44 protein-coding genes and 5 pseudogenes (1 of these 49 only partly in view) are annotated in these 57,671 nt (G+C 71.4%); 27 read left to right on the forward strand and 22 right to left on the reverse strand.

The window, feature by feature from the left end:
* From ACGFYH_RS12200 to ACGFYH_RS12225, 6 genes are all read left to right on the forward strand, one after another.
* Positions 1-213: the end of an SDR family NAD(P)-dependent oxidoreductase gene (locus ACGFYH_RS12200; RefSeq protein ID WP_393803038.1), read on the forward strand. Its footprint begins 381 nt before the window's first position; only the last 213 of its 594 coding nucleotides appear in the window; its start codon lies off the left edge, out of view; its stop codon occupies positions 211-213.
* 477 nt (positions 214-690) lie between these two features.
* A complete protein-coding gene (locus ACGFYH_RS12205; RefSeq protein WP_393803039.1) occupies positions 691-1,635 on the forward strand; it encodes an NADP-dependent oxidoreductase in 945 nt (314 codons plus the stop codon).
* Positions 1,632-2,237, forward strand: a complete 606-nt coding sequence (locus tag ACGFYH_RS12210; RefSeq protein ID WP_393803040.1) for an HD domain-containing protein — start codon at positions 1,632-1,634, stop codon at positions 2,235-2,237. The genes ACGFYH_RS12205 and ACGFYH_RS12210 overlap by 4 nt, the downstream gene beginning before the upstream one ends.
* Before the next feature lie 259 nt (positions 2,238-2,496).
* On the forward strand, positions 2,497-3,738 hold the full coding sequence (gene manD / locus ACGFYH_RS12215) for a D-mannonate dehydratase ManD (RefSeq protein ID WP_393803041.1): 1,242 nt from the start codon (positions 2,497-2,499) through the stop codon (positions 3,736-3,738).
* A 151-nt stretch (positions 3,739-3,889) separates the two neighbouring features.
* A complete protein-coding gene (locus ACGFYH_RS12220; RefSeq protein WP_393803042.1) occupies positions 3,890-4,552 on the forward strand; it encodes a histidine phosphatase family protein in 663 nt (220 codons plus the stop codon).
* A gap of 105 nt (positions 4,553-4,657) precedes the next feature.
* Entirely contained in the window at positions 4,658-5,284 is a 627-nt protein-coding gene (locus ACGFYH_RS12225; protein WP_393803043.1) for a dihydrofolate reductase family protein, read from the forward strand.
* Positions 5,285-5,460: 176 nt separating this feature from the next.
* Here the strand turns inward: ACGFYH_RS12225 and ACGFYH_RS12230 are convergent, their stop codons facing one another.
* Entirely contained in the window at positions 5,461-6,354 is an 894-nt protein-coding gene (locus tag ACGFYH_RS12230) for an SDR family NAD(P)-dependent oxidoreductase (protein ID WP_393803044.1), read from the reverse strand.
* A 58-nt stretch (positions 6,355-6,412) separates the two neighbouring features.
* On the opposite strand from ACGFYH_RS12230, the gene ACGFYH_RS12235 reads away from it, so the two are divergent.
* Positions 6,413-7,066 carry a TetR family transcriptional regulator gene (locus tag ACGFYH_RS12235; RefSeq protein ID WP_393803045.1) on the forward strand — a complete coding sequence of 218 codons (654 nt, stop codon included), beginning with the start codon at positions 6,413-6,415 and terminating at the stop codon, positions 7,064-7,066.
* A 51-nt stretch (positions 7,067-7,117) separates the two neighbouring features.
* On the opposite strand, the pseudogene ACGFYH_RS12240 reads toward ACGFYH_RS12235, so the two are convergent.
* Positions 7,118-7,204: pseudogene (locus ACGFYH_RS12240) on the reverse strand (transcriptional regulator); the annotation flags it as partial.
* Between the two features lie 101 nt (positions 7,205-7,305).
* Here ACGFYH_RS12240 and ACGFYH_RS12245 point away from each other — a divergent pair.
* A complete protein-coding gene (locus ACGFYH_RS12245) occupies positions 7,306-8,070 on the forward strand; it encodes an SDR family oxidoreductase (RefSeq protein ID WP_393803046.1) in 765 nt (254 codons plus the stop codon).
* 128 nt (positions 8,071-8,198) lie between these two features.
* On the opposite strand, the gene ACGFYH_RS12250 is transcribed toward ACGFYH_RS12245, so the two are convergent.
* Positions 8,199-8,960 carry a ZIP family metal transporter gene (locus tag ACGFYH_RS12250; protein WP_393803047.1) on the reverse strand — a complete coding sequence of 254 codons (762 nt, stop codon included), beginning with the start codon at positions 8,958-8,960 and terminating at the stop codon, positions 8,199-8,201.
* Positions 8,961-9,071: 111 nt separating this feature from the next.
* On the opposite strand from ACGFYH_RS12250, the gene ACGFYH_RS12255 reads away from it, so the two are divergent.
* The 3 genes from ACGFYH_RS12255 to ACGFYH_RS12265 all read left to right on the forward strand — a co-directional run bounded on the left by ACGFYH_RS12255 (position 9,072) and on the right by ACGFYH_RS12265 (position 13,360).
* A complete protein-coding gene (locus ACGFYH_RS12255) occupies positions 9,072-10,376 on the forward strand; it encodes an acetyl-CoA carboxylase biotin carboxylase subunit family protein (RefSeq protein ID WP_393803048.1) in 1,305 nt (434 codons plus the stop codon).
* Positions 10,377-10,393: 17 nt separating this feature from the next.
* On the forward strand, positions 10,394-12,442 hold the full coding sequence (locus ACGFYH_RS12260) for a CocE/NonD family hydrolase (RefSeq protein WP_393803049.1): 2,049 nt from the start codon (positions 10,394-10,396) through the stop codon (positions 12,440-12,442).
* A 504-nt stretch (positions 12,443-12,946) separates the two neighbouring features.
* The gene (locus ACGFYH_RS12265) at positions 12,947-13,360 is read left to right on the forward strand and encodes a DUF4190 domain-containing protein (protein ID WP_393803050.1); all 414 of its coding nucleotides are present in this window, start codon (positions 12,947-12,949) and stop codon (positions 13,358-13,360) included.
* 610 nt (positions 13,361-13,970) lie between these two features.
* Here ACGFYH_RS12265 and ACGFYH_RS12270 read toward each other — a convergent pair.
* The 3 genes from ACGFYH_RS12270 to ACGFYH_RS12280 form a co-directional block, all read right to left on the reverse strand.
* A complete protein-coding gene (locus ACGFYH_RS12270) occupies positions 13,971-14,576 on the reverse strand; it encodes a dihydrofolate reductase family protein (protein ID WP_393803051.1) in 606 nt (201 codons plus the stop codon).
* 1,136 nt (positions 14,577-15,712) lie between these two features.
* Positions 15,713-15,973, reverse strand: coding sequence for a hypothetical protein (locus ACGFYH_RS12275; protein WP_393803052.1), 261 nt, complete (start codon positions 15,971-15,973; stop codon positions 15,713-15,715).
* Positions 15,974-16,183: 210 nt separating this feature from the next.
* A complete protein-coding gene (locus ACGFYH_RS12280) occupies positions 16,184-17,344 on the reverse strand; it encodes a PP2C family protein-serine/threonine phosphatase (RefSeq protein WP_393803053.1) in 1,161 nt (386 codons plus the stop codon).
* 154 nt (positions 17,345-17,498) lie between these two features.
* Here ACGFYH_RS12280 and ACGFYH_RS12285 point away from each other — a divergent pair, with 154 nt between their 5' ends.
* Entirely contained in the window at positions 17,499-17,633 is a 135-nt protein-coding gene (locus ACGFYH_RS12285; RefSeq protein WP_393803054.1) for a hypothetical protein, read from the forward strand.
* A gap of 453 nt (positions 17,634-18,086) precedes the next feature.
* On the opposite strand, the gene ACGFYH_RS12290 is transcribed toward ACGFYH_RS12285, so the two are convergent.
* Positions 18,087-19,739, reverse strand: coding sequence for a SpoIIE family protein phosphatase (locus ACGFYH_RS12290; RefSeq protein WP_393803055.1), 1,653 nt, complete (start codon positions 19,737-19,739; stop codon positions 18,087-18,089).
* Positions 19,740-20,153: 414 nt separating this feature from the next.
* A complete protein-coding gene (gene ctaD, locus ACGFYH_RS12295; RefSeq protein ID WP_393803056.1) occupies positions 20,154-21,866 on the reverse strand; it encodes a cytochrome c oxidase subunit I in 1,713 nt (570 codons plus the stop codon).
* A gap of 429 nt (positions 21,867-22,295) precedes the next feature.
* Between ctaD and ACGFYH_RS12300 the strand changes: the two genes are divergently transcribed.
* Positions 22,296-23,609, forward strand: a complete 1,314-nt coding sequence (locus ACGFYH_RS12300) for a cation:proton antiporter (protein ID WP_393803057.1) — start codon at positions 22,296-22,298, stop codon at positions 23,607-23,609.
* 431 nt (positions 23,610-24,040) lie between these two features.
* The gene (locus ACGFYH_RS12305) at positions 24,041-24,520 is read left to right on the forward strand and encodes an ATP-binding protein (protein ID WP_393803058.1); all 480 of its coding nucleotides are present in this window, start codon (positions 24,041-24,043) and stop codon (positions 24,518-24,520) included.
* Positions 24,521-24,858: 338 nt separating this feature from the next.
* Here ACGFYH_RS12305 and ACGFYH_RS12310 read toward each other — a convergent pair whose 3' ends face one another.
* Entirely contained in the window at positions 24,859-25,230 is a 372-nt protein-coding gene (locus ACGFYH_RS12310; protein WP_393803059.1) for a helix-turn-helix transcriptional regulator, read from the reverse strand.
* Positions 25,231-25,409: 179 nt separating this feature from the next.
* Here ACGFYH_RS12310 and ACGFYH_RS12315 point away from each other — a divergent pair, with 179 nt between their 5' ends.
* Together ACGFYH_RS12315 and ACGFYH_RS12320 are read left to right on the forward strand one after the other, a co-directional pair.
* Positions 25,410-25,712: an STAS domain-containing protein gene (locus ACGFYH_RS12315; RefSeq protein WP_393803110.1), complete on the forward strand. Its 303-nt coding sequence runs from the start codon at positions 25,410-25,412 to the stop codon at positions 25,710-25,712.
* Between the two features lie 248 nt (positions 25,713-25,960).
* Complete coding sequence (locus tag ACGFYH_RS12320) at positions 25,961-26,203, forward strand: DUF5133 domain-containing protein (RefSeq protein ID WP_393803060.1); 243 nt, start codon at positions 25,961-25,963, stop codon at positions 26,201-26,203.
* Between the two features lie 291 nt (positions 26,204-26,494).
* On the opposite strand, the pseudogene eno reads toward ACGFYH_RS12320, so the two are convergent.
* Positions 26,495-27,041, reverse strand: a pseudogene (gene eno, locus ACGFYH_RS12325) (phosphopyruvate hydratase); the annotation flags it as partial.
* Between the two features lie 149 nt (positions 27,042-27,190).
* On the opposite strand from eno, the gene ACGFYH_RS12330 reads away from it, so the two are divergent.
* The 3 genes from ACGFYH_RS12330 to ACGFYH_RS12340 all read left to right on the forward strand — a co-directional run bounded on the left by ACGFYH_RS12330 (position 27,191) and on the right by ACGFYH_RS12340 (position 29,487).
* A complete protein-coding gene (locus ACGFYH_RS12330; RefSeq protein ID WP_210958462.1) occupies positions 27,191-27,433 on the forward strand; it encodes a DUF6411 family protein in 243 nt (80 codons plus the stop codon).
* Positions 27,434-28,456: 1,023 nt separating this feature from the next.
* Positions 28,457-28,804 (forward strand): MerR family transcriptional regulator, encoded by a 348-nt coding sequence (locus ACGFYH_RS12335; RefSeq protein WP_393803061.1) that lies wholly within the window; start codon positions 28,457-28,459, stop codon positions 28,802-28,804.
* Positions 28,805-29,280: 476 nt separating this feature from the next.
* Positions 29,281-29,487 (forward strand): hypothetical protein, encoded by a 207-nt coding sequence (locus ACGFYH_RS12340; protein WP_393803062.1) that lies wholly within the window; start codon positions 29,281-29,283, stop codon positions 29,485-29,487.
* 159 nt (positions 29,488-29,646) lie between these two features.
* On the opposite strand, the gene ACGFYH_RS12345 is transcribed toward ACGFYH_RS12340, so the two are convergent.
* The 3 genes from ACGFYH_RS12345 to ACGFYH_RS12355 form a co-directional block, all read right to left on the reverse strand.
* Entirely contained in the window at positions 29,647-30,180 is a 534-nt protein-coding gene (locus tag ACGFYH_RS12345) for a TerD family protein (protein WP_393803063.1), read from the reverse strand.
* A 332-nt stretch (positions 30,181-30,512) separates the two neighbouring features.
* The gene (locus ACGFYH_RS12350; protein ID WP_393803064.1) at positions 30,513-32,555 is read right to left on the reverse strand and encodes a TerD family protein; all 2,043 of its coding nucleotides are present in this window, start codon (positions 32,553-32,555) and stop codon (positions 30,513-30,515) included.
* 275 nt (positions 32,556-32,830) lie between these two features.
* Positions 32,831-33,403 carry a TetR/AcrR family transcriptional regulator gene (locus ACGFYH_RS12355; protein WP_393803065.1) on the reverse strand — a complete coding sequence of 191 codons (573 nt, stop codon included), beginning with the start codon at positions 33,401-33,403 and terminating at the stop codon, positions 32,831-32,833.
* A 63-nt stretch (positions 33,404-33,466) separates the two neighbouring features.
* On the opposite strand from ACGFYH_RS12355, the gene ACGFYH_RS12360 reads away from it, so the two are divergent.
* Together ACGFYH_RS12360 and ACGFYH_RS12365 are read left to right on the forward strand one after the other, a co-directional pair.
* The gene (locus ACGFYH_RS12360; RefSeq protein ID WP_393803066.1) at positions 33,467-34,438 is read left to right on the forward strand and encodes an SDR family NAD(P)-dependent oxidoreductase; all 972 of its coding nucleotides are present in this window, start codon (positions 33,467-33,469) and stop codon (positions 34,436-34,438) included.
* A 464-nt stretch (positions 34,439-34,902) separates the two neighbouring features.
* A complete protein-coding gene (locus tag ACGFYH_RS12365; protein ID WP_393803067.1) occupies positions 34,903-35,952 on the forward strand; it encodes a glucose 1-dehydrogenase in 1,050 nt (349 codons plus the stop codon).
* Positions 35,953-36,351: 399 nt separating this feature from the next.
* Here ACGFYH_RS12365 and ACGFYH_RS12370 read toward each other — a convergent pair whose 3' ends face one another.
* The 3 genes and pseudogenes from ACGFYH_RS12370 to ACGFYH_RS12380 form a co-directional block, all read right to left on the reverse strand.
* Positions 36,352-37,269 (reverse strand): endo-beta-N-acetylglucosaminidase H, encoded by a 918-nt coding sequence (locus tag ACGFYH_RS12370; RefSeq protein WP_393803111.1) that lies wholly within the window; start codon positions 37,267-37,269, stop codon positions 36,352-36,354.
* Positions 37,270-37,716: 447 nt separating this feature from the next.
* On the reverse strand, positions 37,717-38,292 hold the full coding sequence (locus tag ACGFYH_RS12375) for a snapalysin family zinc-dependent metalloprotease (RefSeq protein WP_393803112.1): 576 nt from the start codon (positions 38,290-38,292) through the stop codon (positions 37,717-37,719).
* A 123-nt stretch (positions 38,293-38,415) separates the two neighbouring features.
* A pseudogene (locus tag ACGFYH_RS12380) lies at positions 38,416-39,645 on the reverse strand (NEW3 domain-containing protein); the annotation flags it as partial.
* Between ACGFYH_RS12380 and ACGFYH_RS12385 the strand changes: the two are divergent.
* The 5 genes and pseudogenes from ACGFYH_RS12385 to ACGFYH_RS12405 form a co-directional block, all read left to right on the forward strand.
* Positions 39,645-39,782 (forward strand): annotated as a pseudogene (locus ACGFYH_RS12385) (aldolase); the annotation flags it as partial. The pseudogenes ACGFYH_RS12380 and ACGFYH_RS12385 sit on opposite strands and share 1 nt — an antisense overlap.
* A complete protein-coding gene (locus ACGFYH_RS12390; RefSeq protein WP_393803068.1) occupies positions 39,779-40,672 on the forward strand; it encodes an SMP-30/gluconolactonase/LRE family protein in 894 nt (297 codons plus the stop codon). The pseudogene ACGFYH_RS12385 and the gene ACGFYH_RS12390, both read left to right, overlap by 4 nt.
* Positions 40,669-41,658, forward strand: a pseudogene (locus tag ACGFYH_RS12395) (sugar kinase). The gene ACGFYH_RS12390 and the pseudogene ACGFYH_RS12395 overlap by 4 nt, the downstream one beginning before the upstream one ends.
* A gap of 200 nt (positions 41,659-41,858) precedes the next feature.
* A complete protein-coding gene (locus tag ACGFYH_RS12400; RefSeq protein WP_393803069.1) occupies positions 41,859-42,320 on the forward strand; it encodes a GNAT family N-acetyltransferase in 462 nt (153 codons plus the stop codon).
* Positions 42,321-42,732: 412 nt separating this feature from the next.
* A complete protein-coding gene (locus ACGFYH_RS12405) occupies positions 42,733-43,272 on the forward strand; it encodes a GNAT family N-acetyltransferase (protein WP_393803070.1) in 540 nt (179 codons plus the stop codon).
* A gap of 471 nt (positions 43,273-43,743) precedes the next feature.
* Here ACGFYH_RS12405 and ACGFYH_RS12410 read toward each other — a convergent pair whose 3' ends face one another.
* From ACGFYH_RS12410 to ACGFYH_RS12435, 6 genes are read right to left on the reverse strand one after another with little or no spacing between them, the layout of a single operon-like run.
* Positions 43,744-44,973 (reverse strand): beta-ketoacyl-[acyl-carrier-protein] synthase family protein, encoded by a 1,230-nt coding sequence (locus ACGFYH_RS12410; protein WP_393803071.1) that lies wholly within the window; start codon positions 44,971-44,973, stop codon positions 43,744-43,746.
* The gene (locus ACGFYH_RS12415) at positions 44,970-45,230 is read right to left on the reverse strand and encodes an acyl carrier protein (protein ID WP_393803072.1); all 261 of its coding nucleotides are present in this window, start codon (positions 45,228-45,230) and stop codon (positions 44,970-44,972) included. Before ACGFYH_RS12415 ends, ACGFYH_RS12410 begins: the two co-directional genes overlap by 4 nt.
* A complete protein-coding gene (locus ACGFYH_RS12420; protein ID WP_393803073.1) occupies positions 45,194-46,234 on the reverse strand; it encodes an NAD-dependent epimerase/dehydratase family protein in 1,041 nt (346 codons plus the stop codon). Before ACGFYH_RS12420 ends, ACGFYH_RS12415 begins: the two co-directional genes overlap by 37 nt.
* Positions 46,231-47,808 (reverse strand): AMP-binding protein, encoded by a 1,578-nt coding sequence (locus ACGFYH_RS12425; RefSeq protein WP_393803074.1) that lies wholly within the window; start codon positions 47,806-47,808, stop codon positions 46,231-46,233. The genes ACGFYH_RS12420 and ACGFYH_RS12425 overlap by 4 nt, the downstream gene beginning before the upstream one ends.
* Positions 47,805-48,746: an alpha/beta fold hydrolase gene (locus ACGFYH_RS12430; RefSeq protein ID WP_393803075.1), complete on the reverse strand. Its 942-nt coding sequence runs from the start codon at positions 48,744-48,746 to the stop codon at positions 47,805-47,807. The genes ACGFYH_RS12425 and ACGFYH_RS12430 overlap by 4 nt, the downstream gene beginning before the upstream one ends.
* Positions 48,743-49,774 carry a 3-oxoacyl-ACP synthase III family protein gene (locus ACGFYH_RS12435; protein WP_393803076.1) on the reverse strand — a complete coding sequence of 344 codons (1,032 nt, stop codon included), beginning with the start codon at positions 49,772-49,774 and terminating at the stop codon, positions 48,743-48,745. Before ACGFYH_RS12435 ends, ACGFYH_RS12430 begins: the two co-directional genes overlap by 4 nt.
* A gap of 157 nt (positions 49,775-49,931) precedes the next feature.
* Here ACGFYH_RS12435 and ACGFYH_RS12440 point away from each other — a divergent pair, with 157 nt between their 5' ends.
* On the forward strand, positions 49,932-57,326 hold the full coding sequence (locus ACGFYH_RS12440; protein ID WP_393803077.1) for an SDR family NAD(P)-dependent oxidoreductase: 7,395 nt from the start codon (positions 49,932-49,934) through the stop codon (positions 57,324-57,326).
* Positions 57,327-57,671 lie beyond the last annotated feature (345 nt).

Consider the following 57,671-nt stretch of genomic DNA (forward strand, 5'->3'; position numbering starts at 1 on the left):
CTGGCACCCCGCGGCATCAGCGTTTCGGCGCTGCACGTCGGCTATGTGGACACCGCCATGGCCAGTGCCGTCCCGGCCGATCAGAAGACCGGCCCCGCCCACGTCGCCGCCCAGGCCCTGGACGGGATCGAGCGGGGCCTGCCCGAGATCCTCGCCGACGACGTCACCCGGCTCGTCAAACAGGGTCTCGCCACAGCGCCGGCCGGGGCCTGAGCGGACGCGCCTCGTGAAGAGGCCGATCAACTCGAAGACGGCGGCGTGCCCTCCGGGCGCGGGTGCTCGCCGCGGGACCGTCCGGCGCGGACGGTGTCACGGGGGTGAGCGCTGAGGGCGGCAGCCGTGGTCGCAGCCGCCGCGGGTGCGCTGTGCGGCCCGTGGTCCGTGGCCTGAAGCCCGTGGCCCGCGGCCTGTGGTCCGAGGCCCCGGTGCCCCGGTCCAGGGCAGGCACCGGTGCGGCACACGGCCCGGCCGGGCCCGTTCGCGATCGGTCACCGGGCCCGCACGGGCCGCTCACCACAGTGCGCCGTTGCCGCGCCCGGCCAGGAAGTGGCTCATCCCGTTGCCACCGAAGTGGCCCACACGGGCGCAGTGGCCGAAGCATACGGTCGAGGGCACGCCACACGCCGTGCCCTCGTGACCAAGCGTGGGCATCGTGTGCCTGACGGCCGCCGCTCACTCCAAGGACCCCTTATGCAAGCCATCACCGTCCACGACCGTGACGCAGGTGTCGACGGGCTCGCCCTGACGGAACTGCCCCGTCCCCACGCTGCCGAGAACGACGTCATTGTGCGGGTGCACGCCGCCGGCTTCACCCGCGGAGAACTCACCTGGCCCGGCACCTGGACGGACCGGGCAGGCCGTGACCGGACGCCGAGTGTGCCCGGGCACGAACTGTCAGGGGTGGTCGTGGAACTGGGATACGGCACCACCGGCCTCACCGTCGGCCAGCGGGTGTTCGGCCTGGCCGATTGGACACGCGACGGATCGCTGGCCGAGTACACCGCAGTGGAGGCCCGCAACCTGGCCCCGCTTCCCGCAGACGTCGACCACACCGTGGCCGCCGCGTTGCCGATCTCGGGGCTGACCGCGTGGCAGGGGCTGTTCGACCATGGGCGGCTCACGGCAAGACAGACGGTCGTGATCCACGGCGCTGCCGGCAGCGTCGGGTCGATCGCGCTCCAGCTCGCACGCGAGGTGGGCGCGCGCGTGATCGCCACCGGCCGTTCCGCCGACCGGGACACCGCTCTCGGTCTGGGCGCCGACGTCTTCCTGGACCTCCAGTCGGACCGGCTGGAGGACGCCGGAGAGGCCGACGTCGTGTTCGACGTCATCGGCGGCGAGATCCTCGACCGCTCGGCCGCACTGGTACGTACCGGCGGCACCCTCGTCACCATCGCCGCGCCGCCCGAGGTCAGGCCCGAGAACGGGCGGGCCGTCTTCTTCGTCGTCGAACCCGACCGGCACCGGCTCGCCGACCTCGCGCAGTGGGTGAGGGACGGGCGGCTCAAGCCGGCCGTCGGTGAGGTGCGTCCTCTCGCCGAAGCAGCCGCGGCGTTCGCGCCCGGCCCCGGCAGGCACGGCAAGACGATCATCCGCATCGTGTCCGGCAGCCCCACGCAGGCGGGCACCCGATGACTCGTGTACCGCTCGACGCCCTGCCCGTGCCCGACGGTGCGACGTCGGCCGCCGCCCTGGACGTGGCGACGGCCTGCCTTCCCCCCGTGCTGCTCAACCACTCGCTGCGCGCCTACTTCTGGGCGGCCGCCCGCGGTACGGCGGACGGCGTTTCCTTCGACCCGCAACTCCTTTACGTAGCCGCGCTGTTCCACGACATCGGGTTGGTGCCGGCATTCGACAGTCACACCGTCGCGTTCGAGGAGGCGGGCGGCCGCGTCGCCCAGGTCTTCGCAGCCGGCGCCGGATGGCCGGCGAGGCGCCGTGAGCGCCTGTCGGACGTGATCGTCGGCCACATGCGGCCGCAGGTGGACGTCTCCACCGACCCCGAGGGACACCTGCTGGCCCGTGCCACCGCGACCGAGATCGTCGGCACGGAGGCGGACGACTACCCGGCCGGCTTCCGCGACGAGCTGCTGGAACGCTACCCCGGGCTGGAACTGGCCGAGCGGTTCCTGGCGTGCTTCCAAGACCAGGCCACGCGTAAACCCGGCAGTCCCGCGGCCGGCGCGGTGCGGTCCGGGCTCGCGGAGAGAATGGCCTCCAACCCGCTCGACTCCTGAGGCAGAGGCGAAGACCTGTTGTGACACCGCCGGTCAGCGGCTCCGCGAGGCGGCGGTGTCGGCGAGAGCGGGCAGGGCTGCCCTCCCGGACCGAGGCCGTCCTGCCCCGCGTACCCCCAAGCCACCGACCGGGCGTCACCGTGCCGGGTCCTCGTCGTCCTAGGGTGGACGCGGCCGGGGCGTCGTGCTTCCACCAGGAGCGCGGAACACCGGCCGCGACACCGTCAAGCCGCCGTTTCCGAGCCCCGAGGACGGACCCGTGAAGATCACCGCCGCCGACGTCGTCGTCACCAGCCCAGGGCGCAACTTCGTCACCCTGCGCATCACCACCGAGGACGGGCTCACCGGCCTCGGGGACGCCACGCTCAACGGGCGTGAACTCGCCGTCGAGGCCTACCTGCGCGAGCACGTGGCCCCGCTCCTGCTCGGACGGGACGCGCACGCCGTCGAGGACACCTGGCAGTACCTGTACCGGGGCGCGTACTGGCGCCGGGGTCCGGTCACCATGGCGGCCGTAGCCGCCGTGGACACCGCGTTGTGGGACATCAAGGGCAAGGCCGCGGGCATGCCGGTCTACCAACTGCTCGGCGGTGCCTGCCGCACGGGCGCACTGGCCTACGGCCACGCCTCCGGCCGTGACGTACCGGAACTGCTCGACTCGGTGCGCGAGCACCTGGCGGACGGATTCCGGGCCGTCCGCATCCAGAGCGGCATCCCCGGTCTCGACTCCGTGTACGGCGTCGCCGCCTCCGCCGCCGGAGGAGGGGAACGCTACGACTACGAACCCGCCCGTCGCACCCGCACCGCTCACCCGCGCCCCACCGAGGAGACCTGGGACACCCGCGCCTACCTGCGCCACATGCCCACCGTGTTCGAAGCCGTACGGCACACCTTCGGCCCCGAACTGCCGTTGCTGCACGACGGGCACCACCGCATGACGCCCATCCAGGCGGCGCGGCTCGGCAGGGACCTCGAGCCCTACGACCTGTTCTGGCTGGAGGACGCGACACCGGGCGAGGACCAGGGCGCGCTGCGGCTGATCCGAGAGCACACCACCACCCCGCTGGCCATCGGGGAGGTCTTCAACTCCGTCCACGACTACACCACGCTGCTGGGGGAACGGCTGATCGACTACGTCCGCTCGGCGGTGACGCACACCGGCGGCATCACCGCCGTACGCAAACTCCTCGACATGGCCGCCGTGTACGGCATCAAGTCAGGCATGCACGGTCCGACCGACATCTCGCCCGTGGGCATGGCGGCCGCCCTCCATCTCGACATCGCCGTACACAACTTCGGCATCCAGGAGTACATGCGCCACGCCCCGGACACCCTCGAGGTGTTCCGTACCTCCTACCGCTTCGAGGACGGCCTCCTGCACCCCGGCGACGCCCCCGGCCTCGGCGTCGAACTCGACGACGAGGCCGCGGCCCGTTTCCCCTACGCGCCCGCCTACCTGCCCGTGAACCGCCTGCGCGACGGCACCGTCCACGACTGGTGAGGCCCGGCGCGCGTGACGGGCGCCCCCGACCACGCGCGCCGGCACGACGGGGCCGCCGCTGGCCGGACCCCGAGACCCGGCCAGACCGCGGCCGGTGGGGGAGCGTGGCAGAGTGGAGGCGCCCCGTCGTCCCCGAGAAGGTCCCCTCCGTATGCGTCTACTGCTCATCAGGCACGGCCAGACTCCGTCCAACCTCAAGCACCTCCTGGACACGGCGGAGCCGGGCCCCGGCCTGACCTCCCTCGGCCAGGAACAGGCGGCGGCCCTGCCCGACGCACTGGCGTCGGAGGAGATCGACGCGCTGTACGCGTCGACGCTCGTACGCACCCGGCTGACCGCCGCACCACTTGCCTCGGCGACCGGACTCGAGGTCCGTGTCCGAGCCGGAATCCGGGAGCTGGCCGCCGGCGATCTGGAAATGCGCGGCGACGACGAGGCGGCCCACACCTACATGCACACCGCCTTCGCCTGGTCCGCGGGCGACGTGGGGCTCCGAATGCCCGGGGGCGAGAACGGAGTGGAGGCACTGGCCCGTTTCGACGCCGTCGTCGCCGAAGCGCACGAAGGCGGCGCGGAGACGGCGGCGCTGGTCAGTCACGGTGCCGTGATCCGCATGTGGGTGGCGGCGCGGGCCGACAACGTGGACGTCGTCCACGCCGCCCGGCATCCACTTGCCAACACCGGCGTCGTCATCCTCACCGGTTCGCCCGACGAGGGATGGCGAGTGCTGCTCTGGGAGGGCGAGTCCCTTGGCCCCCTTCCCCACACGCCGGACCCGGACGATCCCACCGGGGCCGCCATGCCCACGCCCTGATCCCACCCACTGCGGCTGCCGCCGATGCGGTGCCGTGCCGGGAACCGCCCCGGCCGGTCGGCTGGTCGCAGTCGCGCCCCTTTCCCCGAGCGCCGGTGTAGAACCATGGCTGTGACGGCACGCACAGGCAAGGTGATCTGCGACATCACGATCTCGGCCGACGGCTGTTCGGCCGGACTCGGCCAGACCGAGGAACGCCCCTTCGGGGACGACGGAGGCGAGGGCACGGGCGAAAGGCTGCACGCCTGGATGTTCGACGATCCGGACGGGAACCGGGCCGAGGCCGAGCGGATGGCCGCCGCCGAGGCGTTCATCATGGGACGCAACATGTTCGGCCCGGTGCGGGGCGCGTGGGACCGGCCGTGGAACGGCTGGTGGGGCGACCGTCCGCCCTTCCACGCCCCCGTCTTCGTACTCACCCACCACGCGCGTGAGCCACAGCCGATGGACGGCGGTACGACGTTCCACTTCGTCACCGACGGCATCGAGTCGGCCTTGGCCCAGGCGCGCGCGGCGGCCGGAGACGGCGATGTCGCGATCCAGGGCGGCGCGAGCACCGTCAACCAGTACCTCGCCGCAGGCCTGATCGAGGAGCTGCGGCTGCACATCGTGCCGCTCACGCTCGGCGCGGGTACCCGGCTGTTCGAAGGTGTCCCCCCACTGACGCTCGAACAGGTGACGTCGCGGGCGGCGGCCTCGGTCACCCACCTGACCTACCGTGTGGTGACCTGAGCCGGAGGCCCGTGCGCCCCGGACCGCCCGTCCCGTACCCCGCTCGGACGTTGCCGCCCGGCGTGTCCCGGTGGGCACGGCGGGCCGAGCGGTGCGGTCCCGGTGAGAGCACCGTCCGCTCCGGACCGTCCGCTCCGGGCCGTGGTGGCCGGGACCCCCTCCACGCGGCTGTCCTGCTACGCGGCTCCCTCGTCGGAGGGCATCGGGGCGGGATAGGGCTCGGCGAAGTCGGCAGAGCGGCTGACGCCTTCCCACCGGGAGGCTTCCGCGAGCCGGTGCCGGGAGTGCTCCGTCGCCATCTCCACGGCGTTGACGCCGAGCAGGAGATGCGACGGCGGGTTGTCGCGTCGGGCCGCGCCGACGATGATGGCGGCGGCGCGCCGGGGATCGCCCGCGGCACCCGCGTCGCTCTGGCGCATGCGCCGGTTCATGAGGCCGACGGTCTCCTCGTACTCTGCGGGCACCGGCTGCACCGTCATGGAGGATCCGGCCCAGTCGGTGGCGAATCCGCTCGGCTCGACGACCATGACGCGTACGCCGAACGGCGCGGCCTCCGCGGCGAGCACGCGGCTGAATCCGTCCACCGCGAACTTGGCCGCCTGGTAGGACGCGATGCCGGGTGATCCGCCCACTCGCCCACCGACCGACGAGATCTGCACGACCGTGCCGGCGCCTTGGCGGCGCAGTACCGGCAGGGCGGCCCTGGTGACGTTGTACACGCCCCAGAAGTTGGTCTCGAACTGCGTACGGAAGTCGGCTTCGTCCGTGGTCTCGATCGGTGACACGTTCGCGTACCCGGCGTTGTTGACCAGTACGTCGATGCGTCCGAAGCGGCTGATCGCCGCATCGACGGCTTCCCGGGCTCCGGTGCCGTCCGTGACGTCGAGAGCGACCGGGTGGACGCGGTCGTCGCCGTGCCGCTGTACGAGATCGTCGAGCTGTTCGGGGCGGCGGGCGGTGGCGACGACCAGGTCGCCCGCGTCGAGGACGGCGGCGACCAGAGCGCGCCCGAGGCCGCGCGAGGAGCCGGTGACGAACCAGACCTGCTGCCTGTGCTTGCGTTGTTCCATGCTTTTAGTAAAACACTGTTTCGTTAATAACACAACAAGGTTGCTCTATGATGGAGTGATGACCGGGTCCGGATTCCAGCGCGCCCGCAGCGCACAGGCCAAGCAGCAGCGCGAAGAGGCGATCCTCGAAGCGGCCCGCGAGCTCGGTACCGAGCGCGGCATCCGCGAGATCACGCTCACCGACATCGCCGCGGCCGTGGGCATGCACAAGTCGGCCCTGCTGCGCTACTTCGAGACGCGCGAACAGATCTTCCTCAAGATCACTGCCGAGGGATGGCAGGACTGGTCCGCGGAGTTGTGCGCCCGACTGCGCGAGCTTCCCGGCGCGGCACCGGACGCCGTCGGGCAGGCGCTCGCCGCCACCCTGGCAGCCCGGCCCCTGTTCTGCGACCTACTGGCCCAGGCGCCCCTCAATCTCGAACGGAACGTGTCGGTCGAGTCGGTGCGGTCCTTCAAGATCGCCACTCTGGACGAGGTCGGGCGTATCGGCGCGGAGCTGCGCCGGCTGCTCGGCATCGACGAGACCCGGGCCGTGGACGTCATCGCGACGGCCACCAGCCTGGCGGGCGCCCTGTGGCAGATGGCGACGCCCGGACCGCACATCCAAACGCTCTACCGCAGCGATCCCCGGCTCGCGCACGCCGTCGTGGAGGTGGAGCCACGGCTGAACCGGGTGCTCGGCGCCCTGCTCCGGGGAATCGCCGACGGATGAGGGCGGGGCGGACGCCGGCCCCGCCCCGGAGGGGCACCATCCCTCCCACGATCGCGCACCGGGGGACAGGCCGACGTCCTCCGGCTGGAGCGCCTCGCGGCGGTGGCGCAGGAAGTCGGCCATTGCTGCACGGTCCATGCTGTCGATTATCGTGCCGCGCCGGACAGCGAGCCAGGGATCGCCGATCCCCCGACAACCGCTCCCTGAACCCGCCCCCGGGAACCGGCGACGATCGAAGCATGAACATCTCCGGAAACACCATCTTCATTCCCGGCTCCACCAGCGGCATCGGTCTCGCCCTCGCCCTCGCGTTGCAGGCCAGGGGCAACACCGTCATCGTCGGTGGCCGACGTGCCGAGCTGCTGGAACAGATCGCAGCCAGGCATCCGGGCATCGGCACCGTCCGGATCGACACCACGGACGCCGCGAGCATCGACTCTGCCGCGAAGCAGGTGCTCGCCGGCTGTCCGGACCTCAACGTCCTGGTGACGATGGCCGGCGTGATGCACATCGAGGACTGGCGCCGTCCCGCGTCGTTCCTCACCACCGCCGAGTCCACGATCACGACGAACGTGCTCGGTCCGATCCGCCTCATCGCCGCATTCGTCGAGCATCTGCAAGCCCAGTCCGACGCCACGATCATGACGGTCTCCTCCGGCCTGGCGTTCACGCCGCTCAAGGTCACGCCGAGCTACAACGCGTCGAAGGCGGCCATCCACCTGCTCAGCGAGTCCCTTCGGCTCCAGTTCGCCGGCACGTCGGTGAAGATCCTCGAACTCGAGCCGCCGTCCGTCCGTACGGCGCTCCTGCCCGGGCAGGAGGACAACGAGCACGCCATGCCGCTCGACGAGTTCGTCGCTGAGGTGATGAGCCTGATCGAGACCCAGCCCGACGCCCGGGAGATCCAGGTCGAACGCGTGAAGTACCTGCGCTACGGGGAGGCCCGCGGCGACTACGAGCAGGTCGTCGAGACGCTCAACCACTCGGACCCGCACGGCGAGTAGCCCGGTGCCGACGCAGCCGGCCCCGACGGCGCCGCGACCCCGCGTCCACCTGGCCGGGACCCTCCGGCGTGCCCGTCGACACCGGCCCCGGTGAGGCGGCACCTCACGAGGAGGCGCCGACGTGGGCTTCAGGCGTGGGAGAGTGCGAAGGAGACCAGGAAGCCGCTGACCGTGACCAGCCCGATGGCCAGGTGGGCGTCTTCGAAGGCTTCAGGGATCATGGTGTCGGCGATCATCGCGAGGATCGCTCCGGCCGCCACCGCGGTGACGGCGGCGATGACGGCGGGCGAGAAGGCGCCGACGACGGTGTAGCCGAGGACGGCGGACAGAGTACTGGCGGCGGCGATCGCCCCCCAGACACCGAAGACGTACGCCGTGCCGCGGCCTGCTCGCTTCATGCCCGCGGAACTCGACAGCCCCTCCGGGACGTTACTGATGAACACCGCCGCCACGGTGACCGTACTGACCGCGCCCCCGTCGAGCAGGCTCACCCCGATCACTGCAGACTCCGGCACTCCGTCCAGAAGCGCCCCGAACGCCAGCGCCAGGCCGGAGCCGCCCTGTTGGGCCTCGGACGGCTGCGCGTGCGCGAAGTGGTGACCGGACCGTTTGCGATGGCGGGCGCCACGGCGGGCCAGCCAGAGGTTGCCGAGCGTGTAGGCGGCCGCGCCGATGACGGTGCCGATCGCCGCCGGCGCCAGTCCCGCCTGCTCGTAGGCCTCACCGACCAGTTCGTAGGACACCGCGGAGATGAGCACGCCGGCACCGAAGGCCATCACAGTGGCGATCACCTTCTGAGGCACCCGCACCTTGAAACCGATCGCCGCGCCCAGCAGCAGCGCCGAACCGGCCAGCAATCCCCACAGTCCCGCCTGCACCACTTCGCTCATACGTGGCCGGTACCCAGCCGGACTCCGTCGAGTCCGCCGCTCCGCGACCTCGAGGACCGCGAGGTTGGGTGGGGCGTGACAGGGTACCCCGCCGATCTTGAAAGGAGAGTCGTGTCTGAAGAAAACGTGAAGAACATCTTCGTGGTCGGCCTGGACGAGGCCAATCTGCCGACCCTCCAGGCCGTACCGGGTGCGGAATCGCTGCGCTTTCACGGTCTGTTGACGGCCGAGGAGCTCCAGGGCGGCGAGGTGTCGGTGCCGAAGATCCTGGAGAAGGCACAGCGGGAGCTGGACGCCTTCGACGGGAGCATCGACGCCATCGTCGGGTACTGGGACTTCCCGGTCAGCACCCTGGTGCCGATCCTGGGCGAGCGCTACGGCACCCGCACCACCAGTCTGGAGTCGGTGGTCAAGTGCGAGCACAAGTACTGGAGCCGGCTGGAACAGCAGGAGGTCACCGACTGCCACCCGCGGTTCGGCCGCGTCGACCTGCAGGGTGATCCCCCGCGTCCGCCGGAGGGCATGCGCTACCCGATGTGGCTCAAGCCCGCACTGTCGTACTCCTCCGAACTCGCCTTCGGAGTCGGCGACGACGAGGAATTCCGGAAGGCAGTCACCGAGATCCGGGAGGGCATCTCCCGTGTCGGCCGCCCCTTCGAACGCATCCTCGACCGCATCGACCTGCCGCCCGAGATGGTCGGAGTCGGAGGCCGGGTGTGCCTCGCCGAAGAGGAATGCTCGGGCCTCCAGGTCGCCGTGGAGGGATACGTTCACCAGGGCGAGGTGACCGTCTACGGCACCCTGGACTCCATCGACTACCCGGACTCGGCGTGCTTCCTGCGCCACCAGTACCCCTCCACCCTCCCGCCGCAGGTGATCGCGCGGCTGCACGACGTCACCGAGCGCGTGATGCGCCGTATCGGCTTCGAATCGGCGACCTTCAGCGTGGAGTACTTCTACGACCCGCGTCGCCAGCAGATCAGCCTGCTCGAGATCAACCCCCGCCACTCCCAGTCGCACGCCGAGCTGTTCCAGTACGTGGACGGCGTGCCCAACCACCACCCCATGCTGGCCCTCGCCCTGGGTTCCGACCCGACCATGCCGCACCGGCAGGGCCCCTACGCGATGGCCGCGAAGTGGTACTACCGCTGGTTCACGGACGGCGTGGTGCGCAACGTGCCCTCGCCGGAGACGATCGCGCGGATCGAGCGGGAGACACCGGGCGTGCGCATCCACGTTCTGCCCCGGGAGGGCCGGCCGCTGTCCGACCTCCCCCAGCAGGACAGTTACAGCTACGAGCTGGCGCACATCTTCACCGGCGGCGACGACGAGGACGACCTGCGCAGGAAGTACGACCACTGCGTGACGGCCCTCGGGCTCACCTTCGACGAGCCCGACGCGGGACCGCGAACATAAGGAGTACGCCAGAACCCATGCGTTACGTGACCCGACTGCCCCACGAGACCAAGGAAGAAGAGCACGTCGTCATCCCCATGTCCGACGGCGTCCGCCTGTCGGCGCGAGTGTGGCGGCCCCTGTCGTCCGACCACGAACCCGTGCCCGCGGTACTGGAGTACATCCCCTACCGCAAACGGGACCTCACCGCCGTCCGCGACTCGATCCACCACCCCTATCTCGCGGGACACGGGTACGCGTGTGTCCGCGTCGACGTGCGCGGCACGGGGGAGTCCGAGGGGGTTCTGCGGGACGAGTACCTGGAACAGGAGCAGCGCGACGCGGAGGAGGTGCTCGCCTGGCTCGCCGACCAGCCCTGGTGCGACGGCAGCACCGGGATGATGGGCATCTCCTGGGGCGCCTTCGCGGCCCTCCAGGTGGCTGCCAGGCAGCCACCGAGCCTCAAGGCCATCGTCATCGCGTCCTTCACGGACGACCGGCACGCCGACGACATGCACTACATGGGCGGCGCGATGCTGTCCGACAACCTGGCCGAGGCGGGCACCATGTTCGCCTACGCCACCTGCCCGCCCGACCCGGCCGTCGTCGGCGACCGCTGGCGCGAGATGTGGCACGAACGCCTGGAGCACACCCGGCCGTGGGTGCTGGAATGGCTGCGGCACCAGCGCCGCGACGACTACTGGCGGCACGCCTCGGTCGCCGAGGACTACCAGGCCGTACGGTGCCCCGTCCTCGCCTCCAGCGGCTGGGCGGACGGCTACTCGAACGCCGTCACCCGCCTGCTCGCCAACCTGGACGTGCCCCGCAAGGGGCTGATCGGCCCCTGGTCGCACAAGTTCCCCCACCTCGGCGAGCCCGGCCCCGCCATCGGCTACCTCCAGGAGGTGGTGCGCTGGTGGGACCACTGGCTGAAGGGGGTCGACAACGGCGTCATGGACGGCCCGATGCTCCGCACGTGGATGCAGGACAGCGTGCCGCCGTCCACGTCGTACGAGGAACGGCCGGGGCGCTGGGTCGGGGAGCCGTCCTGGCCCTCGCCGAACGTCCGTCCGGTCACCCACCCGCTCAGCCGGCATCGCATCGAGGAACCGGCGAAGCAGTCCTCCGGCCCCGGGGAAGGCGCCGTGGCAGGTGACGTGCTGACCGTGCGGTCGCCGCTGTCCGTCGGCCAGTTCGCGGGGAAGTGGGCGTCCTACAACGCGCCGCCCGACCTGCCGTACGATCAGCGCGAAGAGGACGGCGGCTCCCTCGTCTTCGAGACCGACCCGCTCACCGAGCCGTTGGAGATTTTGGGCTCCCCGACCGTGGAACTCGACCTGTCGGTCGCCGAACCGGTCGCCATGGTGGCCGCGCGCCTGTCCGACGTACGCCCCGACGGAGCCGCCACGCGGGTCACCTACGGCCTGCTCAACCTGACCCGCTGCGAGAGCACCGAGCAGCCCGAGCCGCTGGAACCCGGCCGCCGCTACCGGGCCACGGTCCAGCTCAACGGAGTGGCCCAGACCTTCCCGCCCGGGCACCGGATCCGCCTCTCGCTGTCCACCTCCTACTGGCCGCTCGCCTGGCCGCCGCCGAAGCCCGCCGAGCTGAGTGTCCACGAGCGCACCAGCACGCTCACCCTTCCCGTCCGTCCGACGCACCGGCCCGACGACACACCTGCCGACCCGTTCGGCGCCCCGGAGGGGACACCCCCGCTGACGACGACCACGCTGACCCCTCCGGAGGAACGCTGGGAAGTCAAGCGCAACCTGATCGACTACGACGCCCAACTGGACATCGTGAAGGACCGGGGCATGATCCGCTGCGACGACATCGGCGTCGACGTCGGCCGCCGGGCTCACGAACGGTACGCGGCGACCGCCGACGACTTCACGTCGGCGCGTGGCGAGTCGACGTGGACCATGCGTTTCAGGCGCGACGACTGGGACGTCAGCGTCGTGACCCACACCCGGCTCACCTGCGACGAACAGAGCTTCTTCGTGGACGCCACGCTCGACGGCTACGAAGCGGGTCGCCGCGTGTTCTCCCGCACCTGGAACGAAACGGTGCCGCGGGACCTGATGTGACCGCGCGGTCAGGCGGTCGTTCCGTCCCCGGACCGCGCTGCCGGTCCGTCAGCGACCCGGCACCCCCGGCGCCGGCGCCGGCCCGCCCTGGACCGGCACCGACGCGGCCTCCTGCCCGAGCGTCAGCCGGGTGGCCAGAGCGGCGGCGGCGCGCGCGCCGGGCGTGGTCATGACCCCGGCGACACCGGTGCGGCCGACGGGACAGGCGTCGACACGGCGCCGTGCCGGGGGCACGCGGGTCGGGGCCGCGTGGACGAGCCCGGGGCGGTGGCCGCCGTACGGCGCGCGGCGGTGCCGGTCGTCCCCTCGTCGGGGCGGGCCTGGAGGCACTGCGCGAGACCGTCTCGACCCGCGCCCGTGGAGGGTGGGCGGCCCGGTGCGCACGGGCCGTGTTCGCGGGCCCGTGGGACCGCGGACGGCCTCGGAGGCATCCGTCACGCACGCCGGGGCAGTCGCAATGCACGGCAACTCGTCCCCGACGCGACCAGAGATGAGCGTGATGACGTGACTTACCCCGAACACCCTGGAACCCCCGCCGACGCGGCACAGACGCACCCCGGAGCCGGCACGGGACGCAGCAACGGACTGGCCGTCGCCGCGCTCGTTCTCGCGATCCTGGCCGTCCTCCTCTTCTGGACCGTCGTCGGCGGGGTGGTGCTCGGACTCCTGGCGCTGATCTTCGGCATCATCGGCGCCCGCAGAGCACGAGGCGGCCGAGCACCGCACCGCAAGATGTCCATCGTCGCGGCAGTGCTGGGGACGCTGGGGGCCATCGCCTCGGTGGTGATCATCGCGATCGGCGCGTCGATCTTGAACTCGGACGAGTTCAAGGACTTCGACGACTGCGTCCAGCACGCCGACACCCAGAGCGAGCGCGACGCCTGCGCGAACGACTTCAAGGAGGACGTCAACAACTGACGCGGCCGACGGCCCGGTCCTGCCGACGACGCGGTGGCGAGCCACGTGATGAGACAGCCCGACTACGCGCCCCGCGCGGACCGCGGGGCGAGGACTGTGGCCCTCGCGACGGCCGTCACCGCGGTCGGTGTCCGCGCGGCGTTCCCGGCTGTGCCGTGAGGGGCAGTGACCCCGCAGGGCAGGCGCGTGCCGCCGAGGCGGACGGCTCGGTGCCGTGGATGTGGAGGAACTCCTGATCCCGGCACAACCGACCCGGAGCAGCATGACCGGCTGGGTCCTGCGCGGGACGCGTCCCGGCCACGCCTGAGGTGTGGACCCGGCGGTCATTCCGGGTGGCCCACCCGCAATGGGACCGGCGATCGGCGAGGTGGCGGGCCCGCCTGCGCGTTCGCCGCCGTCGTGGACGGCCCGCCACCAGGCCCGGCCTCGTCCTGGCCGACACGGCGTACTCCCCCTGGTCCTCCCGGGCGGTCCGCGACCACCTGCGCGGACCCGGCGGCCCCGTGGTGATCCCGGGACGGGCCGACCAGCGGGCCGGCCCCGCGACGGGACCTGGCATCGCCGGCGTCTTCCTTCGGCCCGCCCGGTGCTCCGGGATGCAGCCGCCTCGCTAGTAGCTGTCGTAGCGGGGCTTGCCGCTGGGCCGGAAGACTCCCACGACGGTGCCGCCCTTCGTCGTCGTGACGCTGACCGGCTCCAGCGCGGTGGGGACCGCCCCCTCGGCGAAGAGCCGCTTGCCGGTGCCGATGATCACCGGATGGACGGTCAGCCGGTACTCGTCGACGAGGCCCTGTCGCATCAGGGTCTGGGCGAGGTCGCCGCTGCCGACGACGTTGATGTCGCCCCCGTCGGACGCCTTCAGCCCGCGCACGGCATCGACGACGCCGCCCTCCAGCAGCGTGGAGTTCTGCCACTCGACGGACGTCAGGGTCCGGGACGCCACGTACTTGTGCATGCTGTTCATCCGGTGGGTGAACGGGTTGTCCGGATCGGCGGTCGGCCAGTACGACGCGAAGATCTCGTACGTCTTGCGGCCGAGCAGCATCGCGTCGGAGTGCTCGTACCAGGCGGCGATGGCCGTGCCGACCTCGTCGTCGTCCACCGGCTTCTGCCAGCCGCCGTGCTCGAAGCCGCTCTCGACGTCCTCGTCCGGACCGCCCGGCGCCTGCATGACGCCGTCCAGCGTCAGAAACGTGCAAACAATGATCTTGCGCATGGTGCGCTCCCTCCGTCGACGGGTAGACCGCACAACCGCCGGAAACTCATCGGCGCAACTTCCGCCGCGCGACACCACGGCTGTCGTTCGTATCCGCCCGGCCGTGAGGCGCGGTGCCTTTGGGCCGACCCGGGCAGGCTCCGGTGTGTGTGGACGCAAGGCTCACGAAGGCATCGATGACGAGCGTCGGCACCCGACGACACCGCTGCGGACGTGCGTGCCGGACCCCACGCCGCCGGGATGACCGGACCAACGGAAACCGACGGCCACGGCCAGTCGACCGGCGGGGAACCTGAAGCGCACAGCGCGTCTCAGGTGCCGAGCCCGCGCGGGCGCCGCCGCTGCCCGGTTCCCGGCGTGCCGACCACTTCCCTCCTCCGCTCCACAAACCGCCGGTGGCCGACGCCGGCGCGCCGGACCGACTCGCTGGCGACGAACCGACGCTCGCTCCGTGGGGGCGATCGCCTGTCGGACCCGTACGACGCGAGTGGCGACGAGCATCCGGCCAGGTGCGGTGGGCCGGGTCGGCCCGGTCGGGGCCGGGCACCGGGAGTCCGGCGGCGGCCCCCGGGCATGGAACCAGGCCCGCGGCGCGTTCCTGCGACGGCTGGCGGCCGACGTACGGCGACCCGGATTCGAGTTGCTGATCGCGGAGACCACCGCGCTGACCGGGTGCGCCCACGGCTTCCCCGTACGCGGCGACGGTCCCTGGTGGGAGGCCTTCGGCGGATACCCTCCCGGGAGGCTGCCGCCGCACGCCGCCGGGCGTCTCTTCATGGTCTCCGGGATACACGTTCCGGACCGCGTACGCAGGCAGAACCCGGACCGACCGTTCCTGGAACCTCGCCCGGCGACTGCAGAAGCGGCTGCTCGCCGACCACGGTGCCGCCGTCGCCGTCACGCTGGTGGAGCGCTCCGACCACAGGACCGCCGAGGCGCTGCGGTCCTGGGGGTGGCGGTACGTCGAAGCCGGCACATCCCGCCCGGCGCCGGTCGGCCGTTTCCGTGTCCTGGTTCTCGAGACCTGAACGCCTGTGTGGTGCGGCCGGCGAACGAGCGAACGCGGGCCGCCGAAGCCGCCGTACCTCTGGCGAGCCCGGGGCGAGCACCGGATGTCCCCGGCCAGGTGCCCGGCGTCAGTCCTGTCCCAGTCCCCGGTCGGTGTGGCCGGTCGAGCGGCTGGACTCCAGCCAGGAGCGGGCCGGCTCCGCCGTGCGCATGGTGTCCACGGTGAGTTCGAGGCGGGTCGCGCCCTCGGCGCCGGCGGGATAGCTGCGCTGCTCGGTAGCGGCGAAGCAATGACGGAGGACCTCCGCCACACGCCGTGCGACCTCGGGTGACGCGGCGGTGACATGGACCTCGGCGTAGCCGCGCGAGGGGGTGTCGGGGGACTCCATGGGGACCTCGATGTGCGACGGGACCAGAATTTCGATCACTGTACTCTGACGGATTTCCCCGGCCCCGCACCACTACGGCCGCCCCGCCAGGACCAGGGCTGCCGGACCTCGGCCCGTGCCCGTCCGCGAACTCCACGGCGGCAACGGACGGCAGGCTCCCGAACCACGAGCGGCCGGTCGCTGTTCGAGCGAACCGCCGTGCCCCGTCGGTCAGCGTCCAAGCCAGTCCAGGCAGACCACCAGGGCGTCGTCGTCGGAGGACGACTGACCGCGGTGACCGCTCAGTTCGCGCAGGACGGCCCGCGGAACCTCCGCGGCGGGAAGCGGGCGGGTGGCCTGGACCGCCCGGGCCAGTGCCGCGTCTCCGTACGCCTCCCCCTTGGGCGAAGCCACCCCGTAGACTCCGTCACTGACGAAGATGAGCCGGTCCCCGGGTTCGGCGTACAGTTCCTGGGTCACGTAGTCGGTCTCGTCGAACATGCCCAGGAGCAGTTGCGCCTCGAACTCGACGCGCTCGACGACGCCGTCACGAAGCCGCAGCATCTGCGGTGAGCCGGCGTCCACGACGGACACACGTCCGGTGGCCAGTTCGAAGTCCAGCATCAGCACCGACAGATGGCAGTGCCCCCGGTAGTGGGCGTAGACGGCCTGGTCTGCGAGGGCCGTCTGGTCGGCCAGGGAGAGACCGGCCCGCCGCGCGTTGCGCAGGGCGCTGATGGCCAGGTTCGTCAGCAGCGAGGCTTCCATGCCCTCACCCATCCCGTTGGTGACATAGAGCATCAGGTGATCCGCGGTGGCGGACCAGTCGAAGTTGTCACCGAAGATGGCGTAGGCGGGTTCGAGCTGGGCGCCGAGCTCGTACTGCGGGCGCACGCACGAGCGGCCGGGCAGGAGCTGCCACTGCATCTCCGCGGCCAGCGTCAGCCGGTCCCTGCGCCGCGCCCGCATGTACACGTCCGTGTCCCGTTCCGCGACCACGGCCTCGTGCGCGAGTACCTGGGCGACATCGGTCAGCTCGGTCAGGACCTCTTCGGTCTGATCGCCGTCGAGAAACGTCACCGACAGCACGCCGAGCCGGTCACCGCGCACCGTCACCGGAAGATGCAAGCGCACCAGGCCGCCCCGGACCGCTTCCACATGAGGTTCCTGGGAACCGAAGGCGCGGCCGGCGGCGCTGTTGTGCACCGCGATCGGTTCCGTGGTGTGGGGCAGCACGGACACCGGTTGCAGCACGGTCAGGCCGTAGTCGGCCATGAACAGTTCGACCGATCGCGCAGCATACCCGTCCGTGAGTACACGCCGAACGGCGTCGAGCAACTCATGAGGTGCCGCCGTCCGCAGAGCGCGTTCAGCGGCCACGAATCTGTTCACGAGGAAAAGAACACCGATCTCCTGCCGGGCCCGAACGGGCCTCGCCCGATACCTGTGCCGTTCGCCGGAGTGCGCCGGTAGACCGAGTCGCCTGTGTCCGGTTTCATGCGCCCAGTACGCCGGCGCACATCCCAGCGCCTGCGAGAGTGTGACCGTGACTGCTTCCCGCCCCCGGCCCGACGAGGTCGCGCGCGTGACCTCCACGGCCGCGGAGCTGCTGGAAGCCTGCTGCGACACCGCGGCGATGCAAATACAGCACGACGCCGACGTCGGTACCCGCGGCGCGTGATCCACGCGCCGCGGTACCGCCTCGCCGGACCCCGCGGTGCCGGTGGCCGACGCGCCATCGAGCCGACCCACCGACCGAAGCATGTCGCGTGCTCCCCATGTGTTCCCTCTGCCCCTTACCCCGCTGTCTGACAGCTGTTCGACTCACGGCGGCAGTCACGCCTTCACAAGCGTCGGCGCGACTGCTTGAGCACCAGATGCCCCGCATCGCCGCATCGAACGGGACCGTGGCGCTCATCCCGTTCGGAACAGCCGGAAGCGCGGCAGGACGCAGCCCGACGCCACCGTTGGCCTTGGCGTCGCGGCGTCTCTCGGCGGGGATCCCCCGGCGGGTGCGTATCGCAGTGTGCGGCTGGGCACTATGCGGGTCGCTCCATGGGAGCCGCCGGCGAAGAAGGCGGCCTCCACGCACCGTGCTGCGACGGAGAAGACGCGCACCCCTTGGGCGGAGCTCTCACCCTTCACTCGGTCCCAGGTGGGACGGGGTGCGCAGCGCGAGCATGGCGACGTCGTCGTCATTGTCGTCCGGACGGGTCCGGTCCAGCAGGGAGTCGCAGAAGGAGTCCAGGGGACGGTGGGCGAGAGAGGCGGCGTGACGGCGAAGCCGGTCCAGCCCGCGGTCGATGGAGTGATGCGGGGATTCGACCAGCCCGTCGGTGTACAGCAGGAGTGTCGACCGGGGCGGCAGAACGGTGACGGAGTCGGGGCGGGGTCTGGTGACGCCGGTCCCCAGGAGGATGCCGTGAGCCCCGTTGAGGTACTGCGCCTGACCGTCATGCGTGACGAGCAGCGGGGGCGGATGCCCGGCATTGGTCCAGTGCAGGTGCCACAGTGCGTTGTCGCCGAGTGTGAGCCTGGCCAGGATCATGGTCACCATCGGTACCTCGGCTATGTGCATCACTGCCTCGTCGAGGCGTGAGACGACGGCACTGGGGGCGGCCTTCGGCTGAGACCAGGCGAAGGCGCGCAGCATGTTGCGGGTCTGCGCCATGCCGGCTGCGGCATCGAGGTCGTGTCCGACGACATCGCCGATGGCCAGTGCGTGAGCGCCGCCGGTCAGGGTGAAGGCGTCGTACCAGTCCCCGCCGACGGACGAGGCGTCCGGAGCGGGCAGGTACCGCGCGGTCATCTCCAGCCCGGGCACGGTGGGGAGCTGGGGCAGCAGGTGGCGTTGCATGGTTTCGGCGACTTTGCGCTGGCGCTGGTACAGGCGCGCGTTGTCCAGGGCCAGGCCTGTGCGGCGGGTGAGATCCTCCAGCAGCGGCAGGTCCGCGACGGTGAACGCGGCATGACGCTGCGCGCGGCCCAGGGTCAGGGCACCCAGTACGTCGCGAAGGCCGCGGATGGGCGCGATGACGGCGGAGTGCATACCGGTCACGGAGAACAGGCGCTGTTGCTCGACTGCGATGCCCGAATCGGGCGCCCCCTGATAGGTGGAGGGGCCGGCCAGGGAGGAGGCGGCGCCGCGCAGCGCACGCGAGAGGGGCATCGGGGACTCCTCCGGCACGGGAGGCATGGGTCCTTGCAGATCGTCCCGTTCGACCAGGATCCCGTCCTTGTGTTCCATCACCAGAACTCGTCGCACTTCGTCGCGTTCGGTGAGCAGGTCGAAGACCGCCCAGTCCGCCAGCCGGGGAACGGTCAGGGCCGCCAGGCGGTGCAGTGCCTCGTCCACGTTCAGCGTCGACGTGAGCTGTGTGGTCGTCTCCGCGAGCAGGGCCAGGCGGTCCAGTTCCGTCAGCCGCGCTGAGAATCTGTCATCGCCGCGAGGCACCTCGTCCTGCTGCGCCTCGTAGAACAACACCAGCGCGCCAGGCATCCCCGGGCTGGGCGCGTAGGGGGTGACCAGCCAGGAGGACTGGAAGAAGGTGCCGTCGCCGCGGGCGAACCACTCGGCATCCCCCTGCCCGGTCTTTTCGGTGAGGAGCGCCTTCCTCATCGGGCAGCGGGTGCGGGGCATGGCATGCCCATGGCTGTCCCGGTGCAGCAGTTCATGGGAATCCTGCCCCATGAGGCCTGCCAGGTCTCGGCCCAGCGCCCGCTGGGCCGCGCTGTTGGCCGCGACGATGAGGCCGTCGTCATTCACCACGAGGGCGGGGGAACCCATCCTCTCCAGCGTCGCGCCGAGTGAGGCATCGGACTGCGCGTGATGCCCGAGCGCGGGGCCGTCTCCCAAGCCGGCATCAGCGGCATCGTCCATGTCTCTCCTCGATCGCGACGCGAATCCGTTCGAGTACCCCAGCGTGAGCATGCCATGCCGCACGTCGCTCTCGCCGGACGGCTTCCGGATCCGGTGAGGGCTTCGATCGCGGCCTCGGCGCTCCGCGTCCTGCCGCCGTGCCACCACTGGCCCGTCCGTCAGACCCTCGCCCCGGGTGGTGAGCCGGGGGAGGCGGGCGCGGAGGGCCTGGGGCTCGTGCCGCGGTTGCTCACGCCCGGTCTGAAGCAGGAGGTGGCTCTCGACCTGGGAGACCAGCCCGGAGCCCTCGTGTTCCGGAGGGGCGACCGGTCGCTTAGCGGGTCACGACCGGTCACCTTCGTGTCCCGGCGCGTCCAGAACATCGCGCTTGCCGGTGTTCTCCTTCTGGTCGAACACCACGACGCCGGGGTGGTGCAGGTCGAAGGCGGGGGACTCGGAGCGGATTCTCGGCAGGGTGACGAAGTTGTGACGAGGAGGCGGGCAGGAGGTCGCCCACTCCAGGGAGCGCCCGTAGCCCCAGGGGTCGTCGACTTTGACGCGTTCACCCTTCTGCGCGGTCTTCCAGACGTTGTAGAGGAAGGGCAGAGTGGACAGACCCAGCAGGAAGGCGCCGATGGAGGAGACGGTGTTGAGTGCGGTGAAGCCGTCGGCGGCAAGGTAGTCGGCATACCGGCGTGGCATCCCTTCGGCACCGAGCCAGTGCTGGACCAGGAACGTGGTGTGGAAGCCGACGAACAAGGTCCAAAAGTGGACCTTCTCCAGGCGGGTGTCGAGCATCGTGCCCGTCATCTTCGGCCACCAGAAGCTGAAGCCCGCGAACATCGCGAAGACGATCGTGCCGAACAGCACGTAGTGGAAGTGCGCGACGACGAAGTACGAGTCGGTGACGTGCCAGTCCAGGGGAGGCGAGCCCAGGATGACACCGGTCAGACCGCCGAAGAGGAACGTCACCAGGAAACCGGCCGACCACAGCATCGGCGGCTCGAAGGAGAGTGATCCCTTCCACATCGTGCCGATCCAGTTGAAGAACTTCACACCGGTGGGCACGGCGATGAGGTAGGTCATGAACGCGAAGAAGGGGAGCAGGACCGCGCCGGTGGCGAACATGTGGTGCGCCCAGACCGTGACCGACAGGCCCGCGATGGCGAGGGTGGCACCGACCAGTCCCATATAGCCGAAAATCGGCTTACGGGAGAACACGGGAATGATCTCGGTGATGACCCCGAAGAACGGCAGCGCGAGGATGTAGACCTCGGGGTGGCCGAAGAACCAGAACAGGTGCTGCCACAGGACCGCCCCGCCGACCTCGGCGTCGAAGACATGGGCACCGAACTGACGGTCCGCCTCCAGCACCAACAGGGACGCCGCCAGGACGGGGAAGGCCAGCAGGACGAGCACCGACGTCAGCAGCACGTTCCAGGTGAAGATCGGCATCCGGAACATGGTCATGCCCGGCGCGCGCATGCACACGATCGTGGTGATGAAGTTGACGGAACCGAGGATGGTGCCGAATCCGGAGAGCGCCAGCCCCATGATCCACAGGTCTGCGCCGAGGTACCCGGTCCGGATGGGGCCGCTGAGCGGGGTGTAGGCCGTCCAGCCGAAGTCCGCGGCACCCTGCGGGGTGAGGAAGCTCCCGAGCACGATCAGGCCGCCGAAGAGGAACAACCAGTACGACAGCATGTTCAGTCGGGGGAACGCCACATCCGGCGATCCGATCTGCAGCGGCATGACGGCGTTGGCGAACCCGGCGAACGTCGGGGTGGCGAACAGCAGCAGCATGATCGTGCCATGCATCGTGAAGGACTGGTTGTACTGCTCGGCGGACAGGACCTGCAGGCCCGGCCGCGCCAGTTCGGCTCTGATGACCATCGCCAGTGCTCCGGCGATCAGGAAGAACGCGAACGACGTGATCAGGTACAGGTGACCGATCTTCTTGTGATCGGTAGTGGTCAGCCACTCGATCACCACCCGCCCCCGGCCGCGTTTGCCCTCCGCCGGCACCAACGTGGTCGGCTCCGTCTGTGTGGTCATGAGCTTCCTCGTGTTCGCTGCAAACCGCGTGTCGATAGGTCAACATCCCGTAAACGCGGACGGTCCGCACCTCAACGCGCCGTGGGACCCCGGGGTGAGGGCGAGTCCCGTTCGACAGCCGGGTGGCCCCGGCGCCGAGGCCACCCTTTGGTGCGACAAAGTGGCCGGTGTCGCCCGACCGCGGCAGGCTCTCGGTGCCCGGCCACCTTCGACTAGCTAGGCCCTGGGCGCCCTCAGGGCAGGCGCAGCCTCACTCAGGACGAGGACTTCGCCGCGCTTCTCCGGTACGCGCGAGACCGCGACGAGAAGCTCCCCGACGTCACCAGGTCTGCGAGCCGGGCACCTGCCCCGAGCCCCGCGGCAGGGCTCCCGCCGGCCTGTGGCCGAGCGGCCTGCGTACGGCCTCGCGGCAACGGGCACACGTCAGCGGTGACCTTGTCTGACTTCCTCTTCACCGTGCTCGGGGCCGGCGCCCTCGCGGCGGCCGTGCTTCCCCGGCTGGTGGCCGGGCGGCCCCTGTCCATGCCGCTCGTCTTCCTGGCCTGCGGGATGGGGTTGCAGTTGCTGCCCACTCCGTTGCCGGAGATCGACCTGACGCGTGACCGGGTGTGGGTGCAGCACGTCACCGAGATCTGCGTCATCGTGTCACTGATGGGCGCCGGGCTCGCGCTCAACCGCCCCTTCGGTCTGCGCCGCTGGCGTGCCCCCTGGCGGCTGATCGGCATCACCATGCCGCTGACCATCGCGGCGATGGGGCTCCTCGCCTGGTGGCTGCTGGACTGGCCGCCGGCCGCCGCGCTGCTGCTGGCGGCCGTACTCGCGCCCACCGACCCGGTGCTCGCCTCCGAGGTGCGGGTGGGCGCGCCCACCGACTCGGAGCACGACGAGGACGAGGTGCGTTTCGCCCTCACCAGCGAGGCCGGCCTCAACGACGGCCTCGCCTTCCCCGTCGTCATGGCGGCGATCGCGCTGGCCGCGGCGGCGGGCAGCGGCTTGTCCAGCGGCTGGGTCGGTCACTGGCTGCTGGTCGACGTGCTGTACGCGTGCGTGGTCGGCGTGCTGGCGGGGCTGGCCGTCGGCAGACTTCTCGGCTGGCTCTTCTTCCGCGCCGGCCGGCAGGCGGTACGGCTGTCCGAGCACCGGGAGGGCTTCGTCGCCCTGGGCGCCACGTTCCTTTCCTACGGGGTCACCGAGCTCGCCCATGGTTACGGTTTCCTCGCCGTCTTCGTCACCGCCTGCCGCATCCGCGCCGCCGAAAGCGATCACGGCTACCACACCGTGCTCCACGACTTCGTCGAGCAGGTCGAACGACTGCTGACCGCCGGCATCCTCCTCGTGCTGGGCGTCTGCGTCGCGCAGGGCGCCCTGGCCGACCTGACGTGGCAGTCGGCGGCCGTCGGTCTCCTGCTCCTGCTCGTCGTCCGGCCGCTGACCGGCTGGGTCGCGCAGTCCGGCACGGCCGCCGGTCCCCGGGAGCGCCTCGTGACCGCCTTCTTCGGCATCCGCGGCATCGGCTCGCTGTTCTACCTCGCCTACGCGCTCGGCACGGAGGGCTTCCATGTGCCCGCCGGGCAGCTGTGGACCGTGGTGATCTTCACCGTCCTCGCGTCCGTCATCCTGCACGGTGTGACCGCCACGCCTGCGATCTCCCGCCTCGACCGGCTGCGGTGGCTGCGGGCGCGACGCCGCTCGTACACCGGACGGACACCGAACGAGGAGGACGTTGCCGGCGAGCGTCTGTGACCGCGCCGTGCGTGCTCGGGGAACTACCCGAGGGGCACAGGGCTGAGGTGGCGGAGCGGTAGAAGGCGTTGAAGTCCCGCACGCCCAGCGGCGGTCTTCGACTTGGTCGCGCAGCAGCCCGCCGCGGGGTGGAGCCGCGGCATCGGACGGCCCACTACCCGTATCCCGCCCCCGCACCTCTGCCGCTGGTCGTTCCGGCGGCGATACAGGCCCCTGCCTCGTCGAGCCGGGGGAGAGTGCCGGAGGGGATGCGGGCACGGAGCTCTGTGCCGGTCATGCCGGTGATGCCGGCGCACTCCCGACCAGGTGCGTGGTGGTGCCCGGCGTGGACCGGCGTACTGGTGTGGCGAACACAACAGGTCGGTGCGGTGTGCCCCGGGGAAGTGGGGGTACGCGCCGTCGATGTGAGCGGGGAACGAACGGTGGCCGTGATGGAAGCAGAGCCGGCGGAGCAGGACGACGCGGCACCACGGGGCCGGCCTGCACGGGTCAGTGTGGCCCTGGACGGTGACGGCGCCTGCATCGCTCAGGCGCGACACTCGGCCGACGCGTACCTCGCCCGGGCGCGGACCGAGTACGGCGTGGCCGTCTCGCAACGCGCCGCGGACCTGACCCGTCTGGTGGTCAGCGAGCTGGTCACCAACGCGCGCAAGTACGCTCCCGGACCGGCGCTGATGGATCTCCGCCTCCGCGGCGACTCGGTGGAGATCGCGGTGTGGGACTCCGACCCGGTGCTGCCGACCGCCCGGGCGGCGGACGCCGGCCGGGTCGGACAGCACGGCTTGGAGATCGTGATGGCTGTCGCCCAGGGCTTCGAAGCGCGACGCGAGCCGATCGGCAAGCGGATCACCGTCCGCATCGCCCTGAACGGCGATTCCCGCGACAGCGACCTCGGTCGCCCGTCCCCGTAGAGCCTCGGCTCAGCGCCGCCGGCTATGGGATGCGGCGAGAGGACTGTGCGGCTTGCGGTCGTGCCGCGTCCACTGCCGCACACGGCCCTCCTGAGACGCATGCCCGGTCGGCACACACGCGATCGTGCCGGGTGGTGGCCCCGTCCGAAGGCGCGGTGCCAGGCGAGAGGTTGGCCGAGGGGCCGGGAGAGGCTGGTGGAAGCCGCCCGCCACGTGCGGGCTCAGTGCTCCGCCGCCTCCCGTGAGCGCGACCGACGGATGCCGCGGCGAGCGGGGGAGTGAGGCCGGTTCGCGGGGTGGCCGCGCGCGAGCGGGGGACAGGGTGCCGCGATGGGCGTCTAGTCCGCTTCTGATGCGCGCCCTCTGCCACCGGCCAGGCGGGATGGCTGGGTTCCGTGCCGCCCGCGGTCGGTCTCGTCCTGTACGAGCAGGGAGAGCAGCGAGGCCACGGTCAGGCCCGCTTCCGCCGGGTGGCGCAGGACCCTGTCCGGCTGGATGCGGTAGGTGTTGGTGCGCCCGTCGCGGGTGTGGGAGAGGTACCCGTCCTGCTCCAGGTCGGAGATGATCCGCTGGACGGCCCGCTCGGTGAGCCGGCAGCGGGCGGCGATGTCACGGATCCGGATGTTCGGATTGTCCGCGATGGCCGCCAGCACGCGCGCGTGATTGGTGACGAACGTCCAACCGGTGTGAGGTTCAGGCACTTCAACCATGCACAGCATTCTACGGACCGGCTTTGCGTGAAGTCCTATACGTGACATATATTTCGTGCATTAGTTGGCAGGATCCGTATGGGGGACACAGGAGGGACCCGAAGGTGTCTTGGCGTGACGCGGTCACAGGGTGCACGGGTGACACCGATGTGAGCCGACGGGAGGATCAGGTCGCCGTAGTGCGGTACGAATGGTGCGGCGCCTGGGTCGTCTGTGCGCGAGGCGCCTATGACATGGGCTCGATCGCTCCCCTGGCTGCCGCGCTGGACACCGCGGCCAAGCGGCACTCGAAGGTGATTCTGGATGCTTCCGGCATCACTTTCGCCGATTCCACCCTGTTGAATCTGCTGATCGTCACCCATCGAGGCGTCGACCTTCGCGTGGCCGCGCCGACGCAGCAGTTGCGGCGGCTTCTGCAGATCACCGGAGTCGACGCGGTCCTCAAGGTACGGGAGACGGTGGAAGAAGCCGCTGCCTGCTGACCTCACCCACCCGCCGTGCCACGGTCCGCCGTGGGGCGACTCGGCGAGGGCGGGGCGGCGGCCGGAGTCGCGGCCCGAACGATGGGCCCCGCACCTGTGGCATGGACCTTTCGACGGGGGGCATCCGGAGTTCTGCTTGACGCCGCCCGGTCCTGAACCGTGGCCGTCAGGCGCCATGGAGACAGTCATTTCCCCGTGCCGCGGCCGGCCGTGCTGCGGGCGGGGTCCATGAGGGGAGAGTTATCACGATGATCCTTCCGACGGAGAAGGAACTGCGAGCTGCGCTGGCCCGGTTCGCCCAGGCGCGCATCGAACACGACGTGTGTCCGACCGGCCACACCAGCAGGGCTCTCGAAGACGCCACCTACACGCTGTGCGTGATGACCGGGGCCCGCACCGCCGAGGAAGCTCTGCGCACGGCAGACACCCTGCTCGAACAGCACGTCCGCCGTACGAGCGTCTCCCCGGGCGAGGAGGCGATGGCCGCCTAGACCGAGCCCCCTTCGCTTCCCGTGGTGCGCGTCGGACGACACCGAGTGGCTGAGCCGCTCGGACGCCTGCTTACCGAGCAATCGCCTGGGGTCACGGTCGTGGGGGCGCACCGTCGACGGCTCCCGGTCACTGGTGGCGGACATCGTCACCGGCACCCGCACCATGGACGACAGGGCGTCGCGTCCGATCAGCTGGTTCGCCTGAGAGACGTCCCGGCCGCCGTGTCCTTTCCCGTCCCGACCGGCCCCTGGTTCACCTGGCCCCGGGCGGTCGCCAGGACCGCACGCTGTTCACGTCCGACACAGTGCGGCGCGGCCCGCGAACCGCGCCGAGTCGCCCAGTTCTTCTTCGATCCGGATGAGTTGGTCGTACTTCGCCGTACGGTCGGAGCGGGAGATCGAGCCGGTCCTGATCCGACCGCAGCCGGTGGCCACCGCGAGATCCGCGACGCCGGTGTCCTCCGCCCCGCCCGAGCGGTGTGACATGACAGCCGTCCAGCCCCCTGGTGGGCCGTGGTCGCCGCGGCCAGTGCCTCGGTCAGAGTGCCGATCTGATCGACCTTGACCAGGACCGAGTTGCCGACGCCGGTGCGGAAGCTCTCGCGCAGCAGCGCTTCGTCGGAGCAGAGCACGTCGTCGCCGGTGAGTTGGCAGCGGCCGCCGACGCGGGCGGTCAGCTCGCGCCAGCCGTCCAGGTCGTTCTCAGCCATCGGGCCTGCGATGGAGACGACCGGGTGGGCGTCGACGAGTTCGTGAGGTAGTCGGCGTGCTCGGAGGGGGTACGGCGCACCCCCTCGCCCGCATAGTCGTACACGCCGTGACGGAAGAACTCCGACGCTGGGATGGCCTGGTCGGCAGGCGCCACCGTCAGTCGGGTGCCGGGATGCGATGAGAGGCCGGCGGAGTCACCGCGCGTGCACCGTCCTTCCGGGGGCAAGAGGAAGTGCACGGACAACAGCCCCGAAGGCCCGAACCAGGAGATACGAGATGGTCATCGCAGGAATCATCGTCCTCTGCGTCGTGCTGGCGGTACTCGCCTTTCTGCTGCCCCGGCTCTCGCGGCATCCGCAAAACGGTGCGCAGCGCACCATGGGCGTCGGTTCCCGCGCGGGAAGCAAGGCGCCCGGTCCGTTGGGACGGCTGTTCAGCAAGCCCTTCCGCTCCAGCTCGCGCGCTCTGGGCCGGAGCGGTTCCGCAGGGCGCCGGGCCAGGGGCCGCATGCCGTTCTGAGTCCGGCGCTGGGCGAACGGGTACCGTCGGCCGCCGTGGCCTGCCGCACCAACCTCGGTATGCGGCGACTCGCCCCGCTTTTCGGTGTCTCGCCCAGTGACGGTGCGCCGAACGCACCCGAAGGCCCGGCCCGCTGCTCGCCTCGCTCGGGCCGGGCCTGCGGGGAAGCAGGCGGACGGCCGTGGACCGTCTACGCACCCCCTCGCCCCGCGGTCCGCGGCCCAAGGCCGGAGTGTCCTCGCGCTGCTACCGGGCTGCGGCGAACGCACAGGTGACCGTGTACGCCGAAACCCACCTCGTAGCGGCGCCCTCCCGCCCGCGCCCGGCGACACATGGCGGTGGAACCGTCGTCCGCCACCACGAGGGACCGCTGGGGATGCCGTGTGGGCCGCATCCGTCCCACTCGTGCACGGATAACACCCCGTCCGATCGGTTGTGCCGCAGGCCCGATCCGGTGCTTCGCGGGCGCCCTTCGACCAGGCGGGCAACGCTCGCGGACGTGAGAGAGACAGAGTCCCGGTACCCATGAACGGAGTAAATCTGTTTTGGCGGCTGTAGACATTGGCTTTGGTGGAGGCTAGTGTTGTCCGCACAGCCCAGAAGTCGAAGGGTGCGGCAGGGACGAACTGCCGTGCGAGCAGGTCAAGAAGGTGCGACCCGACAGCGGAGAGGCGGAGCCGGAAGTGGAGGGTTCCTTCACTGGCTGCCGGGTCGAGCGGCCCACGAGGGGCCGCATGGCAATACCGCATCACCCAGCAGTAACAGAAACAGGCGGATCGAAAGAGGCAAGGAGCCGAACGCCATCAGGATCACCCGGGCGAGCAAGACCGTCCGGGTGCCCCAGACCCCGGATTGGAAGGTGGTCCCCGGTCACGCATCCCCGATCCCCGCAGTCCCGCTCTCCCAGGCGGAACCTGCGGACAAGAGGTCCGGCGCAGTCGGCCGGTAGATGGTGTTGAAAGCTCGGGGCCCGGGCGCCAGTGGCGCCCGGGCCCCTCGACGCGTCCCCGGAAGAAGAGGCTTATGCCCCCTCGCAGTACCCGCCCCGCCATCCCCCTCGATGATGACGACTACCCCGCCTACACCATGGGCCGGGCCGCCGACATGCTCGGCACCACCCCCGCTTTCCTCCGCGCCCTGGGCGACCACCGCCTGATCACTCCCCTGCGGTCCGAAGGCGGCCACCGCCGCTACTCCCGCTACCAACTCCGCATCGCCGCCCGCGCCCGCGAACTCGTCGACGCCGGCACCGCAGTCGAAGCCGCCTGCCGCATCATCATCCTCGAAGACCAACTCGAAGAAGCCCAGCGCCTCAACGAGGAACTCCGCGCAGCCCATGACACCAGCGGGCAGTCGAAATCCTCAGCCTGAGGGCCGATTCCCGCGGTCGGCACCAGCACGTGCCTCCGCCGAGCCCGCCTCTTGGGGCGGACGCGGGTGGCCCGGAAAAGCACCAGTCGCGCCACGGCAGCAGGGATCTGTTCGCCGCCGTCGAACGCGGCCCAGGCCGACATCGGCACCACCGCCGCGCCTCAGCCCGAGGAGCAGGTCAAAGGGGACGTCGTGATCGACCCGCATCCTGCGCGAGGATGCTTCCCCGGCGGCAATCCACTAATAGGAGTCCGGGACGGCAGGAGCGGGACGGCCGTACCGGCGATTCGGCGACCGCCCCGGCAGCGACTGCTGCTCAGCGCCGGGTGCACCACTGTGGAAATCCGGGTGACCGGGGTCCCGTGGTGAGTGGCGTAGGCGGGCGATGCCTATGGGCGGGTCATCGGGCGGCCCCCTCGGGGTACTTGATGGTCATGCCTGAGAAGAGACCGGTGGATGCTGCCGGCAGAGGATTCATGCGCTCGGTGGACCGGGTGCTGGTGTGGTCGGCCCCGGTGCTGGCGCTCGTGCTGCTTGTGCTGGCTGTCGCGAACCTGGTGACGGGGGCGGCTGTGGGGCGCGTCGTGTTGCAGTTCGGGATGGCCTTCGTCATGGTCACCACCGCCTTCACGGCTCGGACGCGGCTGCGTACGGACAGGTTTCCGGAAGAGCGCGGGGCATGAGCGCTCGCAGCAGCGGTCCTGCGGCGAGTCGGCAAGAGCAACCGAGGTCGGGGCCCAACCCCTGTGAACCGGACCGCTGTCCCTCCTGCTCCGGGCGGCCCCGGGTGGCCCCGGTCACCGGGGCCGCCCGGCTGGTACACGAGTCGCGCCGTCGCCCGGTCAGGGCCGGGGCGCGCCGCCCATCTCCTTGGCGAAGCGGTCCGGGTCACTGTCGAAGCCCCGGAGCACCCCGTGGAACTCCCAGGCCCCGGACGCGCTCCGGGTGAACTCCGCGACTGTGGCGGCGGTGGCCTCGGCGACCTGCGCGAAGTCGTCCGTCAGCAGCTCCCTGTACCCCTCCACTACCAGGACCCCGGTGTTCGAGACATCGCCGAAGGTCTTGTGACCGGCGCTCTGATGGATCGCCACTCCCACGACCACGCGGGCGAAGGAGGGTGCCAGACGGTCGAGTTCGAGAGTCATCTCCTCGACGAAGCCGAACCCCTGGCCGGTCTGGCTGTGCCGGCTCATGTTGATGGTTCCGTCCGGCGAGCGCTTGTCGAACTGCACGACGTACACCGGCCGCCCGTGCGGGGCATCGACGGAGTACGTGGTGGCGATGATGTCGAGGTGGTGGGGCGGTCGGTCCCAGGAGCTCGGGTCCCACTTGAGCCGTACCGCGACCTTCTCCAGCCCCTTGATTTCGCTGCTCACCAAATTGCCACCCTCTCGTTCCAAGGCACCGCGGGGCACTCCCCGCACGGTCAAGTATGGTTCGTCGCACCTTCGTTACGGACCGGGAAGGGGCCCCGGGATTCGGCAGGGCGTGGCGCTGTGCCGGCCAGGCGGCGGTGGGCCTGTTCACATCCCGGCACGGCCGGGAACAGCGCGATCCGGGCCCGCAGGCCCGCAGGCCCGGAGAGTCCCAGAGATGCCGCCGCACCCGCTCCTGACCCGCGAACATGCGGGCCGGGCGGGTGCGGGCGTGCGCAAGCGAGCGGCCGACGGCGGACGCGGATTCTGTCGCTGCCGTCTGTGCTCCGGTGTCATCCGGTCGTGGCGCGTTCCCCGGATGGTGCCCGGCGTGCTGCCGGGGTGTCCAGGTGGGTCACGACGGTGGTGTAGAAGCGGTGCACGGCGTCGTCGACGCTGCGGATGAAGCCGGTCTCGGCGTTGCCGCGGCCGCTTCCCATGCTCTTGAGCAGGGACAACCGGAACCCGGTGATCTTGGTGCCGTTGTCCCTGGGGAGCAGGTCCGCCGGTTCGGGGCGGAGCCGTTCCAGAGTTCTGCGGGGACCTCCTGGCTCGCTGTCGACGAGGGTCTCGACGTGCAGGTCCGCCGGGGCCTCGGACAGGCGCCGGACGAGTCGCTTGGCCCAGCTGAGGGGGTAGCCCTGCTGGGGGGCCGGGATTTCGAAGGAGGTGCGTAGTCTGCCGGTGCGCAGGTCGGCGCTGACGGACAGGACGCCAGGGGTGTTGTCGATGCGTAGTTCCGCCTGGAGCCTTCCGTCGAGGCAGAGTTGGTCGGCGAGGTGGTCTCGGCGTTCCTTGGGATTCGATCCGCGTTTGGCGCGCTGGACGGGGAGGACCTTCTGGCCGAGTTCGCCACCCAGCCTGAGGCAGACCTGGCGGATGAGCCGCTCCCAGTTCTCGACCACTTCCAGTGCCCGGGTGTCGCCCTGGCAGAGGGTTTCGTCGTCGATCCCGTTGCGCACGGGGACCCAGGCGGGGCCCATGTTCTGGAAACCATGGCATCCGGAGTTCTCGTGCTGCAGGTAGTGCAGCAGTTCCTGGAGCAGCCAGGCATGCGCCGCGTTACCCACTCCCTCGTGCCGGATCAGCATCTGTGCCTGGTGGGTGACCTCCGCCCAGGACAGGTGCCAGAGGGCCACCTTGTGCTTGCGCCGCTTGTCGATCTTGACGTCGACGAGCGGGCTGCCTTCCAGCGCGACATCGTTCGTCAGGGTGATCACGGCCTCGTAACCACGACGCGCGGCGATGTCCATGTACGCCTGCACCTGGTCGGTCCTGAGCGCGTTGCCGTTGGTCTTCGTCTCGACCAGCGCGGTCCACAACTTGCCCGCCCGCTCCACGCGGATCACCCCGTCCGGGCGCCGCGGACTGTCACCGTGGGGCAGGGAGACCTCCCTGAACGTCTCCATGCGGCCGGCCGGAGCCCCGAATCCTGCGGTCAGCCTCCTGCTGAACTCCGGCACCTGCGCCATCACCGACAGCAGCACCGAAGTGGCACGCATCTCACGGTCCCGGTCGCTCTTGAGTACCGAGACGGGGAAGAGCCTGGCCTGCTTCCAGGAGTCGTTCTCCGCCAGAGTCTTCTTGACCGTTTTGGGAAGGGTGACCTTCTTCTTCGCGGTGCGAGGGCGTGCAGCCGACTTCTTCGACTCGACGACTTCACCCTCGGGCCGGCGAGGACCGGGGATGGCTTCCAGCGTCGCGTGCCGGGCCGGTTCCCCGACCGCTGCCGGATTCGCCGCATCCGCCTGCTCACCGGCCTCGGCGGCGTCGACCTCTGCTGCTGCCCCCTCGGCCGCGTCGTCCTCGATATCGACGCCGAAGTCCGTCGCCAGCCCGGCCAGACCTGCTTCGTAGCCCTGCCCGACGGCACGGAACTTCCATCCCTCGCCCCGTCTGTACAGCTCACCGAAGATGACCGCCGCCACCGCGTCCGCGTCATCGACCGCGAAGCGCAGAAGGCTCTCACCGGCTGCGTCGGCCAGCGTGATGCGCACGTCCTCCAGCTCACCGAACCGGGCCCCGTCGTACACGCTCGCAGCGACGACGATCCGCTCGACTCCGAGTGGGACCGCCGTCAGGTCGAAGCTGATCCGGTCCTCGCTGCCGTCCGAGGTCGGCGTCTTGCCCAGAAGTTGCACGCTTCCATCGGCGGCCACCGGATGGTTGTAGAAGTAGAAGTCGCCGTCGCTGCGCACCTTGCCGTTGGTGTCCAGCAGCAGGACCGACACATCCGCGTCACCCTCGCCGGTGGGGCTGGCCCAACCCAGACTGACGAGCACTGAACCGACGCTGTCGCTCAGGTCCGTCAGGGCCACGTTCGCACCCTTGATCATTTCCTGCACAAAGCCCCCACCGGCGTTCCCGGGATGCGGAGGAAACCGCACCAAGTGCCCCCTTGCGCGACACAGGACGACGAGTCGCGCGGAGAAGACTGTAGTACGCACAGAGCTCGATCGTGGAGATTCCGTGAAGCCCATGTGCGGCCGGTGACGTGAGCCCGCCGCGCCGACGAACGACAGGATGCCGACCGTGCGGACTGGCCTGACTCATCGCCGCTGCGACCCTACGAGGCGGTCGGGCTCGCTCCGGCCGCTTCGGTGAGCGGCCTTCAACGCACCAGGAGATCGACGGCGACCTCCAGTCGTTCGAGGTAGAACTCCCGTGACGCGGCCTGATGCTTGAGGCCGATCGATGCGCTGATCATCGTCTGTGCGACAGGGAGGGCCGCCGCTCGGCCCGACCCGACAGCGATCGCCTCTGTGATCAGTTCCTCGAAACGTCGCGGCGTGGTCTCGGTGATCTCTCCGAGGAGGTCGGGGTTGTCCTCGATGACCACCGAGACATCGCGCGTCAGCGGGCCGATGTAGCGGCCCGCCCACTGGTCGAACGCATCGACGAGACGCTCCGGAAGGGGTCGGCCGGTGTCGGCCAGGACGTGTTCGACCGCTGTGATGTCCCGCTCCAAAGCCTGGGTGACCGCGGCACGGAACAGGGTCTCCTTCGAGGAGAAGAGAAAGTAGAGCCCGGGCCGGGAGATGTGCGCTGCCCGCGCCACCTCATCCATCGAGGTCTTCCGGTAGCCGAATCGCGCGAACGTGACCATGGCGGAGTCCAGAACCATGGTCCGCCGGTCGGTCTCGGCGACTGTCGACGGCGGGCGGCCGGTGTCGGGGCTGCTCATGCGACGAGCATACGAGCGAAAGTCGCACTATACAAAGTCCGTCTAGTGCGTATAGTCACCGTCATGACTACCCGCGAGCCCGTTTCCACGTCCTTCACCGCCTCCAGCACCGCGGACGAGGTAGTGCGGGGCGTCGACCTCACCGGTGTCCGCGCGATCGTGACGGGAGCCTCCTCCGGAATCGGGATCGAGACGGCCCGTGTGTTGAGCGCTGCCGGGGCGGAGGTGACGCTCGCTGTCCGGAACACGACTGCGGGGGACGCCGTCGCTGAGACGATCACGAAGTCGACCGGAGGGATACGGCCCCGAGTCGTCCGGCTCGACCTTGCCGACAGGAACACCATCACGCGCTTTGTCGACGGGTGGGGCGGCCCGCTGCACCTGCTGATCAACAACGCGGGCGTGGTCACCGGTGGCCTCGAACGAACACGTGAAGGCTGGGAGCTGCAGTTCGCGACGAACCATCTTGGCCACTTCGCCCTCGCCACCGGCCTTCGTGACGCCCTGGCCCTGGGAGCTGCCGACCGCGGCGGAGCGCGGATCGTTTCGGTGAGTTCGACGGCGCACATGCGTTCCGGCATCGACTTCGACGACCTCCACTTCGAGCGTCGCAGCTACGACCCGCAGATCGCCTACGCCCAGTCGAAGACGGCGAACTCCCTCTTCGGCGTCGAGGCGACTCGCCTCTGGGCGTCCGACGGCATCATCGCCAATGCGGTGAACCCCGGCGGTGTCGCGACGGGACTGCAGCGGAACTTCACAACGCGACAGAGGGAGTCTCTCGACGCGGCCGAGGCCGCCGGAGTCTTCACCTACAAAACGGTCGAGCAGGGAGCCGCCACCAGCATCGTCGCGGCTGTTGCCCCGGAGTTCGCTCACTCCGGAGGCCACTACCTCGACGATGCACAAGAGGCCTACACCGTGCCGAACGACGCCGACCTCGCGCAGCACCCGCACGGTGTCAAGGAATGGGCGCTCGATCCCGCCACCGCCAAGCGCCTCTGGACGGTCTCGACCGACCTGCTCCGCGTCTGACCTCTCGACGCCGCCGCGATCCGGGCATCTCCGTTGTGCCGCCGGGGTGTCGAGGTCGAGGGGGCCCGGGTGGAGACGCTCGCTGGGGTGCGGACGGGGCCGTCCGTGGCGGCTTGCGCCGACCGAGCCGATGCTGCTGATGGCCGTGTACGCACGGACCTCACCATCGGCAGCTCGCCCCGCTGCGGCGGAACCGGGTGTACGGCAGCCGGAGGCGGCACCGGGTACTCGCCTGCGCGCAGGTGAGGCGCTGCCGCCCGGGATGTCGGAACGGGTCGCGTCGCAGGTGTGTCCGGTGCCGCCGAGAGTGAACATGCCATAGCAGTCCTCCCGGGGGATTCCAGCCGTGAGGCCGGTCCGAGCCGTCCCGGTGTCGTCGCCCCGGTGTATGTCGGCCGCGTCGCGGGCACCCGGGGCGCGAGACGGCCGGGATACCCGGCTTCAAGCCATCACGGGAGATGCTCATGCGTGCCCTGACTGTCCGTCCCGAGGCCGCCTGGTCCCTGCAGGTGTGCGACCTGCCCGATCCCGAACCCGGGCAGGGCGAGCTGCTGGTGGAGGGGCTGTCGGTCGGCGTGTGCGGGACGGACAAGGAGATCGTCGCCGGCGAGTACGGCTGGGCACCGCCCGGACAAGACCGGCTGGTGCTGGGGCACGAATCGCTCGGCCGAGTGCGCCAGGCGCCGCCGGACAGCCGCTTCCAGGCCGGGGACCTCGTGGTGGGCGTGGTGCGCCGACCGGACCCGGAACCGTGTGGCGCCTGCGAGCGCGGCGAGTTCGACATGTGCCGCAACGGCCGTTACACCGAGCGCGGCATCAAGGAACGCGATGGCTACGCCTCTCGCCTGTGGACAGTGGAGGACGACTACGCGGTCAGGCTCGACCCTCGTCTGGAGCGGGTCGGAATGCTGATGGAGCCCACCACGGTGGTGGCCAAGGCGTGGGAGCAGATCGAGCGGGTGGGTGAGCGCGCCTGGTTCCAGCCGCAGCGAGTGCTGGTCACCGGGGCAGGCCCCATCGGCCTGCTGGCCGCGCTGCTGGGCGTGCAGCGTGGCCTTGAGGTCCACCTCTTGGACCGGGTCACGTCGGGACCGAAACCAGCGCTCGCCGCGGACCTCGGAGCGGAGTACCACACTGAGGACATCGAGGAGGTGACAGGCCGGATCCGGCCCGACGTGGTTGTCGAGGCGACCGGCGCCGGGCACCTGGTCTTCGACGCCATGGCGGGCACCGCGACGTACGGCATCGTCTGTCTGACCGGCGTCTCCCCGAAGGGACGGCAGCTGTCCGTCGACGCGGGCACCATCAACCGCGAACTGGTGCTGGAGAACGATGTAGTGGTCGGCTCCGTGAACGCCAACCTGCGCCACTACCACCAGGCCGCTGACGCCCTGGCCAAGGCCGACCACGACTGGCTGGCCCGGATGATCACCCGCCGGGTGCCGCTGGAGGGCGCCGCGGAGGCGTTCACCGCCCAGGACGATGACGTCAAGGTCGTCATCGACCTCACCTGACGCTGCCGGGCGCCCCCGCCGTGGCCGCTCCGGCGCTCATCGGGGTCCGCTGGGTCAGTCACTCATTTTGCACGGACCCCGGCATGATGCTTACTCTCTCCGTGGTGGCCGAACGCCGCGGTTCGCCGCGGGAGATTACCGCGAGAGCCCATGCGGTCGAGTGCGGGACGAACCGACTCGCGAGGTTTCGGCCGGCGGCGACGAGGTGCCACGAGCCCTCCGTCCGCTACGAGGCGAGAGTGCTGGGCGCAGCCGCGAACGAGCGGCCGTGACCAGCACCGTCGCTACCGCCCTCAGGCGACGTCGAACTCGTTGCTCTCGGGGTCCTGCATGGCGGCGGCGCAGAACCCCGAGTCCGGCTCATCCCCGATCCGCGGCATGCCAGGACGTGCCGGCGACTTACGGAGCGTAGACGGCCTCACTGCCGTAGAGCTCCCTGGTGAACGCGGAGAGGTCGGAGCTGCGATCGGTGCCGTCGAGGTTGTAGGTCAGATAGACGCCGTATCCCTCGCTGACAGTGCGACGGGCGAGGTCCGCGGCCGTGCTCCGCGAGGTCCGGCCGATCTCGACGGCCGCCGGCGACAGCTTCGGCTTGGGCAGGGCGATACGGGGGACCTGCCAGGTGCCGTAGTACGGGTTCCAGGCGTAGTCGAGCTTGGAGGAGACGTCGACGCCGCCGTAGGACAGGCGTGAGGCGGCCGGGCCGATGTTGTAGAGGCTGATGATCTTGTCCGGCATGTTCGCGCGCAGCGCCGTCACCAGGTGCACGAACGAGCTGTCGTTGGGCGGGGAGGTGCCGTTGTTGCCGTACTCGGCGTATTCGTCGTCGAAGTCGATGCCGTCGAGACCGTACTTGGCCACGGTGTCCGACAACTGCTTCGCGAATGACGAAGCCGTCCGCTGGGAGGTGAAGTTGGCGAATCCGGCGCCCTGGTGGTTGCCCAGTACCGAGAGCACGACCTTGATGCCCTTCTGCTGCAAAGGCCGTATCTCCGTGGCAGCGTTGTCGAGGACGCGCTGCACGTTTTCGTTGAAGTGGAGATAGGCGGCCCTCGTGCTCGTGTTGTAGTTGATGTTCGCGGCGAAAATCACGGCGACGCCGAAGACGTTGCCGCCGCCGTTGGCCAGCGTGTATTTGCCGACGTTGCGCATGCTGTTGTTGTTCACCTCGATGTACGCCACCGAGGTCGGCCCCCGCTTGGCAGGAGCGGGGGCCGCTGCCGCACCGGTCGTGGCGGTCGTGGCGGTCGATAGGGCCGCGACCGCCGAGAGCGCGAGCACGGCCGTTCGTACTCTGCTTCTTACCAGCGTGAACATCATTGATCGGTCTCCCGTCGTAGGGTCGGCGCCCCGCTTGTGGGAAAGCGCCGGACAGATCTCGTCGAGTATTTCACCGCCCCGGTCGAAGCCCGGAAACCGTGCTCGGATGCTCGTGCCCGCGTGCTCCATGAACTCCAGACATGACGCACCCCGACTGGGCGCCTGCGCACTTGAGTTGCCGAACGCGGTGAAACGGACAGCACGAACCTGTGAGGCGGTGGCCGTTGGGGATTCATGCGTCCGCGAAAGCTGCAGCCACCACCATCGGCATCTGCGGAGCACCCGGCAGACCGTCAAGAGGCCGCGACCGGTGCGTACCGCCACGTCCTCGGGCGGACCTCGGCACGAGTCACTGACTTACGGCCGAGGAGACGGTCGGCCGGGCGCGCGCAGCGAGCCGGGAGACGTCGACACCTGGGGGTGCCGTACGAAAACCCCGTCCGGTCAGTCCTCGACGAGGACGGGCACCGATCCCATCACCGCTGACGGCGAGTTGACCGCACCGGTGAAATTGTCCTCGACCTCAGCCTTCTCCGCTGTGTTCGGGTATGGTTTCGTGCACGGCACACCCGCACTCGACCCCGACATCAGGCTGGAGCAGGGCCCGGGCTTGCGGTCCGGCAGGCCCAGGATGTGGCCCAGTTCGTGGGACGAGATACGCACCGTGTCGTAGCCCTCGTTCACCGCCTGGCGTCCGATCCAGACGGTGCCGTTGCCCAGAGATGTGGTGAGGGCGCGCGGCCAGCCGTCGTCGGCCAGGATCCGGATGTTGGCACGCTGCCCGGCCGCGGCCGGTCGCAGCTCCGCGCCGTCGACGCTCTCGTTCCAGATCGCCGCTCCCCGGTCGACCGCGGACCTGAACTCCGCGGAACCGCTTGCGTCGTAGGTGAGCACACGGGCCGCGGCCAAGGCGGCCGCGATGTCACCCGGCGGATCCGCGGCCAAGGCCTGGCCGCTCAGGACGGGCAATGACGCCAACAGGACCGCGGCGAAGCCGCTCGTGAGTGTACGGACGTGCATGTTCGATCTCCTTGTGGGGGTAGGAGTCGTGCGCATGACATCAACTGCTGCGGGGGCCACCACGAGTGCCGTGGCGGTCTCCTGCCGCAGCCGTCCCTGGCCGGTCACCTCGTAGGAGGTGGCGGCGGACAGCGCGGGGCTGCCCGGTGCGGCGGTGTCGGGCAGGGTGATCGTGAAGGTGAAGGTCGCGGAGCGGCCGGGCATCAGCGCTTTCGGTACTTCGCCCGTCGGGTGGGCCGTCCACCCCGCCGGCACCGCCAGTTCGACGCGAGGCGCGAAGACCCGCCGCGCGCTGTCATCGCGGACGATGACCTCGACCTGGGCTCGGTCACCGCCGGCGACCACCGGGGCGACCCCGGCCGGCACCGCGTCGCCGCCGACCCGTGTCACCTGCGGCAGACCGGCGACGACATGGGGTGCACCGGGCTTCCCCGTGGCCCGGGCGATACGGAACAGGGCCGCCCCGTGAGCCGGGACGGCGGCGCTGATGGTGCCGGCGCCCTCTGTGACCTGATCGGTCCAGGCGTTCCTGAGGGTGAACCGGCCCCCGGGCAGGCCGACCGAGGACGCCTTCGTGGCCAGGGTCGCCGGGCTGTCGCCGCGATTCAGAAGCACCACGGCACGGTCGCCGTCGGCGAGCCGCTTCACCCACGTCTCCCGCGTGCCTGCGGGGCCGACGCGCACGGCCTGTGCACCGGCGCTGTCCTGGTTGATGGCGAGGACGTCGCGGTCCGCGAGGGTGGTGAGTGAGGTCTTGCTGAGCTTGCGGAGGTCGCTGCCGATCATCAGCGGCGCGGCCGCGACCGACCACAGTGTCATCTGCGTGCGGAACTCCTCGTCGCTCATCCCGAGTTCGGGACCCAGATAGTCCGGATCGTTGAAGTGCCCCGGTCCGGCTGCCTCGGGATGCCGCGCGTTCGCGTCGTAGTTGCGCAGCACGTCTTGGAACTTGATCTCACCGACGAAGCCGACGTCCGTGTACGTCCGCCAGGACTGGGCGATCGCCGGTGCGTAGGACCAGGAGTACGTCGACTGCTGCTCCTCGGGGTAGTCGCCCCAGTCCGGAGACGTGACGGGGTTGCAGAGGTTGAAGAGCATGGGGCGTCCGCCGGCGTTGTTCCGCAGCGCCTCGGCGAACTCGGTGTAGACGGTCTTCGGGTCAAGACCGGCGGCGATGCCGCAGAGGTAGTCCACCTTGACGGCGTCGAACTCCCAGGCGGCGAACTGGTCGGCGTCGCGCTGGTAGTAGCCGTTGCTGCCGAGGCCGCACTTGCCGGGGATGTAGGGGCCGGCGTCCGTGTAGATACCCGCCTTGAGGCCCTTGGCGTGGACGTAGTCGACCAGCGGCTTCAGCCCGTCGGGGAGCCGGTGCCACCGCGGTCGGGGTCGGGTCCCCGCTGATCGGCGACGCCGCGGACGGAGGCAGCCTCGACGGCCTCCGTGCCCGCGCACGCGCCTTCCGCGCCGCCGTGCGGGAGGCCCGCCCGTGACCGCCGCGCCGCGCTCGGCCCGCCCCGACCGGCTGGAACTCGGGGAGGGCATCAGGTGGACCGCCGACGGCCGTCTGGTGCTCGTCGACATTCTCGCCGGACGACTGCTGGAGGCCACCGGACCGGACGACGCGCCGCTGCGGGTGCTCGCCCGACTGCCCCGGCCCCTGGGCGCGGTGGCGCCTGTCGCCGACCGCCCCGGCACCTGGACAGCGGCCGTCGGCACGGGTATCCGGCTGCTCGCCCCCGACGGAACGACGACCTGGCCGGCCTGGCCCGGCCTCGGCGAAGACGCCCCCGTGCGCATGCGCATGAACGACGCCACCGCCGATCCGGCCGGCCGGTTCTGGGCGGGCAGCATGGCGTACGACGCGACCGAGGGCGCCGGTTCGCTGTACCGGGCCGACCACGACGGCCGTGTGGAGCGCGTCCTCGACGGCATCACCGTGCCCAACGGCCCCGCGTTCACGGCCAACGGCCATGCCATGTACCTGGCCGAAAGCGCCCGCGCCGTCATCCGGCGCTACCCGGTGGACCCGGTCACGGGCAGCCTCGGTGCCCCGAGGTCTTCGCCACCCTCGACGAGGGCAGTCCCGACGGCAAGAGTCGACGCCGAGGACGGGCTGTGGGTGGCGGTGTGGGGCACGGGCACGGTACGCAGATACCGGCAGGACGGTGACCTCGTCCGAGTCGTGCGCCTGTCCGCCCGCCAGCCCGCAGGACTGTGCTTGCAGGGCGACGTCCTGCACATCACGACCGCGCGGGTGGGCCTCACCGCACCGGGGCCCGACGACGGGGCACTGTTCTCCCTCCGGGTCGACGTGCCCGGTCACCCGGCGTCCGCCTACCGTCTCGACACCCCGGTACCGATGACGGAGGAGCAGCAATGAGCGGCCCGAACCCCTGGCGGCTGCCGCGGGGGCCGGTGGTGTGTCTGGGGGAGACCATGGCGGCGATGGCCCCGGCCCGCCGCACTCACTGGACGACGCCGAGTCCCTGTGCCTCTCGGTTGCGGGCGCGGAATCGAACGTGGCCATGTACCTGGCGGACCTGGGCCTGCCCGTCTCCTGGGTCTCCGCGGTCGGGGACGACGCGCTCGGCGGGCGGGTGCGGACGGCCGTCGCACGGGCGGGCGTGGACGTCTCCGGTGTGCGCACCGATCCGGCACGGCCGACGGGCCTGCTGCTGAAGGCCCCGGGCGCCGCGGGAACCCGCGTGCACTACTACCGCCGGGGATCGGCCGCCTCTGCCCTGGGCCCCGACGTCCTGGACGACGCACAGTTCGACGGGGCCGCTCTCGTCCACCTGAGTGGGGTGACGCCGGCCCTGTCCCCGTCCTGCCGGGCCCTGGTGGAACGGGCGCTGCGCACCCCGACGGAGCGACGCGCCCACGCCGTCAGCTTCGACGTCAACCACCGCCCCGCGCTGTGGCCGCCGGACACGGCCGCCTCGGTGCTGCGGGACCTGGCCGACCGCGCCGACATCGCCTTCGTCGGTCTGGACGAGGCCCGGGAGCTGTGGGGCGCCGGTCTGACCGGGCCGGGCGTCCGCCGGTTGCTGAGCCGCCCGCGCGTCCTCGTCGTCAAGGACGGCGGGCGGGACGCCACCGCGTTCACCGACGCGGGCGCGTGCACGGTGCCGGCCCTGGACACGGAGGTCGTGGAGCCGGTCGGCGCGGGGGGACGCGTTCGCCGCCGGTTTCCTCGCCGGACTGTGGAAAGACGCGGACCTCACCCGCGCCCTGCGCCTGGGCCACATCACGGCCGCCTCCGCGCTGAAGGCCGTCGGGGACCGCGGACCCCTGCCCGACGAGGACACCGTCGCCGCCATGCTGGCCCGCACCGACCAGGAATGGAGTACACCGGGCACCCCATGACACGACGCGCCCACCGGCGCCCGCGCACACGACCCCCGGCGTTCAGGTACTGACCTGGCCGCGGTCGCCAACGGGGGCACCGACCGGTCCGGAGCGTGCAAGCTGCTGACACCTGCGGACGGGCTCCCCCGGAGGGCCGATCGCCGATTGCGAGCGGGTGGATGATGGAGTGATGACGTCGACACCGCGGGGGTACTGAGTTGAGAACCTCGATCCGGCCCGCCCAGCCGGGGGAAGCGAGCTTCCTGTCCGATCTGGCCCTCCGCTCGAAGGCTCACTGGGGGTATGACGCCGCGTTTCTCGCGGCGTGCCGCGAGGAGCTCACGCTCGGAGATGGAGAGCTCGCCAGTCGCCGGACGGCTGTCGCGGAGCGAGACGGCAGCGTCTTGGGATTCACGACCTTGGAGGGTGAGCCGCCGAGCGGCGTCCTGGGCATGATGTTCGTCGACCCGGATGCGATCGGACAGGGCATCGGACGTCTGTTGTTCACCCATGCCGTGGAGGCTGCTCGATCATCGGGATTCACCCGGTTCACCATTGACGCCGACCCCAACGCCGAGCCCTTCTACGAGGCCATGGGCGGTGTCCTCGCCGGCCGTGTTCCCTCCGGGTCGATTTCCGGCCGCACCCTCGCCCGGTACCTGATCGAGGTTCCGGGCTGATGCCGCCCAGACCTGGGTGGTCCGGGCCGCATGCCCGGCACGCGCCGGAGAAGTCCGCGAGCCACGTCGCGGCCGGTGGTGTCGGACCTCGTGCAGCCCTGGCCCGTCAGTACCCGAGCAGCCTCAGTGAAGACGCCCGCCGCCGACCGGGCCGCCGCGACGAGGTGCTCGGACAACCCGTGTCCGCCCGGTCCAATGCCGCCTCCGCCACCGCGGGGGCGCGACACCCCGCCGGGGGCGCCGTCGTAGGACGGACGCACGCGCGCGGGTCACCCGCCGTCGCGGCGTGCGACCCGCGCCCGGGAACCCGCGCGCTCCCCCCGCGGGGACGGAGTGCCGGCCCCGACGCGCTGCCCGGTCAGCCGCGCGCCGTCACCGGGGGAGCCGTCGAGCCTGCTGGTTGGCTTGTCGGATGACTGCGCTCGGACCCGTCGCCTGGCCGCCTGCCCGCATCAGGACCGAGCGGCTCGTGCTCCGTGAGCCCGAGGCTCAGGACCGTGCGGCGTTCATCGAACTGCTGGCGTCCCCCGAGGTGCACACCTACCTCGGCGGCCCTCGGCCGCGTGACGAACTCGAGCGCGAGCTGCCCGAGGTGCCCGAGCGGTGGCCCGGGAGTTTCGTCGTCGATCTCGACGGGGCGATGATCGGCCAGATCCTGCTCAGGAGAGCATCGGAGCACCATCGCCCGGCTGCTGCGGGGAAGGTCGATCTCGGCTACCTGTTCCTGCCGCGGGCGTGGGGATTCGGGTACGCCACCGAGTCGTGCGCGGCGGCACTCGACTGGTTCGACGGCGTCCTTCCCGGCGAGCCGGTGGTGCTCGCCACCCAGACCGCCAACGTCTGCTCGATGCGCCTCGCGGCGAAGCTGGGGTTCACGGAGGCTGAGCGGTTCCGGGCCTGGGACGCTGAGCAGTGGCTCGGCGTGCGGCCCCCGGTCATGCCTTGTGATTGAGCACGTGCCCGACAATGCGGCGGTTCCCGCAGCTTCTCCTGGGAGACATCGCATACGGAATCGATGCCGGACATGCCGTCAGGCACGGAGCGCAGGTGCCGGCATGCAGACCTCCACGCCCACCTGCTGGCAGACAGGAGGGCCGGTCTTCGCCAACCCGCTCGCCGGTCTCTCCCTCACGACGCCCGTGTCGCTCAGAGCCGCCTCGGGCCAGCGACCGGGTGCGCGGACTGCTGGACTCCATCGACAGCGCGATGGGGCGCCTGGCCGTCGGCCCGGTGGCCGTTCACGCCATCAAGGTCACCGGCGGCGCCGTCGTGTTGACGCGGCCTGCCGCCCGAGGGCTCTCCAACCGGCCGGCCCGGCGCGGGAACGGGCACCGCGGACGCCCTCAGGCCCCCGATGGCCCGGAGTCCCGCTGAACCGACGCGGGCCCGCCGTCCGCCCAACCGCTCCCGGCCGCCGAGCCGGTCAGGAGGCCCTGGCCATGACAAGGACGACATTGTGTCCGCCGAAGCCGAAGGAGTGGCTGACGGCGACACGGACGTCCTGCCGGCGGGGGTCCTTGGTGACGCAGTCGATGTCGAACCCCGGAGCCGGGGCGTCAAGGTTCGCGACCGGGGGCACCGTGCCGTGCTGAAGGGTGAGCACGGTCAGCGCCGCCTCCACGGCGCCCGCCGCGCCCAAGCTGTGGCCGAGCACACCCTTGGGCGCGGTGACACTGGGGCGGTGCGGCAGCACCCGCGCGATCAGGGCCGACTCGGCGGCGTCGTTGGCCGGTGTGGAGGTGCCGTGGGCGTTGACGTGGTCGACGTCGTGCGGAGCCAGACCCGCGTCCGCCAGGGCGGTGCGCAGAGCCGCCTCCGCGCCCCGGCCGTCCGGGGCGGGCGCGGTGGGATGGTGGGCGTCCGAGGTGCTGCCGCAGCCCACCAGCAGAGCGCGGACGCGGGCACCACGGGTGGCGGCGTCCGCGGTCCGCTCCAGTACGAGGACGCCGGCGCCTTCTGCCATGACGAAGCCGTCACGGTCGGCGGCGAACGGCCGGGACGCGCCGGTGACCGCCTCGGTGCGGCGCGACAGGGCGCCGGCGCGCCAGAAGCCCGTGGTGGACAGCGGGGTGACGGCGGCTTCGGTGGCTCCGGCCACCGCGACGTCGCACCGGCCGGCGGCGAGAAGGTCGCGGGCGACGGCGACGGCGGTGGCGCCGGAGGCACAGGCGGTGGCCGGGGCGAGGCCGGGGCCGCGGGCCCCGAGGTCGATGGAGACCTCCCCGGCCGCCATGTTGGGGATGATCTGAGGGATGGTGAGCGCGGAGACCATGTCGGCGCCCCGCTCCGTCAGCCGCCTGGACTGTTCCTCGCGCACCGCGTCCGCTCCCAGCCCGCAGCCGATGACGACGGCGACCCGGTCGCCGTCCCACGTCCGGGCATCGAGGCCGGCGTCGTGCACCGCCTCACGGGCGGCGAGCACCGCCAGCACGGCGTTGTGCGACATGCGCCAGGCGGTGCGGCCGACGCGCCGGTCCAGGTCGTCGCGGCACAGCGGGACGCGGCAGGAGAAGTCCACGGGAAGGCCGGCCAGCGTCGGGTCGTGCGCGGCCGCGGTGCCCGCGCCGCGGCGGACCGTGTCCCAGGTGGCGCCGGTGTTCTCCCCGGCGGGGGTGATCAGGCCGAGGCCGGTGACGGCGACGGGATCGCTCACGAGGAGGCCACCGCCCCGGTGTCACCCGCGCGCAATGTGTCGAGATGGCCGGCAACCTGCGCGACGGTCGTGCTCCGGGAGGCGTACGCGCTGTCGATCTTCACCCCGAAGCGCTCGTGCACGATGAGTACCAGCTCCGTCAGGGCCAGGGAGTCCAGGTCCAGTTGCTCCAGCGTGAGGTCGGGCCGGATCTCGTCCACGGGGACGCGGAAGGCGCTGCTCAGGATGGATCGGATGGTGTCGTAGGTGTCCGGCACGGTGTCTCCTTGCTGTCGTTCGGGGTGGACCGGGTCAGCTCCGCGATACCGGCGTCGAATCCGACCGCCGGCGCGAAGCCCAGGTCACGGCGGGCCGCGGTGAGGTCGAAGTAGTGCGGATGCAGCAGCTCCGCGACCAGGAAGCGGCTCAGGGCGTGGGTGCGGGTACTGCGTGCCGCGCGCAGGAGCGTGTCGCCGACCGCGGCCCCGGCGGTGGCGAGCCGGGGCGGTACGGCGCACCAGTGGGCGTCGATGCCGGCGGCGCGCAGGAAGTGCCGGGTGATCTCACGCAGCGGACGCGGGTCGCCCTGCCCGATGAAGTAGGCGCGGCCGCCCACCGTCTCCGGCGACTGCCGCAGGCCGTCCAGGGCGAGCAGATGGGCGTGGGCGGCGGTACGGACATGGGTCGTGTCGACGAGGTTGCCGCCGTCACCGGGCATCGGCAGGCGGCCGGCCCGCACTGCGCGTGCGAGAGCGGGGGCGAAATGCGGGTCGCCGGGTCCCCAGATGATGTGCGGTCGCAGCGAGACGGTGGCCAGCTCCGGGCCGTGGGCCGCCAGTACCAGCGCCTCGGCGCGGGCCTTGGTGGCGGGGTAGGCGGCCAGGTGACGGGGCGCGACGGGAAGGCTCTCCGTGACACCCTCCAGGCCGCCGGGCCGGAAGGCGACGCTGGCGGTCGAGGTGTAGAGGAGCGTGCGCACGCCGTGGGCGCGGCACTGCTCGACGACATGTCGGGTGCCGACGACATTGGTGGCCCAGTAGGGCCGCGGAGGGCCGCTGACTCCGGCCAGGGCGGCGTTGTGGATGACGGCGTCGCACCCGGCGACGGCACGGGAGACCGCTGCGGCATCGGCGAGGTCGCCCAGGTGCTGGTGGACGCCCAGCAGTTGCAGCGCGCCGCTCGGGCGGCGGTTGAGGGAAGAGGTGACGACGCCGCGTGCGCTCAGTCGGCGACAGATCTCCAGACCGAGGAAGCCGCTTCCGCCGGTGACCAGTACCTTCATCGGACTCTCCCGCGCAGGCGCTTGGCGGCCCAGCCGGCCAGTCGCATCCGGTCGATCTTCGAGTTGTGCCGGGGATCGGTGGGAAAGGCGGTACGGATCAGCACGGCGCCGACCCGGTGCCCGTCCGGGTGGTCCTTGAGAACGGCGCGGACCGCCTCCAGGGCGCAGGCGCGGGAGGTGGGGGCCAGGGGTTCCACGCAGAGCACGGGCAGTTGGCACACGGCCGTGCCGACGCCGACGAGGGCGGTGCGCCGGATGCCGGGGGCGGTGTCCGCCGCCGCCTCGATGTCCTCGGTGGTCAGGGTGAAGCCGGTGCCGGTGACCAGGTGGGCCTTACGGCCCAGGAACCACAGCCGGTCCTCGTCGTCGAGCCGGCCCAGGTCCCCGGTGCGGTGCACCACACCGTGGTCGGTGTCGCTCTTGGTGGCGGCGTCGGCGTCGGGACGCGCGTGGTAGGCGGGGCTGACGGTGGGACCGGTGACGGCGATCTCGCCGAGCCCGGTGGCGTCGGCGTCCAGGATCCGGGCGCGGATGCCGGGCAGCGGCCGGCCCAGGCAGGTGCCCGAGTGCCCGGCGGGCGGCGCGGTGCGCGAGGCCCGCAGGTCGTGGTCGTCGATCGCGGACACGGGCAGGCACTCCGTGGCGCCGTACACACTGAGGATCTCGGCGTCGTCCGGCACAACGTCGCGCAGGGCGTCGGCGAGACCGGTGCGCAGCGGAGCTCCGAAGGAGAGGATCTGCCGGACCGAGGGCAGGGTGACGCCCTGGCGGGCACAGTGACGGGCGATCAGGGTGAGGACGGCGGGGGAGGCCAGGACGATACTCGCCCGGTGTTCCCGAAGGGGCCCGACGACTTCCTCCGGCGAGGTGCGGGCCGGGGCCAGGTGGTTCACCGCCGGGGCGACGGTGGCCAGGCCCAGCAGCGGACCGAGCAGCGCGACCGGCAGGAATCCGGCGAGGAGTACGTCGTCGGGCCGGGGGTCCATCAGCGTCGTCAGGGCGTCGAGCTGCCCGGCCAGGGTGGAGTGGCGGTACTCCGCGCCCTTCGGCCGTCCCGTGGAGCCGGACGTGAAGGCGATGAGGGCCGGTTCGTCGGCGCCGGGCTCACGCACCTGCGGGGGCGAGGTATCGCCGGCCGGCTTCCGGGTGACCAGTCGCCGTCCCACGGGGAGCGGCGCGGATCCGGTCACCAGCGGGGTCCGGACGTGGGGGCGGCCCCACCCCAGCGCCAGGCGCCCCAGGTGGGCCAGCGGCTCCCCGACGAAGACGTCCGGTGCGATGTCCTGAAGGCAGCGGCCCACCTCGGCGCGCGGTTCGATCAGCACGGGTACGGCGCCGAGAAGGACCAGTGCGTACGAGACGGCGGTGAGATCGTGGGCGTCGCGGGTCATCACGACGGCCTTGTGGCCGGGCCGGACCCCCGCGTCGCGCAGGACCTGGGCGATGTGGCGGCAGTGGCGCACCAGTTCGCCGCGCCGGGTCGTCCGGGAGGCTCCCCCACGGCATTCCACGAGGGCGATGGCGTCCGGCCGCTCGGCCAGGCGCCCGGTGAAGTCCGCGGCGGTCGTGGTCATGGGGCTCCCTGGAGGAAGTCACGGATGAGGTCGCCCAGTTCGGCCGCGGCGTCCTCCATGACGAAGTGCCCGGCGCCGGGGAAGCGGTGGATGACGGCCTGCGGGCACCGGCGCGCCCACTCCTGGAGCAGGTCCGGAGTGAACACGGGGTCGCGCATGCCCCACCCGACGAGCAGAGGCAGGTCCGCCAGGCCGGTCCCGGTGCCTGGGGGTTCGAGCAGGCGCCACGCGGGGTCCGCGGGGCCTCGGGGGATCGCGCGTACGGCGTCGGTGACCGCCCGGCGTTCCGCGTGGCGTGCGTAGGGCCGCAGGTAGGCCCGCCGCTCGGCCGGGAGCAGCGGGCGGTGGACTCCGGCCCGTACGGCGACGCGGGCGAAGGCGTTGGTGGCGTGGACGAACTCGGCGACCGGCCGGTGGTCGCGGATCCAGCGCAGGTAGAACGGCAGCCGGAAACCGTCCGGGAAGGGGAAGGCCACGGTGTTGCAGACGACCAGCCGGGCCACGACGCCCGGGTTGCGCAGTGCCCAGGCGGTTCCGAGCGCGCCGCCCCAGTCGTGCAGGACGAACGTCCAGCCGCGCTCGGGCAGGCCCTCGTTGCGCACCAGGTGGCGATGGAGGCTGTCCATGCCTTCCAGCTGTGCCTCGTAGGGGTCGGGCACCCCGTCCGCCGGCCGCAGGTGCCGGGACAGCCCGAAGCCCGGCAGGTCGGGGGCGAGGCAGCGGGCGTGCGGGGCGAGCCGGTGCAGCAGCTTGCGCCAGACGTAGCTCCACGACGGATTGCCGTGCAGGAACAGCACCGGCCGGCCGGAGCCGAGGTCGAGGTAGTGCTGACCGGTGACCGGCACCCGCCGCCAGTGCCGGGGCGCGGGGTAGCCCGGCATCAGCCGTTCCAGTGCGGCGGAATCCGGTGCCGGGGCCTGCCCGGCTCGCGCGGTCACCACCGGACGAGCGCCAGACCGAAGCTGAAACCACTGGCCAGACCGATCATCGCCACCAGGTCCCCGCTCTCGATGCGGTCGGCCTCCCGTGCCTTGGCCAGTTGCAAGGGCAGGGAGGCCGCCGCGCAGTTCCCGTGCTCGGCCACCGCGGGCATGCACCGGTCCTCGGGCAGGGAGAAGGTGTCGATCACCTCGCGGTACTGCGGCATGGCGATCTGGTGGAAGGCGATGAAGGAGTAGGCGCCGGCCTGCGCCGCCCGGAGTTCCTCCCCGGCGGTGTCCATGATCTGAGGGAGCACGTCGAGTGCGCTCTGCCGCAGGTCCCCGTTCAGGCGCAGGGTGGTGTGGTCGTCGTGGACGGAGAGGTGGTGCATGCTCCCGCCGCCGGCCACCGTGCAGGCCTCCCAAGCGGGGGAGTTGCTGACGAACCGGAGGGACAGGATGCCGGGATCGCCGTCGCCCGCGGGGCCGGCGGTGAGCACCATCGCGGCACCGGCGTCGGAGGCCGTGTAGCCGGGAAGTGCCCTGAGCAGGTCCTCACGGTCGGGAAGGTGCCAGCGGGTGGCCAGGGTGGAGGGCTCACCGCAGGTGATGAGGACCGTGCTGTAACGGCCGGTCTCGATGAACGATGCGGCCACCTCCATGCCGTTGAGGAAGCTGTTGCAGGCGTTCTTGATGTCGAACACGGGGCAGGAGGCGCCCAGTTTGGTGGCCACGAGGTGGGCGGTCGCGGGTTCGATCAGGTCCTGCGAGGTCGAGGCGAACAGCAGCAGGTCCACATCGCCGATCTTCAGACCGGCTTCGTCAAGCGCGCTGCGGGCGGCTGCCACGGCGAGGTCGGAGGCGTTCTCGCCGACCTCGTGGACGTGGACCCCGCGCACACCGGTGAGATCCTCCAGCAGACCGGGCGGCGGGGAGTAGCCGCCCCCCGTCTCGGTGATCTTGGCGCGGGTTTCGTCCAAGGTCCGGTACCGGGACGGAAGATGAGCGGAGACGGCGGCGATACGGGCACGGATGGCTTCGGGCACCGGGTCACCGTATCCGTTGCGAAACCGTCATGACGTATGTGTGCTGACATTCACTACAACGAGTGCCGTACAGAGAATTTCTCCACTCGTTGACCGCTTCGTCCACTTCAATCCGCACGAAGGCCAGTGATCGGTGTGAAGGAGTGGGGACTTGGCGATGCAGCAGCTTGAACGGGCCGTGGCGGTGGTGGGCGTGGGGTGCCGGCTTCCCGGAGGCATCACCGACCTGGACGGCCTGTGGGCCGTGCTGCGCGACGGGCGCGACGTGGTCGGCGAGATGCCCGCCGACCGGCTGCCCCGCGACCGGATCGTCGACCCGGGAGGCGTGCGGGCAGGTCGCAGCTACACCGCCGCCGGCGGCTTTCTCGAGGACGTCGCCTCGTTCGACGCGGCCTACTTCGGCATGTCACCCGCGGAGGCTCGGCACATCGACCCGCAACAGCGGCTGCTGCTGGAGATGGCCGCCGAGGCTCTGGACGACGCCGCCATTCCCGCCGAGGCACTGGCCGGGTCGGACACCTGCGTGTACGTGGGCGTCTCCGACCCCGGTTACGGCGTGAACCTGTCGATGATGCAGGACCACACCAGCCCGCACACCATGCCCGGCGCCACCCTGTCCATCACGGCGAACCGGATGTCGTACGCCTTCGACCTGCGCGGGCCGAGCATGGCCGTGGACACGGCCTGCTCCTCCGCCCTGGTCGCCCTGGACCGGGCCTGCCGCACCCTGCGCGAGGGCCCGGGCCGCGTCGCCCTGGTCGGCGGCGTCAACGTGCTGTCCAGCCCCTACTCCTTCGCCGGTTTCTCCTACGCGGGCATGCTGTCGCGGCGCGGACGCTGCGCGGCGTTCTCCGCCGACGCCGACGGGTTCGTCCGCGCGGAGGGCGGTGCGGTGCTCGTCCTCAAGCGCCTCGCGGACGCGGTGGCGGACGGTGACCGCGTCCACGCCGTACTGGCCGCCACCGGCAACAACACCGACGGCCGCAGCACCGGAATGATCGTGCCCAGCGCCGAGACCCAGGAGGCGCTGCTGCACACGGTCTACGCGGAGGCCGGGATCGACGCGGAGGCCGGGATCGACGCGGACGACCTGGTGTACGTCGAGGCCCACGGCACCGGCACCCAGGCCGGCGACCCGGCGGAGGCCGAGGCCATCGGCCGGGCCCTGGGCCGGCGCCGCAGCCGCGGACCGCTGCCGATCGGCTCGGTGAAGACGAACATCGGCCACCTGGAACCCGCCGCCGGAATGGCCGGCCTGCTCAAGGCGATCCTGGTCCTGCGCCACCGGCTGGTACCGGCGTCCCTGCACGCCCTTCCCCTCAACCCCCGCATCGACTTCGACGGCCTGGGACTGGCCCCCGCCATCGACCCCGTACCACTGGCCCCGGGACAGAGGGCGGCCGTCGGCGTGAGCGCCTTCGGCTTCGGCGGAGCCAACGCCCACGCCGTCGTCGTCCAGCCGCCCACCGCCCGGCAGCCCGAGCCGAACCCGATGCCGGACGGACGCCCGCTGCCCCTCGTCGTCTCCGCCCGGTCCGCCAAGGCGCTGAAGCAGATGACCGCCCGCATGGCGGAGCGACTGCGGAACGCCGAGCCGGCGGACTTCTACGACGTGGCCCACACCAGCACCGTACGGCGCACCGCGCACCCGCACCGCGCCGCCGTACTGGCCGCCGACCCGCGAGAGGCCGCCCGGCAGTTGGACCGGCTGACGGCCGCGGAGCCCGCGAGCGGGGCCATGGTGCGCGCCGGCGAGCGGGACGGAATCGCCTTCGTGTTCTCCGGCAACGCCTCCCAGTGGCCGGGCATGGCCGCCGACCTGCTGCGGAGCGAACCGGTCTTCCGAAGGGCCGTCCAGGACGCCGACGCGGCCCTCGCACCCCACCTGGGCTGGTCGGTGGCCAAGGAACTGGCCCACCCCTCACCCCGGAAATGGCAGCGCACCGAGGTGGCCCAGCCCGCCCTCTTCGCCGTGCAGGTGGGCCTCACCGCGCTGCTGGCCTCGCACGGGGTGCGCCCTCGGGCGGTGACCGGACACAGCGTCGGCGAGGTCGCCGCCGCCCTCGCCGCCGGGGTCCTCACCCTGGAGCAGGCCGCGCTGGTGATCGCCGAACGCAGCCGCACCCAGGGCGCCACGGCGGGCCGGGGCCGGATGGCCGCCGTCGGCCTGCCCGAGGCACAGGCAGGCGAGGAACTGCTCCGCCACGACGGCGCACTGGAGATCGCGGGGATCAACAGCGACCGGGACGTGACCGTGGCCGGGGACGCCGACGCGCTCGCGGCCTGGGGAGCCGAACTGACCGGCCGCGGCGTCTTCTTCCGCGAACTGGACCTCGACTACGCCTTCCACAGCCGGGCCATGGACCCCATCAGGAAGCCGCTGCTCGACGCCCTCGACGGTCTCGAACCCGCCCCGGCCCGCATCCCGTTCGTCTCCACCGTCGCCGGCACCCAGCTGGGCGGGCCCGAACTCGACGCCGCGTACTGGTGGCGCAACGTCCGTGAGCCGGTACGGTTCGCCGAGGCCGCCGCCCACCTCGCCACCGAGCACGCCGGTGTCCTGGTCGAGATCGGACCGCACCCTGTGCTGCGCCCCTATCTGCGCCACACGGGCGCCATCTGCGTCCCCACCCTGCACCGCGACGGGGACGGCCTGCGCGAGACCGCGGCGGCCGTCGCCGCCGTACTCGCCGCCGACACCGCGACCGACTGGCGGCACCACTTCCCCCGCCCCGGCCGGGTGGTCGACCTGCCCGCCTACGCGTGGCAGCACGAACGGCACTGGCACGGCACCGCGCAGGACCTGGTCGCCCACACCAGCGGCAGCGGCCTGCTGGACCATCCGCTGGTGGGCGAACGGATGCCCGCCCCGCACCCCGTGTGGCACGGCACCGTCGAGCCGCAACTGGTGCCCTGGCTGGGCGACCACAGGATCGGCGACGACGTCCTCATGCCGGCCGCCGCCTACGTGGAGATGGCTCTGAGCGCCGGTCGCCGGGCCATGGACCGCCCGGTCGAGGTACGGCACCTGGAGATCGGCCGTCCGCTGTCCCTGCGATGGCCGGACCCGACGCCGGTCGCCCTGCAGACCGCGGTCACCCCCGACGACGGCGCCGTGACCATCAGCGTCCGTGAGGAACACGGCGGCGAGTGCCTGCCCGTGGTACGCGCACAGGTCCGTAGCCTGCTCGGCACGGCACCGGCCCCGCTCGACGTCGGCGCACTCCGGGCACGCTGCGACCGGAGCGTCGACGGCCCCGGCTTCTACCAGATGTGCCACGGCATCGGTCTGCACTGCGGGCCGGACTTCCAGCTCGTCGACCGCGTCGACACCGGCGACGGCGAGGCACTGGTCAGCTACCGGCTGGTGCACCCCGCCGACGCCTACACCGCCCACCCGGTCCTGATCGACGCGCCGTTGCAGGCCACCGTGGCCCTCGCCGAGGCGCGGGGGGAGTCCGCCGCGTTCCTCCCGACCGTGTTCGGAGCCGTACGCGTGTGGCGCGCCCCCGCGCCCACCGGCGTCGTACATCTGCGCCGCCGCAGCCGCAGCGCCAACGAGATGTGCTGGGACATCACCTACGCCGACCCCGACGGCACGGTCACCGTCGAGATCGACGGCTGCCGCACCCGCCGGGCACACCTGGCCGAACACACCCCGCTGACCGTCCAGCGCACCGTCCTGAGGGCCGCCCCCCACCCGGGGACCGCCGCCCCGCGCTCCCCGCTCCCCACGCCCGCCGAGGTGGCATCCGCGGCCGAGCCGCGCATCGCCGCCGCACGCACCGCCCTGGACGACGGCGGCCACCGCCGGTTCACCGCGGCCGCCGAGCAGGCCGGCGCCCATTGCTGGGCCGGTACGCTGCACGGACTTCTCGCCGACCCGGCGGCCCCGTTCTCGATGGACGACCTCGTGGCCGGGGGCCTCCAGCCCCGGCACCGACGGCTCGCCCGGCTGATGCTGCCGCTGCTGGCCGAGCACGGTCTCGCCCGGCCGACAGGGGAGACCTGGCTGCTGACCGGCGCGGAGACCCGCGCCGAGGCCCTGCTGCGCGCCCTGGTCGAGGACCATCCCGCCTACGGCGCCGAGACACTGCTCATCAACCGGCACCTGCGCCGGCTGCCCGACGTGGTGCGGGGACACGCCGACGCACGCGAAACCCTGCCGGCCGGGGACAGCGCCTACGAGCAACTCCACGAGTCCGGCCCCACCCACCGCTTCGCCCACCGTGCCGTGCAGGCCCTGCTGGGTGACATCGTCGCCCGCTGGCCCGCCGACCGCCCACTGCGCCTCCTGGAGATCGGCGCGACCACCACCGCCCTGACGGCCGCGGTCCTGCCCGTGCTGCCGGCCGACCGGACCCGCTACACGTGCACCGCACCCACCGGCAGCACTCTCACCCGCGCCGAACACCGGTTCTCGGCTTACGACTTCGTCGACTACCGGAGGGTGAACCCGAACGCCGACCCGGCCGACCAGGGCCTGCCCCGAGGCGGATACGACCTCGTCCTCGCGGGCGACGCCCTGCACACCACCACCGACCTGGCCGCGACCCTGCGCCGGCTGCACGGCGTGCTGGCCCCCGGCGGACACCTGCTGGCCACTGAACCGCACCACGCCCCGCTCCAAGCTCTGCTGTACGGCACGCTGAACGATTTCTGGGAGCGCGGGGACCACACCCTGCGTCCCGTGTCCCGCATCCTCGGCCGGGACCGGTGGACACCGCTGCTGCACCGGTGCGGCTTCTCCGGTGTGGCGCAGACCGGGCCCGAGGACCGCTCCGTCCTCCTCGCCGCGGCGGACCACGGCCGGGCGACGGCCGTCACCGAGACAGCGCGGCCGGTTCCGGGCACCACCTGGGTGATCGCCGTCGAGGACGGCACCGAGACGGCGACGGCGCGAGCTCTGGCAGCCCGTCTCGGGAAGGCCACCGTGATCACCGCGCCCGACGAGGCCGCCTCCTGGAGCGCGGCCTTGCCCACTGAGCCCGATCCGCGTGTCGTCCTGCTGCTCGCCGCACCCGGCCCGCACGAGACCGTCACGCGGACCACCCGCCGCGCAGCCCTCCTGCGCTCCCTGGCCACCGCCTTCGACGGCCTGAAGGGCGGAACCAGCCCTCAGGTATGGCTCGTCACACGTCCGACCGGCCTCTTCCCGGCCCCGGAGCAGCCGACGCACCCGGTGGACGCGGCCGTCTGGGCGGCCTGCCGCACCCTCGCCAACGAGCGCCCGGACTTGTCGCTGCGCCGCTTGTCCTGCCACCGCACCGGCGACGCCGACACCGACGCCCGCCGCCTGGCCGGCGAACTTCTCGCACCCGGCGACGACGACCGGAGCGTTCGGGAGGACGAGGTCGTCCTGACCGCACGGGGCCGGTTCGTGCCCCGGCAGGTACAGCACCCGGTGAACGAGCCCCCGGGGGTCCCCGCCGGTACGCCGTTCATTCTGGAGGCCCGTGACCCGGGCCTGCACCGGCGGCTCGTCTGGCGGCAGGCGGACGCCGCCGAGCCGGGACCGGGCGAGGTGGTACTGGAGATGCGGGCCGTGGCTCTGAACTACCGCGACCCCATGCGGGCCAACGGCCTGCTGCCGCCCGAGGCGGTGGAGAACAGTCCGCTCGGCCGCGGACTGGGCACCGACGGTGCCGGCATCGTGCGGGCCGTGGGAACGGGGGTAGAGGACCTGAAGCCCGGCGACCGGGTCTGCGGCCTCGTGCCCGCCGCACTCGCCTCGCACGCCACGACCGCCGCCTTCGCCGTCGTCCGCGTTCCCGACGGGATGAGCTTCACGGAGGCGGCGACCTTCCCCGTCGCCTTCCTGACCGTCCACCACACCCTGGTCGAACTGGCCCGTCTCGGCGCCGGGGAGACCGTGCTCGTCCACGGCGGAGCCGGGGCGGTGGGTCTGGCCGTCCTGCAGTGCGCGCGCCGGCAGGGCGCCCGCGTCATCGCCACCGCCGGCACGGAGACCAAACGCGACCTGCTGCGTACGCTCGGCGTCGAGCACGTACTCGACTCCCGCAGCCTGGACTTCGTCCCCCGGGTGCGGGAGCTGACCGGCGGCCGGGGTGTGGACGTCGTGGTGAACTCCCTCAGCGGTGAGGCCATCGCCCGGGGCATCGACCTCCTGCGCCCCAACGGCCGCTTCATCGAGCTCGGCAAGAGGGACATCTTCCTCAACAATCCGATCACGCTGCGCCCCTTCCACCGCAGTCTCACCTTCATCGGCTTCAACCTCGACGCCGTCGTCGACGACCCGGCTCTCCGGACCCGGCTCGTCGGGGACTTCGCTGCGGCGATCGGCTCCCGCACCTACCGGCCCCTGCCCCACACGGTCTATCCCGCCGCCCGTGTCGACGAGGCCTTCCACCTCCTGCAGCACTCCCGGCACACCGGCAAGGTCGTCGTCACCTTCGACCCCCTGGACGAACCCGTCCCCGTCGAACCCGCACCCGGCTCCCTCCGCCTCGACGGCGAGGGCACCTACCTGATCACCGGTGGACTGAGCGGGCTCGGCGCCGCCACCGCACACCTGCTGGCCGATCGCGGGGCCCGGCACCTGGCCCTGCTCTCCCGCAGCGGACCCGACGCCCCCGGTGCGCGCACCCTGCTGCGGGAACTCACCGACCGTGGTGTGCGGGCCACCGCACACGCTGCCGACGTCACCGAGGAAGCGGCGCTGCGCCGGGTCCTCGAGGCCGTGGACGCCACCGGGCACCCACTGAAAGGCATCGTGCACGCGGCGATGCACATGGACGACGCGGTGCTGTCCGAGCTCACCGACGACCGGTTCGCCGCCGTACTGGCGCCCAAGGCGGCGGGCGCGGCCCTGCTGGACCACCTCACCGCAGACCGCGATCTGGACCTGTTCCTCGCGTACTCGTCCGTCTCCGCCAGTATCGGAAATCCGGGACAGTCCGCCTACGCGGCGGCCAACGCCTACCTGGAGGCCCTCACCCGGGCCCGGCGCGGCACCGGCCGGACGGGTACGGCACTGGCCTGGGGGCCGATCGGCGAAACCGGCTACGTCGCCCGCAGCGGCCTGGGGGCCGCCATGGCAGGACGCGGCCTCGAACTGCTCACCCCCGCCGAGGTCCTGACCACCGCCGACCACCTCCTGGCCGCCGGCACCGATGTCGCCGGAGCGGGCCGCTACCGCTGGGGGACCGCACGCCATCTGCTGCACGCCCTGACCACCCCTCGGTTCGCCCCGCTGGCTCCGGCGTCCTCCGCGGCATCCCCGGACGCCCGTAACGAGCTCCTGAACGCGCTGGCGGACCTCCCGGCGGACGAGGCGGTGCGCAAGATCACCGACGTGATCACCCAGCTCCTCGCCGGTGTCCTGCAGGCCGACCCGTCCGACCTCGACCCCACGCTCAACGTCACCGACTTCGGACTGGACTCCCTGCTGGGGATGCAGTTCCTGGTGCAGGCCCGGGATCTGTTCGACATCCGCCTCGGACCGGCCGACCTGGCCACCGGACGCACCCTGGCCCACTTCGCCCGGCTGGTCCACCAGCGGCTGGACCTGGGCACCGACGAGCGGCAATAGACGCACGGCGGGTGTCCGCCGTGCCGGGCCCCCCGGTACGGCGGACACCGCAGCCGGGGACCGGTCCCGCGGTGCCGCGGGTGCCTTGTCGTACGCGCTTGGTGGTCGGCTCGGCGAACGGGCGTGCCATCAGGTTCAGCCAGGACGATCCGGTCGAGGCGAAGTGCGGGCGGTAGGGGTGGGACAGCAGCCGGTCGGGTCTTGGATCGAAGTCTGGACACGGGGCGTGCGGCTGGCGTCGGCGAACGTCCGGCAGGTGTATGCGCAGGTCATGGCGGTGACGGAGGGCCCGTCTCGTCCTCGCCGGTACGTCGGAGGTTCCTTCCCGTGCCGAGAATCTGCTTG

It is taken from the genome of Streptomyces sp. NPDC048392, from assembly GCF_043200575.1.
GTDB lineage: Bacteria > Actinomycetota > Actinomycetes > Streptomycetales > Streptomycetaceae > Streptomyces.

What these genes read in the sequence shown, in the direction of transcription:
- ACGFYH_RS12250 (WP_393803047.1), bottom strand. Translation starts at nt 8,960, where the DNA reads ATGAGCGAAGTGGTGCAGGCGGGACTGTGGGGATTGCTGGCCGGTTCG.
- ACGFYH_RS12305 (WP_393803058.1), top strand. Translation starts at nt 24,041, where the DNA reads ATGGAAGCAGAGCCGGCGGAGCAGGACGACGCGGCACCACGGGGCCGG.
- ACGFYH_RS12440 (WP_393803077.1), top strand. Translation starts at nt 49,932, where the DNA reads ATGCAGCAGCTTGAACGGGCCGTGGCGGTGGTGGGCGTGGGGTGCCGG.
- ACGFYH_RS12220 (WP_393803042.1), top strand. Translation starts at nt 3,890, where the DNA reads ATGCGTCTACTGCTCATCAGGCACGGCCAGACTCCGTCCAACCTCAAG.
- ACGFYH_RS12420 (WP_393803073.1), bottom strand. Translation starts at nt 46,234, where the DNA reads ATGAAGGTACTGGTCACCGGCGGAAGCGGCTTCCTCGGTCTGGAGATC.
- ACGFYH_RS12355 (WP_393803065.1), bottom strand. Translation starts at nt 33,403, where the DNA reads ATGAGCAGCCCCGACACCGGCCGCCCGCCGTCGACAGTCGCCGAGACC.
- ACGFYH_RS12340 (WP_393803062.1), top strand. Translation starts at nt 29,281, where the DNA reads ATGCGCTCGGTGGACCGGGTGCTGGTGTGGTCGGCCCCGGTGCTGGCG.
- ACGFYH_RS12205 (WP_393803039.1), top strand. Translation starts at nt 691, where the DNA reads ATGCAAGCCATCACCGTCCACGACCGTGACGCAGGTGTCGACGGGCTC.
- ACGFYH_RS12405 (WP_393803070.1), top strand. Translation starts at nt 42,733, where the DNA reads ATGACTGCGCTCGGACCCGTCGCCTGGCCGCCTGCCCGCATCAGGACC.
- ACGFYH_RS12310 (WP_393803059.1), bottom strand. Translation starts at nt 25,230, where the DNA reads ATGGTTGAAGTGCCTGAACCTCACACCGGTTGGACGTTCGTCACCAAT.
- ACGFYH_RS12260 (WP_393803049.1), top strand. Translation starts at nt 10,394, where the DNA reads ATGCGTTACGTGACCCGACTGCCCCACGAGACCAAGGAAGAAGAGCAC.
- ACGFYH_RS12235 (WP_393803045.1), top strand. Translation starts at nt 6,413, where the DNA reads ATGACCGGGTCCGGATTCCAGCGCGCCCGCAGCGCACAGGCCAAGCAG.
- ACGFYH_RS12245 (WP_393803046.1), top strand. Translation starts at nt 7,306, where the DNA reads ATGAACATCTCCGGAAACACCATCTTCATTCCCGGCTCCACCAGCGGC.
- ACGFYH_RS12225 (WP_393803043.1), top strand. Translation starts at nt 4,658, where the DNA reads ATGGCTGTGACGGCACGCACAGGCAAGGTGATCTGCGACATCACGATC.
- ACGFYH_RS12320 (WP_393803060.1), top strand. Translation starts at nt 25,961, where the DNA reads ATGATCCTTCCGACGGAGAAGGAACTGCGAGCTGCGCTGGCCCGGTTC.
- ACGFYH_RS12270 (WP_393803051.1), bottom strand. Translation starts at nt 14,576, where the DNA reads ATGCGCAAGATCATTGTTTGCACGTTTCTGACGCTGGACGGCGTCATG.
- ACGFYH_RS12275 (WP_393803052.1), bottom strand. Translation starts at nt 15,973, where the DNA reads ATGGAGTCCCCCGACACCCCCTCGCGCGGCTACGCCGAGGTCCATGTC.
- ACGFYH_RS12335 (WP_393803061.1), top strand. Translation starts at nt 28,457, where the DNA reads ATGCCCCCTCGCAGTACCCGCCCCGCCATCCCCCTCGATGATGACGAC.
- ACGFYH_RS12360 (WP_393803066.1), top strand. Translation starts at nt 33,467, where the DNA reads ATGACTACCCGCGAGCCCGTTTCCACGTCCTTCACCGCCTCCAGCACC.
- ACGFYH_RS12350 (WP_393803064.1), bottom strand. Translation starts at nt 32,555, where the DNA reads ATGATCAAGGGTGCGAACGTGGCCCTGACGGACCTGAGCGACAGCGTC.
- ACGFYH_RS12375 (WP_393803112.1), bottom strand. Translation starts at nt 38,292, where the DNA reads ATGCACGTCCGTACACTCACGAGCGGCTTCGCCGCGGTCCTGTTGGCG.
- ACGFYH_RS12210 (WP_393803040.1), top strand. Translation starts at nt 1,632, where the DNA reads ATGACTCGTGTACCGCTCGACGCCCTGCCCGTGCCCGACGGTGCGACG.
- ACGFYH_RS12365 (WP_393803067.1), top strand. Translation starts at nt 34,903, where the DNA reads ATGCGTGCCCTGACTGTCCGTCCCGAGGCCGCCTGGTCCCTGCAGGTG.
- ACGFYH_RS12290 (WP_393803055.1), bottom strand. Translation starts at nt 19,739, where the DNA reads ATGGGTTCCCCCGCCCTCGTGGTGAATGACGACGGCCTCATCGTCGCG.
- ctaD (WP_393803056.1), bottom strand. Translation starts at nt 21,866, where the DNA reads ATGACCACACAGACGGAGCCGACCACGTTGGTGCCGGCGGAGGGCAAA.
- ACGFYH_RS12370 (WP_393803111.1), bottom strand. Translation starts at nt 37,269, where the DNA reads ATGTTCACGCTGGTAAGAAGCAGAGTACGAACGGCCGTGCTCGCGCTC.
- ACGFYH_RS12230 (WP_393803044.1), bottom strand. Translation starts at nt 6,354, where the DNA reads ATGGAACAACGCAAGCACAGGCAGCAGGTCTGGTTCGTCACCGGCTCC.
- ACGFYH_RS12425 (WP_393803074.1), bottom strand. Translation starts at nt 47,808, where the DNA reads ATGACCACGACCGCCGCGGACTTCACCGGGCGCCTGGCCGAGCGGCCG.
- ACGFYH_RS12330 (WP_210958462.1), top strand. Translation starts at nt 27,191, where the DNA reads ATGGTCATCGCAGGAATCATCGTCCTCTGCGTCGTGCTGGCGGTACTC.